The 57,671-nt window shown below is 65.3% G+C and carries 38 protein-coding genes (1 of these 38 running past the window's edge); 16 read left to right on the plus strand and 22 right to left on the minus strand.

Going from position 1 to position 57,671, the window contains the following annotated elements; genetic code table 11:
• Positions 1-437 precede the first annotated feature (437 nt).
• The 5 genes from QME24_RS13365 (at position 438) to QME24_RS13385 (ending at position 7,158) form a co-directional block, all read left to right on the plus strand.
• The gene (locus tag QME24_RS13365) at positions 438-3,155 is read left to right on the plus strand and encodes a LuxR C-terminal-related transcriptional regulator (protein ID WP_232893014.1); all 2,718 of its coding nucleotides are present in this window, start codon (positions 438-440) and stop codon (positions 3,153-3,155) included.
• A 158-nt stretch (positions 3,156-3,313) separates the two neighbouring features.
• Entirely contained in the window at positions 3,314-4,921 is a 1,608-nt protein-coding gene (locus QME24_RS13370) for a response regulator (protein ID WP_054881933.1), read from the plus strand.
• Positions 4,918-5,610, plus strand: coding sequence for a HAMP domain-containing sensor histidine kinase (locus QME24_RS13375; protein WP_009682688.1), 693 nt, complete (start codon positions 4,918-4,920; stop codon positions 5,608-5,610). The genes QME24_RS13370 and QME24_RS13375 overlap by 4 nt, the downstream gene beginning before the upstream one ends.
• Positions 5,611-5,682: 72 nt before the next feature.
• Positions 5,683-6,327, plus strand: a complete 645-nt coding sequence (locus tag QME24_RS13380) for an MBL fold metallo-hydrolase (RefSeq protein WP_029887745.1) — start codon at positions 5,683-5,685, stop codon at positions 6,325-6,327.
• A 108-nt stretch (positions 6,328-6,435) separates the two neighbouring features.
• Entirely contained in the window at positions 6,436-7,158 is a 723-nt protein-coding gene (locus QME24_RS13385; protein ID WP_029887746.1) for an OmpA family protein, read from the plus strand.
• 35 nt (positions 7,159-7,193) lie between these two features.
• On the opposite strand, the gene pta is transcribed toward QME24_RS13385, so the two are convergent.
• Positions 7,194-9,281, minus strand: coding sequence for a phosphate acetyltransferase (gene pta, locus QME24_RS13390; protein ID WP_029887747.1), 2,088 nt, complete (start codon positions 9,279-9,281; stop codon positions 7,194-7,196).
• 31 nt (positions 9,282-9,312) lie between these two features.
• Positions 9,313-9,615: a DUF3565 domain-containing protein gene (locus tag QME24_RS13395; protein ID WP_054881935.1), complete on the minus strand. Its 303-nt coding sequence runs from the start codon at positions 9,613-9,615 to the stop codon at positions 9,313-9,315.
• On the opposite strand from QME24_RS13395, the gene QME24_RS13400 reads away from it, so the two are divergent.
• Both QME24_RS13400 and QME24_RS13405 read left to right on the plus strand, forming a co-directional pair.
• Positions 9,614-10,099, plus strand: coding sequence for a peptidylprolyl isomerase (locus tag QME24_RS13400; RefSeq protein ID WP_029887748.1), 486 nt, complete (start codon positions 9,614-9,616; stop codon positions 10,097-10,099). The genes QME24_RS13395 and QME24_RS13400 overlap by 2 nt on opposite strands.
• 144 nt (positions 10,100-10,243) lie before the next feature.
• Entirely contained in the window at positions 10,244-10,726 is a 483-nt protein-coding gene (locus tag QME24_RS13405; RefSeq protein ID WP_009682696.1) for a glutathione peroxidase, read from the plus strand.
• Between the two features lie 11 nt (positions 10,727-10,737).
• On the opposite strand, the gene QME24_RS13410 is transcribed toward QME24_RS13405, so the two are convergent.
• A complete protein-coding gene (locus QME24_RS13410) occupies positions 10,738-11,928 on the minus strand; it encodes a glycosyltransferase family 1 protein (protein WP_232893013.1) in 1,191 nt (396 codons plus the stop codon).
• 176 nt (positions 11,929-12,104) lie between these two features.
• Here QME24_RS13410 and QME24_RS13415 point away from each other — a divergent pair, with 176 nt between their 5' ends.
• Positions 12,105-13,421 carry a PAS domain-containing methyl-accepting chemotaxis protein gene (locus tag QME24_RS13415; protein WP_054881930.1) on the plus strand — a complete coding sequence of 439 codons (1,317 nt, stop codon included), beginning with the start codon at positions 12,105-12,107 and terminating at the stop codon, positions 13,419-13,421.
• A 166-nt stretch (positions 13,422-13,587) separates the two neighbouring features.
• Here the strand turns inward: QME24_RS13415 and cysZ are convergent, their stop codons facing one another.
• On the minus strand, positions 13,588-14,316 hold the full coding sequence (cysZ, locus tag QME24_RS13420; protein ID WP_029887751.1) for a sulfate transporter CysZ: 729 nt from the start codon (positions 14,314-14,316) through the stop codon (positions 13,588-13,590).
• A 322-nt stretch (positions 14,317-14,638) separates the two neighbouring features.
• Between cysZ and trxB the strand changes: the two genes are divergently transcribed.
• Entirely contained in the window at positions 14,639-15,601 is a 963-nt protein-coding gene (gene trxB, locus QME24_RS13425) for a thioredoxin-disulfide reductase (RefSeq protein ID WP_003247318.1), read from the plus strand.
• A gap of 377 nt (positions 15,602-15,978) precedes the next feature.
• Here the strand turns inward: trxB and nadC are convergent, their stop codons facing one another.
• Positions 15,979-16,827, minus strand: coding sequence for a carboxylating nicotinate-nucleotide diphosphorylase (gene nadC, locus QME24_RS13430; protein WP_029886922.1), 849 nt, complete (start codon positions 16,825-16,827; stop codon positions 15,979-15,981).
• Between the two features lie 221 nt (positions 16,828-17,048).
• Here nadC and QME24_RS13435 point away from each other — a divergent pair, with 221 nt between their 5' ends.
• The 3 genes from QME24_RS13435 (at position 17,049) to ampE (ending at position 20,651) form a co-directional block, all read left to right on the plus strand.
• A complete protein-coding gene (locus QME24_RS13435) occupies positions 17,049-19,178 on the plus strand; it encodes a DUF1631 domain-containing protein (protein WP_232893012.1) in 2,130 nt (709 codons plus the stop codon).
• Between the two features lie 73 nt (positions 19,179-19,251).
• Positions 19,252-19,824 carry a 1,6-anhydro-N-acetylmuramyl-L-alanine amidase AmpD gene (gene ampD / locus QME24_RS13440; RefSeq protein WP_232893011.1) on the plus strand — a complete coding sequence of 191 codons (573 nt, stop codon included), beginning with the start codon at positions 19,252-19,254 and terminating at the stop codon, positions 19,822-19,824.
• Positions 19,821-20,651, plus strand: a complete 831-nt coding sequence (gene ampE, locus QME24_RS13445) for a regulatory signaling modulator protein AmpE (protein ID WP_009682704.1) — start codon at positions 19,821-19,823, stop codon at positions 20,649-20,651. The genes ampD and ampE overlap by 4 nt, the downstream gene beginning before the upstream one ends.
• Before the next feature lie 21 nt (positions 20,652-20,672).
• On the opposite strand, the gene QME24_RS13450 is transcribed toward ampE, so the two are convergent.
• Together QME24_RS13450 and cra are read right to left on the minus strand one after the other, a co-directional pair.
• Positions 20,673-21,449 (minus strand): TatD family hydrolase, encoded by a 777-nt coding sequence (locus tag QME24_RS13450; RefSeq protein WP_054881926.1) that lies wholly within the window; start codon positions 21,447-21,449, stop codon positions 20,673-20,675.
• A gap of 2 nt (positions 21,450-21,451) precedes the next feature.
• Positions 21,452-22,447 (minus strand): catabolite repressor/activator, encoded by a 996-nt coding sequence (cra, locus tag QME24_RS13455; protein ID WP_029886926.1) that lies wholly within the window; start codon positions 22,445-22,447, stop codon positions 21,452-21,454.
• A 388-nt stretch (positions 22,448-22,835) separates the two neighbouring features.
• Here cra and ptsP point away from each other — a divergent pair, with 388 nt between their 5' ends.
• Genes ptsP through QME24_RS13470 form a run of 3 tightly spaced genes read left to right on the plus strand, consistent with a single transcriptional unit; the run spans position 22,836 to position 28,372 of the window.
• Positions 22,836-25,688 carry a phosphoenolpyruvate--protein phosphotransferase gene (gene ptsP, locus QME24_RS13460; RefSeq protein ID WP_281690860.1) on the plus strand — a complete coding sequence of 951 codons (2,853 nt, stop codon included), beginning with the start codon at positions 22,836-22,838 and terminating at the stop codon, positions 25,686-25,688.
• Positions 25,689-26,636, plus strand: coding sequence for a 1-phosphofructokinase (gene pfkB / locus QME24_RS13465; protein ID WP_281690861.1), 948 nt, complete (start codon positions 25,689-25,691; stop codon positions 26,634-26,636).
• Positions 26,633-28,372 carry a PTS fructose-like transporter subunit IIB gene (locus tag QME24_RS13470; protein WP_009682710.1) on the plus strand — a complete coding sequence of 580 codons (1,740 nt, stop codon included), beginning with the start codon at positions 26,633-26,635 and terminating at the stop codon, positions 28,370-28,372. Before pfkB ends, QME24_RS13470 begins: the two co-directional genes overlap by 4 nt.
• Before the next feature lie 98 nt (positions 28,373-28,470).
• On the opposite strand, the gene QME24_RS13475 is transcribed toward QME24_RS13470, so the two are convergent.
• Entirely contained in the window at positions 28,471-28,689 is a 219-nt protein-coding gene (locus tag QME24_RS13475) for a DUF3820 family protein (RefSeq protein ID WP_281690862.1), read from the minus strand.
• Positions 28,690-28,890: 201 nt separating this feature from the next.
• Here QME24_RS13475 and QME24_RS13480 point away from each other — a divergent pair, with 201 nt between their 5' ends.
• Positions 28,891-29,367, plus strand: a complete 477-nt coding sequence (locus QME24_RS13480) for a PA2169 family four-helix-bundle protein (protein WP_009682712.1) — start codon at positions 28,891-28,893, stop codon at positions 29,365-29,367.
• Here QME24_RS13480 and QME24_RS13485 read toward each other — a convergent pair.
• The 14 genes from QME24_RS13485 to QME24_RS13550 form a co-directional block, all read right to left on the minus strand.
• Positions 29,364-30,854: a sensor domain-containing diguanylate cyclase gene (locus QME24_RS13485; RefSeq protein ID WP_235768508.1), complete on the minus strand. Its 1,491-nt coding sequence runs from the start codon at positions 30,852-30,854 to the stop codon at positions 29,364-29,366. The two genes, QME24_RS13480 and QME24_RS13485, sit on opposite strands and share 4 nt — an antisense overlap.
• 236 nt (positions 30,855-31,090) lie before the next feature.
• Entirely contained in the window at positions 31,091-32,425 is a 1,335-nt protein-coding gene (locus QME24_RS13490; protein WP_281690863.1) for an OprD family porin, read from the minus strand.
• 205 nt (positions 32,426-32,630) lie between these two features.
• Positions 32,631-32,855 (minus strand): hypothetical protein, encoded by a 225-nt coding sequence (locus tag QME24_RS13495; RefSeq protein WP_029888076.1) that lies wholly within the window; start codon positions 32,853-32,855, stop codon positions 32,631-32,633.
• A 195-nt stretch (positions 32,856-33,050) separates the two neighbouring features.
• Positions 33,051-34,484 (minus strand): heavy metal sensor histidine kinase, encoded by a 1,434-nt coding sequence (locus QME24_RS13500; protein WP_192441691.1) that lies wholly within the window; start codon positions 34,482-34,484, stop codon positions 33,051-33,053.
• Entirely contained in the window at positions 34,459-35,133 is a 675-nt protein-coding gene (locus QME24_RS13505) for a heavy metal response regulator transcription factor (RefSeq protein WP_054881694.1), read from the minus strand. Before QME24_RS13505 ends, QME24_RS13500 begins: the two co-directional genes overlap by 26 nt.
• A gap of 9 nt (positions 35,134-35,142) precedes the next feature.
• Complete coding sequence (locus QME24_RS13510) at positions 35,143-38,235, minus strand: multidrug efflux RND transporter permease subunit (protein ID WP_054881693.1); 3,093 nt, start codon at positions 38,233-38,235, stop codon at positions 35,143-35,145.
• The gene (locus QME24_RS13515; protein WP_192441694.1) at positions 38,232-39,395 is read right to left on the minus strand and encodes an efflux RND transporter periplasmic adaptor subunit; all 1,164 of its coding nucleotides are present in this window, start codon (positions 39,393-39,395) and stop codon (positions 38,232-38,234) included. Before QME24_RS13515 ends, QME24_RS13510 begins: the two co-directional genes overlap by 4 nt.
• Before the next feature lie 165 nt (positions 39,396-39,560).
• A complete protein-coding gene (locus QME24_RS13520; RefSeq protein WP_054905374.1) occupies positions 39,561-40,295 on the minus strand; it encodes a YkgJ family cysteine cluster protein in 735 nt (244 codons plus the stop codon).
• Positions 40,292-40,603 carry a hypothetical protein gene (locus tag QME24_RS13525; protein WP_009685180.1) on the minus strand — a complete coding sequence of 104 codons (312 nt, stop codon included), beginning with the start codon at positions 40,601-40,603 and terminating at the stop codon, positions 40,292-40,294. Before QME24_RS13525 ends, QME24_RS13520 begins: the two co-directional genes overlap by 4 nt.
• A gap of 87 nt (positions 40,604-40,690) precedes the next feature.
• On the minus strand, positions 40,691-41,590 hold the full coding sequence (locus QME24_RS13530; protein ID WP_029886117.1) for a chemotaxis protein: 900 nt from the start codon (positions 41,588-41,590) through the stop codon (positions 40,691-40,693).
• Positions 41,591-41,834: 244 nt separating this feature from the next.
• Complete coding sequence (locus QME24_RS13535; protein WP_029886116.1) at positions 41,835-43,019, minus strand: HlyD family type I secretion periplasmic adaptor subunit; 1,185 nt, start codon at positions 43,017-43,019, stop codon at positions 41,835-41,837.
• Positions 43,016-45,184, minus strand: coding sequence for a type I secretion system permease/ATPase (locus QME24_RS13540; protein WP_054881692.1), 2,169 nt, complete (start codon positions 45,182-45,184; stop codon positions 43,016-43,018). Before QME24_RS13540 ends, QME24_RS13535 begins: the two co-directional genes overlap by 4 nt.
• Positions 45,181-46,617 carry a TolC family outer membrane protein gene (locus tag QME24_RS13545; protein WP_029886114.1) on the minus strand — a complete coding sequence of 479 codons (1,437 nt, stop codon included), beginning with the start codon at positions 46,615-46,617 and terminating at the stop codon, positions 45,181-45,183. The genes QME24_RS13540 and QME24_RS13545 overlap by 4 nt, the downstream gene beginning before the upstream one ends.
• A 63-nt stretch (positions 46,618-46,680) precedes the next feature.
• Positions 46,681-57,671, minus strand: the 3' portion of a protein-coding gene (locus QME24_RS13550) for a BapA/Bap/LapF family large adhesin (RefSeq protein ID WP_281690864.1). The gene runs 5,890 nt beyond the window's last position; only the last 10,991 of its 16,881 coding nucleotides appear in the window; the start codon falls outside the window, past its right edge; it ends in the stop codon at positions 46,681-46,683.

The following is a 57,671-nucleotide window of genomic DNA, read 5'->3' on the forward strand; positions in this document are numbered from 1 at the left end:
AATCCCACAGGCATAATTGGCCCGAAACAAACGTAGGAGCGAGCGCAGCTCGCGATGCGCCGCGCGGGCGGCGCTCGCTCTAACAGGCGCTGCATACCTTGTGGCAAACACCTGTCAGCCCTGATGCGATCCCTGTGGCTGCCTTGCCTGCGATGGGCCGCAATGCGGCCCCAGTTGCTTGAGGGAGCAGCATTACCGGTTTACCGGGGCGTTTTCATTGGCCGCTCTATGCCCTCGGCGTGCAAGCCTGAACGGGCGATAAGTCCGCTGAATACCTGCCCAAACCCGCCGCCCACCCCCGTGTCCATCAGCCATGTCGCTTTTTGTCGCAGTCTTTTCTACGGCAATTGTTTCCATCATCTTCAAATGCGTAGCGTTACCGGCTAGTCTCGCAGGCATCCATATCGCCGTAGTCTTCCAACCAGAACGAGCCGGCCATGACAGAACTGTCCCGCACGCATGGATTCGCGACTCAGGCCTTGGGCCTGCTGGACGGGCGTTTCTTCCGGCCGCCATTGCCGGACGGGCACGTGCCGCGCCCGCGTTTGTGCCAGCGCTTGTACGCCGGCCTTGGTGGCCGCTTGCTACTGGTCAATGCGCCGGCCGGCTTCGGCAAGAGCTCGCTGGCCATCGAGTTCTGCGAGTCGCTGCCCGATCACTGGCGCAGCCTCTGGCTGGGCCTGAGCCAGCGCGATGCCGACCCTGGGCGCTTTCTCGAGCGGCTGCTCGAAGGCCTGCAGCAGTACTGCCCGGCCTTGGGCGGCCAGGCCATGGGCCTGTTGAAAATGCGCCAGCGCCATCAGCCATTCGCCTTCGAGGAGTGGCTCGATGGCCTGCTCGACGAGCTGGCGCAGTACCTGCGTGCCGATACGCCATTGCTGCTGGTGCTCGACGACTATCACCTGGCCCAGGGGCCGGTGCTCGACCGCTGCCTGCAGTTTTTCCTCAACCACCTGCCGCCGGGCCTGGTGTTGCTGGTTACCAGCCGGCAACGGCCGGACTGGCACCTGGCACGTCTGCGCCTGTCACGGCAGTTGGTGGAGCTCAACGAACAGGAGCTGCGGCTGACCGCCGAAGAAGCGCTGGCGGTGATCGGTCGCCAGCCCAACGGCTTGCGAGGCCAGGCGCTGGACAACCTGATCCAGCGCAGCGACGGGTGGGTGGCAGGGTTGCGCTTCTGGCAACTGGCGGTCAGCGAGAGCGCCGACGAGCAGGGCTTGCCACAGGCCCTGCACGGGGGCGAGGGCCTGATCCGCGACTATCTGCTCGAAGAGGTCATCGACATGCTGCCTGCCGACGTGCAGGCCTTCCTCGATGAAACCGCCTGCCAGGAGCGCTTCTGCGCCCCGCTGTGCGATGCGTTGCGGGGGCGCGACGACAGCGCCGCGATCCTGCGCTTCTTGCAGGCACACCAGGTTTTCCTGGTACCGCTTGACGAGCATGGCCACTGGTTCCGCTACCACCACCTGTTCTCCGACCTGCTGCGCAGCCGCCAGGCCAGTGAGCCACTGGCCGACCTGCACCTGCGTGCCTGCCGCTGGTTCGAGCGCCATGGGTTGCTGGATGAAGCTGTGGAGCAGGCCCTGCGTGCCGGCCACCTCGACGTCGCTGCCGACCTGGTACAGAGCCTGTCCGAGGAACAACTGCTGGCCGAACAGAATGTCGGCATGCTGCTGCGCTGGAAGATGGACCTGCCCGACAGCCTGCTGATCAGTACCCCGCGGCTGATCGTGCTGTACAGCTGGGCGCTGGGCCTGGCCTGCCAGCTGGACGCGGCTGAAGAACTGGCAGGCCACCTCAGCCGCTTCCTGCCTGCACCTTCGGCGACCGCGCAAAAGTCCATGCTGGCCCAGTGGCTGGCACTGAGCGGTGTCATCGCCCGTGGCCGCGGTGATCGTGAGCGCACCCTGGCCTATTGTGGCGAAGCCCTGCAGAGCCTGCCCGGCAAGCGCTATGGGCAGCGCCTGGTCTGTTTGTCGACGTTGTCCAACCTGGCGATTGCCGATGGCGACTTCTGGCGCGCCCGTGGCTGGAACCGTGAGGCGCTGGAGCTGGCCCAGCGGGTCGGCAACCCGTTGTTCGAGGCGTTGGCGCATTATGATCGGGCGCGGGTGTTGCACGCCCGTGGCGAGGTGCTGCGCGCACTGGATGAAGTGCGCCAGGGGCTGCAGCGTCTGCAAGGGCTCTCGGCGCAGCGGCTGTATGCGGTGCGCGCCCGCCTGACGCTGTATGAAGGCTACCTGCTGGTCTCGCGCCTGCAACCGGCCCAGGGCCGTGCACGCTTGCGCGCGGGGTTGGGCGAGGCACGTGCCTGCCGCGACATCAGCGTGCTTATCGGCCACTGCGTGATTGCCACCCTTGATGGGCGCGACGGGCAGTTCGCCGAGGCCTTTGCCGAACTGGCCGAGGCGGAACGGCTGATGCATATCTGGGATGTGCCGCCGGTTTACTACCTGGCCATGATCACCCTGGTCAAATGCGAGCTGTGGCTGGCCCAGGGGCGCGTCGACCTGGCCGAGTCCTGGTTGCTGCGCCTGGGCCAGACCTATGGCGGTGAGCAGCCGGCGGCGGCGCCAGAGTTTCACCCGCTGCTGCCGGTGCATATCGCCCTGCAGCAGGCGCTGCTCGAACGTGTGCTGTCACGCCGCACAGAGGCGCTCGAGCGCCTGGCCGGGCTGGTCGAGCGCGGCCAGGCCAGCGGCGGCATGATGCTCACCGTCAGCGCGCTCAGCCAGTGGATGCTGCTGTTGCTGGACGAAGGCCGCGATGGCCAGGCCGCGCAGTTGTTGCCCGGCTTGCTGGAGGCCGCACGCGGGGGCGTGCTGCAACCGTTCCAGCCGTTGCTGCAACGGCACCCGCAGTGGCTGCAGGAGCAGTTGCTGGCCAGGGCCGGCTGCCCGGTGCAGGTCGACCTGCTGGGGCATTTGCCAGCGTTGCCAAGCGCCCCATGCGGTAGCAGCGAGGCCCTGAGCGGGCGGGAGCTGGCAGTGCTCGAACTGATCGCCCAAGGTTGCTCCAACCAGCAGATCAGCGAGCGCTTGTTCATTTCCTTGCACACGGTCAAAACCCACGCCAGCCATATCAACAGCAAGCTGGGCGTGGAGCGGCGGACCCAGGCGGTGGCCAAGGCCAAGTCACTGGGGTTGCTGGCGTAGTGCTGGCGGTGCTGGCTACCGCCCGTTAAAGTAATGGCCTCGGGCCATGTTCGCGGCCGATAATGCTCGATGCTCATCTTTCCCGGCCAGCTGCCGATACAGCGATCGGTGGCATCGCCTCGCGCGATTTTTCAATCATTCCAGGGCAGGTCGTGTTGATGCTGCAGTACGGGCAAAAGAGCTTTCTGATCGTCGACGATTTCACCGACTTTCGCACGTCGACCCGGTCCATGTTGCGCGAGTTGGGTGTGCGCGACGTCGACACCGCCGACAGCGGCGAGCAGGCGCTGCGCATGTGCGCGCAGAAGCGCTATGACTTCATCCTGCAGGACTTCCACCTGGGCGATGGCAAGAAGAATGGCCAGCAGGTACTCGAAGACCTGATCATCGACAAGCACATCAGCCATGAGTGCGTGTTCATCATGGTCACCGCCGAGAGCAGCCAGGCCATCGTTCTCAGTGCCATCGAGCACGAGCCCGACGCCTACCTGACCAAGCCGTTCAACCGGGTGGGGCTGGCCCAGCGGGTCGAGAAGCTGTTCCAGCGCAAAACCCTGCTCAAGCCGATATTGCAGGCGCTGGACCGCAACCGCCCGGGCGAGGTGCTGGCGGCATGCGCCGAGCTGTGCAAAAGGGACCCGCGCCTGGCACCCCTGTGCCTGCGCTACCGGGCCGATGCCTTGCGCAACCTCAACCGCTTCGATGAGCTGGAGAAATTCCTCAAGGCCATTCTCGCCAGCCGCCCGCAACCGTGGGTGTACGCGGCGCTGGGGGCCCTGATGCACAAACGTGGCCAGAATGCCCAGGCCCAGGGCGTCTACGAGCAGGCGCTCAAAGCCTTCCCGATCATGCCATCCTTGTACGATGGCATGGCCGAAGTGCTGGTGGCCCAGGGCGAAAGCAAGCGTGCGCAGAGCCTGCTGGAAGAGGCTGTGCGCCTGTCGCCACTGTCGGTGCGGCGGCAGTCGACCCTGGGCAAGCTGGCGTTGGAAAACGAAGACTTCGAAAGCGCTTCCAAGGCCTTCCGCCATGCGGTGAACCAAGGGCAGAGTTCGCGCTACAAAGACCCGGAAAACAACCTGGGCCTGGTGCAGGCGCTGATGAGCAAGAATGCAGGCTTTGGCCTGGACGCCCGTACCCGCGTCGAGATCAACACCACGCTCAGTGAAGTGGCCAAGGAAAACCCCGAAGACCAAGGCTTGCAGGTGCGTGCGCGGATGATGAAGGCCGCCAGCCTGCAACAGGCCGGTGACCCGGAGACGGCTGCCAAGCTGACCGATCAGGCCATTCTGCGCCTGGACAAGATGAACCAGTTCTTCTCGGTCGACTCGGCCCTCACCGTCGCCGCGCAGTTGCAGGCGATGGGCCAGGAAGCCGCCGCCATCGGCGTACTGAAAAGCTGTGTGGAAAGTTATGGCGATGACCCCAAGGTCATGGAAAAAGTGGGCAAGCTGACGGACGACCCGAGTGTGCTCAACGCCATTACCGAAGCGGTCACCCTCAATCGCCAGGGTGTGCGCAGTTACCAGGGAGGGCAGCTCGGCGAGGCGTTGCAACTGTTCCGCAAGGCGCTGGGTCTACAGCCCAGGAACATCAGCATCGCCCTGAACACCGCCCAGGCGCTGCTGCGCATTGGTGGTGAAACCCCCCAGCCCGCGATCATGCAGGAATGCCGCGACGCCTTGACCAGCGTGGCCGGTATCCCTGCCAGCGACAATCGCTATGACCGTTACCGCAAACTGCACATCCGAGTGTTCGGCGCATGAATCAAGACAATCAGGGGCTGGATTTTTCCACGGTGATCGCCTCCACCGTGCACGACCTCAAGAGCTCCCTGGCGGCGTTGATCCAGTGCCACGGCCAGTGGGTGGAGCGTCTGCCCGAGGAACTGCGCGGCGGCGCCGAGCAAGGGATCATGGAGCACGAGTTTCGTCACCTCAACGGCATGCTGGTGCAGCTGCTGGGGTTGTACAAGCTTGGTGTGAACCAACTGCCGGTGTGCCCGGACTACCACGAACTGGACGATTTCATCGAGGCCCAGCTGGCGGCGCATGAGGAAGTGCTCAAGCACAACGATATTCTCGCCACCTGGCGCATCGACACGGATAACCCGCTGGGTTTCTTCGACCGCGAGCTGGTGGCCTCGGTGATCGCCAACGTCATCACCAATGCCACCCGCTTTGCCGGGCATGCCTTGTTGATCAGCATCGAGGAGGCGGACAACCAGTTGGCCATTTGCGTGAACGATGACGGCCCGGGTTATCCACAGCGTATGCTCGACCGCCAGGAGGAATATACCCAGGGTATCGACTCGACCAGCGGCAGCACCGGCCTGGGGCTGTACTTTGCTGCACGCATCGCGGCGCTGCATGAAAGTGGCGGGGTGCGTGGGCGCATCGAGATCTCCAATGGCGGTGCACTGGGCGGTGGCTTGTTCAAGTTGTTTCTGCCGTAGGGATTGGGGTGCACCTGCCGGCTTTTCCTGGCAGGCTTTGCGCAGAACCCCGGCTTTACCTGCGAGAACACCATGACCCAAGCCCTGCCTGCGCTCATCCGCGAAACCTTCCCTGTCGGGCCTTTGCAGTGCAACTGCACGCTCATCGGCGACCCGTTGAGCAAAAAGGCCATCGTCGTCGACCCGGGCGGTGATCCAGACAAGATTCTGGCCCGCCTGCAGGCCCATGGCCTGACGCTGGTGAGCATCATCCACACCCACGCCCACTTCGATCATTTCCTCGCCTCCGGCAAGCTCAAAGCGCTGACCGGTGCCACGCTGCATCTGCACAAGGCCGACCAGGCGCTGTGGGACAACCTGGAGATGCAGTGCCAGATGTTCGGCGTGCCCTACACCCCGGTGCCGTCGCCTGATCGCTGGCTGGCCGATGACGAAGAACTGGCGTGCGGCTGCGGCGTGGCCTTGCATACACCCGGGCACACGCCCGGCTCGATGAGCTTCTGGTTCGCCGACGCCAAGCTGTTGATCGCAGGTGACACCTTGTTCCGTCGGGGTATTGGCCGCACCGATTTGTGGGGTGGCGACCAGCGGGCCATCGTGCGCTCGATCAAGGAGCGGCTGTACCGGCTGGACGAGGAGGCCACCGTGGTCACCGGCCATGGGCCTGATACCCGGCTGGGTGACGAGATGCGCGAAAACCCGTTCGTGCGTGCCTGATGGCACATGAAGGCGCTTTCATGGAATTTTTCGTTGCCGGTGCGTTCCAAGGCTGGCATAGATGCATTTGCGATCTGTCGCATTCATGAATTGAGTAGGAGCTTGTCCATGTTCACCATGCGTCGTCTGATTATCGTCGCAACTGCCGCTGCCCTGATGACCGGCTGTGCCAGTCAGAACCCTTACGACAACCAGGGGCAGGCGCAGGGCTCTACTGGGATGAGCAAGACTGCCAAGTACGGTGGCCTGGGTGCGCTGGCCGGTGCGATCGCCGGTGCCGCCATCGACCACAACAACCGTGGCAAGGGCGCCCTGATCGGCGCTGCCGCCGTGGGCGCTGCCGCCGCCGGTTATGGCTACTACGCCGACAAGCAGGAAGCCGAGCTGCGCGCACAAATGGCCAACACCGGTGTGGAAGTGCAGCGCCAGGGTGACCAGATCAAGCTGATCATGCCGGGCAACATTACCTTCGCCACCGATTCGGCCAACATCGCGCCAAGCTTCTACCAGCCGCTGAACAACCTCGCCAGCTCGTTCAAGCAGTTCAACCAGAACACCATCGAAGTGGTCGGTTTCACCGACAGCACCGGCAGCCGCCAGCACAACATGGACCTGTCCCAGCGCCGGGCGCAGGCCGTCAGCACCTACCTGACTTCGCAGGGTGTGGACAGCTCGCGCCTGTCGGTACGTGGCATGGGCCCGGACCAGCCGATCGCCAGCAACGCCGATGCCAATGGCCGTGCGCAGAACCGCCGTGTCGAAGTGAACCTGAAGCCGATTCCAGGCCAGCAATATGACCAGCAGCAGGGTCAGGTGCAGCAGTATCCCTGAATAGGCATGGGGGCCGCGTTGCGGCCCCGTTTGTTTCAGCGCCCTACGCTGGCCTGAATCGCCGTGAGGGCAATGGTATGGACGATATCGTCCACCTGCGCCCCGCGTGGCAGATCGTTCACCGGCTTGCGCAGGCCCTGCAGCATTGGCCCCAGGCTGACCCCGTCGGCACTGCGCTGCACCGCCTTGTGCGTGGTATTGCCGGTGTTCAGGTCGGGGAATACGAAGACCGTGGCGCGCCCGGCCACCTGGCTGGTGGGCGCCAAGTCCCGGGCAATTGCCGGGTTGGCTGCAGCGTCGTATTGCAGCGGCCCATCGATCAGCAAGCCTTGCGTGGCGGCCTGCGCTAGGCGGGTCGCCTCGCGCACTTTCCCCACTTCCTCATCGCTGGCCGAATCGCTTGAATAACTGATCATCGCCACCCGTGGCGCGATGCCGAAGGCTTGCGCCGATTCGGCACTTTGCCGGGCAATCTCCGCCAGTTCGGCGGCGCTTGGGTGAGGGTTCATCACGCAGTCGCCGTACACCAGTACCTGCTCGGGGAACAGCATGAAGAATACCGACGATACCAGGCTCGCCCCCGGCGCGGTCTTGATCAACTGCAGGGCAGGGCGGATGGTGTTGGCGGTGGAATGCACCAGCCCCGACACCAGGCCGTCCACCTCATCCAGGGCCAGCATCATGGTGCCGATCACCACCGGGTCTTCCAGTTGCTGCTCGGCCATCGGCGCGTTGAGGTTCTTGCTTTTGCGCAGCTCCACCATCGGCTCCACATAGCGCCCGCGAATCAGCTCCGGGTCCAGTATTTCCAGGCCTGGTGGCAGGGTGATGCCCTGCGCGCGGGCGACGGCGTCGACATCTTCGGGCTTGGCCAGCAGCACGCAGCGGGCGATGCCACGGGCCTGGCAGATGGCCGCTGCCTGCACCAGCAGCGGCTCTGCACCTTCTGGCAGAACGATGCGCTTGTTTGCCTGCTGCGCGCGCTGGATCAACTGGTAGCGGAACACCGCCGGCGACAGGCGCAGCTCGCGCGGGGTGCCGCAACGTTGGTGCAGCCAGGCTGCGTCGAGGTGGCTGGCGACAAAGTCGGTGATGAACTCGGCGCGTTCGCGGTCGTCCACCGGGATTTCCCGGTTGAGCGAATTGAGCTGGTTGGCGGTGTCGTACGAACCGGTACTGACCGACAGGATCGGCAGGCCCGCCTGCAGCGCGCCGCGGCACAGCCCGAGGATGCGAGCGTCCGGTTTGCTGTCACTGGTCAACAACAGGCCGGCCAGCGGTACGCCATTGATCGCAGCCAGGCTGACGGCCAGGATGATATCGTCGCGGTCGCCCGGTGTGACGACCAAGGTGCCGGAGGTGAGCAGTGGCACGGTATTGGCCACGGTGCGCGCGCAGATGATGATCTTGCTCATGCGCCGTTGTTCGTAATCGCCGGCATTGAGCACCTGGGCGCCAAGCAACTCGGCCACGTCGCGGGTGCGCGGTGCGTTCAGCTCGGGTTGATAGGGGATGCAGCCCAGCAGGCGAAAGTCATTGCCGCGCAGCAGCGGCGAGTGTTCGCGCAGGCGGGTGGCGAAGTCGGCCATGCTTTCGTCGGTGCGGACCTTGTTGAGGATCACCCCCAGTACTTTCGGGTCGCGTGGGCCGCCGAACAGTTGCGCCTGCAGTTCGACCCGCCCGGACAGCTCGCTGAGCACTTCGTTTTCCGGCGCCGAGACCAGGATCACCTCGGCATCCAGGCTCTTGGCCAGGTGCAGGTTGACCCGCGCGGCATAGCTGGCGTGGCGCGTGGGCACCATGCCTTCGACCACGACCACGTCATTGCCGATGCAGGCTTGCTGGTAAAGCCGGATGATTTCTTCCAGCAGTTCGTCCAGTTGGCCATCGCCGAGCATGCGCTCGACCTGGGCCAGGCTCATGGGCACGGGGGGCTTGATGCCGTGGGTACGGGCGACCAGTTCGCTGGAGCGTTCGGGGCCGGTGTCGCCCGGGTGGGGCTGGGCGATGGGCTTGAAGAAACCCACCTTCAGCCCGGCCCGTTCCAGGGTACGCACTAGGCCCAGGCTGATCGACGTCAGGCCGACACCAAAGTCGGTCGGCGCAATGAAAAATGTCTGCATGCGTGCTTCTCGAAATAAGCGGTGCAAGAAATTAACGGCCAAGGGTAGCGCTATCGGCCCCTTGTGCGCACCAGCCACATGCGAACGGCTGGCCGATACGCTGCAGGCGCTGGGCCGGGTCGAGCACCCACGGGCGTGCCTGCCACGGCGGTTGGTGGCGCAGGTGCTGGGTGTGGCCGCAGGACAGCTCGGCTACCCAGTGGCCGTCTTCGTCTTGGTGAAAGCCGATGATCCGACTGATGGACCGTTGCTGCACGCCAGTGCGTTCGCAATCGGGCGATGGCTTGGTTACACTGGTGCGCTCTACATTCTTTTGCAAAAGGTCTTGCCCCATGCTGATCGCCGCCAACAAGGCTGTCTCCATCGACTATACCCTGACCAACGACGCCGGGGAGACCATCGACAGCTCCGCCGGTGGCGCGCCGCTGGTTTACCTGCACGGTGCCGGCAACATCATCCCAGGCCTGGAAAAAGCCCTGGAAGGCAAGCAAGCCGGTGACGAACTGGAAGTTGCCATCGAGCCGGAAGACGCCTACGGCGAATACCTGGCCGAGCTGGTCAGCACCCTGAACCGCAGCCTGTTCGAAGGCGTCGACCAGCTGGAAGTGGGTATGCAGTTCCACGCTTCGGCGCCGGATGGCCAGATGCAGATCGTGACCATCCGCGACGTGGACGGCGACGACATCACCGTTGACGGCAACCACCCGCTGGCTGGTCAGCGTCTGAACTTCAAGGTCAAGGTCGTCAACGTGCGTGACGCCAGCGACGAAGAAATCGCTCACCGTCACATCCACGGTGAAGGTGGCCATCACCACTGATTTTCTGCGCTAAGCTCAGAAAGTCGCCAGGCGCTCGGGCAAGCCGATCTGCCTTCCTACGGGAGGTGGGCGGTTTGAACGGGCGCCTTTTTAGTGGGCGCGATTTGCCTGCGCGGCAACCCGGAAGCTGAGAGGGGGTTCATCATGAGTGCATTTCACGAGCTGAAACTGGAGGCGCTGAACGGCGGGGAGCTGCCCCTCGCACCGTTCAAGGGCCAAGTGGTGCTGGTGGTCAACGTCGCTTCCAAGTGTGGTCTCACGCCGCAATACAAGGCCCTGGAAAACCTCTATCAGGTTTACAAGGACAAGGGCTTCAATGTGCTTGGCCTGCCGTGCAACCAGTTTGCCGGGCAAGAGCCGGGCAGTGAAAAGGAAATCCAGGACTTCTGCAGCCTGAACTACGGGGTGAGCTTCCCGCTGGCGGGCAAGCTGGAGGTCAACGGGGCGCAGCGCCATTCGCTGTATCGCCTGCTGGCGGGTGAGGGCGCCGAGTTCCCCGGCGACATTACCTGGAACTTCGAAAAGTTTCTGGTGGGCAAGGACGGCCGAGTGCTGGCGCGTTTTTCTCCCCGCACGGCGCCAGATGACCCGGCGGTGGTGCAGGCCATCGAGAAAGCGTTGGCCTGACGAGGCCGCTCCTACACAGATCGCGTAGCACCCAGCCTCGAAGCAGGTGAAGTCGCAGCCTGGTTCCGGGCTGCGTGCAAATACCCCTCGAACTGCTCGACAATCGGCGGCCAGCCCTGGCGGCTGGCATGCTGCCGCGCATTCAGGCGCACGCGACGCAGCGTTTCCTCTTCCTCCAGCAGCCAGCAGGCGGCATCGATGAATGCGGGCTGGTCGCCCGGCATGGCCAACGCACCGTTGTGGCCATGGCGGATATGTTGCGCAGCTGCCGCCTGGTCACAGGCAACCACCGCCAACCCCGAAGCCATGGCCTCGAGCACTACGTTGCCGAAGGTTTCGCTTGTGCTGGGGAACAGGAACAGGTCGCCACTGGCGTAGTGTTGTGCCAACACTTCGCCGCGCTGGGCGCCGCAGAAGAGCGCCTCGGGGAGCTGCTGCTGGAGGGCGGCGCGCTGTGGGCCGTCACCCACCAGAACAAGGCGCAGGCGTTTCTGTGGATAGGTTTGCTGCAAGGCCTGCAGGCAAGGCTGTAGCAGGCGAAGGTTCTTTTCTGCCGCCAAGCGCCCGACGTACAGCACGGCGATGTCGTCTGCACCCAGCCCCCAGCTTTCGCGCAAAGCCTGGCTGCGCCGGGCCGGGTTGAACAGGCAGGCGTCGACCCCGCGGGCCAGCAACCCCAGGTGCTGGAAGCCGCGGCGCTCAAGCTCAAGGCGCTGGCTTGCGCTGGGCACCAGGGTGACCGCCGTGCGCCGGTGGAACCAGCGCAGGTAGAGGGTGAGCAAGCGGCTCAGCAAACCCAGGCCGTAGTGGCCGGAGTACTGCGGGAATTTGGCGTTGAAGCCACTGACCACCGCCAGCCCCAGGCGCCGGGCAGCGCGCAGCGCGCTCAGCCCGAGCGGCCCCTCGGTGGCGATGTAGAGCACGTCCGGGCGCTGCCGGCGCCAGCGGCGTAGCAGCGTGTGCATCGACACCTCGCCCCATTGCAAGCCTGGGTAACCCGGCAGGCCCCAACCGCGGCACAGCACCAGCTGTGGATTGTGCTGTGCGTGGTTATCGCCGGCCTGGCGTGGGCGAACCAGCTCAACCTGATGGCCGCGCTGGCGCAACCCTTCGCTCAAGCGCCCAAGGGTGTTGGCCACGCCGTTGATTTCGGGTGGGAAGGTTTCGCTGACGAGGGCGATGCGTAGCGCAGGTGTGTTCATGGCAAAAGTTTCTGCCTGCTCGATTGCGTCAATGTGACGGTCACGTGGCGCGCAGGTGACAGCTGACCATCGGCTTGTGCAGCATGCAGATTATTTCCTGGTGCGCCGCTCAAGGGGCCGTGCCGTCGGCCGATGAAGATGCATTCGACCACCTGTTGCGCTCCAGGAGAGCGGTGATGTTCAACAACAAGCTCAAGCAAGAAAACCGGCAACTGCGCGAAGACCTGATGTGTATCGAACAGGTCAAGAGCAGCCTCGACAGCGAGATGCTGGTGCTGCAACTCGACCCCCAGGGACGGATCGAGATGGTCAATGACAACTTCGAGAGCGAGATGCTCTACCGGGCCGACCAACTGCTTGGACGCAACATCGAGGACATCGTCCCCGCTCATGTGCGGTCGCTGGATTTCTACCAGCGGATGAAAGCCGCCATCACTCGTGGCGAGCACCTGAACGGCGCGTTTCGCCTGTTGCGCGGCAATGGCCAGGAAGCCTGGCTGCGCTCGATCCTGCAGCCGGTCAAGAACAGCGAGGGGCGCATTCGCTACTTCACCCTGCATTCCAGCGACCTGACCCGCACCATCGAGGCTTCGCGCGAACACGAGAGCCTGATCAAGGCGCTGATGCGCTCCACGGCGGTCATCGAGTTCGACCTCGACGGTAACGTCCTCACCGCCAACGAGCGCTTCCTGGCCACGGTCGGCTACCGCCTGGAGCAGATTCGCGGCAAGCACCATCGTCTGTTCTGCACGCCGGAAGAGGCCAACTCAACCGCTTACCAGGCATTCTGGGACAGGCTGCGCCGCGGCGAATACGTGGCTGACCGCTTCAAGCGCATCGATGCCCACGGTCGGGTCATCTGGCTGGAGGCCTCCTACAACCCGATCTTCGATGCCCACGACGTGCTGTACAAGGTGGTCAAGTTCGCCACCGTGATCACCGACCAGGTCAACCAGGAACAGGCGGTGGCCGAAGCGGCGGATGTGGCCTACACCACCTCGTTGGGCACCGATGCCAGCGCGCGCAAGGCTACCGAAGTGGTCACCCAGAGTGTCAGCGTGATGCGCGGCCTGGAAGCTTCGATGCAAGAGGCGGCCGAGGGTATCCAGGCGCTGGACACGCAGTCGCGGGTGATCGGCTCGATCATCAAGACCATCAGCGATATTGCCGGGCAGACCAACCTGTTGGCGCTCAACGCGGCCATCGAGGCCGCCCGTGCGGGCGAGCAGGGGCGCGGGTTTGCCGTGGTTGCCGACGAAGTCCGGCAACTGGCCTCGCGTACCAGCAGCGCCACCGAGGAAATCGCGCGGGTGGTGCAGCAGAACGAGCAGTTGGCGCAAGCGGCGGTGACGATCATCGACACCAGCAAGCGCCAAGCCGAACAGGGGCTGGCGCTGGCCGATCAGACGGGCAGCGTGATTGTCGAGATCCAGGACGGGGCGAAGCGGGTGGTGGACGTGGTTGGGCAGTTTTCCAGCCGGTTGGGGCACTGAAACCCAAACCAGACGCGCTCTGCTTTTTGTAGGAGCGGCCTTGTGTCGCGATAGGGCCGCAAAGCGGCCCCAACAATTTGTGCATTAACGTTGAGATCCTGGGGCCGCGTTGCGGCCCTATCGCGACACAAGGCCGCTCCTACAGAGATCGCGTAACGCCCAGGGATCAGTCCCGCTCCCGGACCCAGAACAACGTAGCCCCGGCCACCGCCGCCGGCATCATCAGCACGTTCACCCCCGGGATCAGCAACGCCAGGTACGTCACCCCGCCAAAGCCCAGGCTCTGCCAGCGCTTCTGGCGCAGCCAGGCCAGCATGTCCTGCCAGCTCATCTTGTTGTTGTCGGCCGGGTAGTCGATGTACTGGATGGCCATCATCCATACGCCGAAGATCAGCCACAGCGGCGCGGCTACCACGTTGACCACCGGAACCAGTGAGAGGATGAACAGGCCGATGGCCCGTGGCAGGAAGTAGCCCAGCTTGCGCATTTCGCGACTGAGCGTGCGCGGTACCATTGCCACCAGTTCGCCCCAGCTGAATGCCGGGAAGTTGTCTTCGCCACGTATCACCACTTCAACCTTTTCGGCGAGAAAACCGTTGAACGGTGCGGCGATGACGTTGGCGACCAGCGTGAAGGTGAAGAACACCATCAACACCACCAAGGCGACGAACAGCGGCCAGAGGATGTAGGTAAGGAAGCTCAGCCAGCTCGGCAAGCTTGGCATCAGGGCATCCACCCAGAGGCTGAACTGATGGCCGGCGAAGTAGATCAGGCCACCGAACAGCAGCAGGTTGACCGCCAGCGGCAGCAGCACGAACAAGCGCAGGTTGGGGCTGAGCACCAGTTTCAGGCCTTCGCGCAGGTATTGGGGGCCAGAGAGGACAGGGGCTTGCATCAAGGTACTCCGCAGAGAAGGGAAACGCGCTGACCTTACCGAGTTTGGCGTGCCGACGAAAGGCAGCGGGTGGTTGGGAAACCGGCTGTAACAAAAGCATCGACAGTATGATCACCGATGAAATCGCAGCATAGACGATGCCTATGAGGTGGATTGTCGAAGGATATTTCCTTAATCTTTGCGACCTCGCTACAGTGCGTTCACCTTTCCGCTTTCCGGGCCTGCGCGTTGTAGCCTTCCCCAAGTGCTGCGTGGGTCCTTTTAAATTTTCCAGCTGGCGCCGCCGGTGTATCGACATCGGCCCGCTCGACAGGAGTTCGACATGTCTGAAGTACGTCATTCGCGCGTCATCATTCTGGGTTCCGGCCCTGCCGGTTACAGCGCTGCGGTGTATGCCGCCCGTGCCAACCTCAAGCCGCTGCTGATCACCGGCATGCAGGCCGGCGGCCAGCTGACCACCACTACCGAAGTCGACAACTGGCCGGGCGACCCGCACGGCCTGACTGGCCCGGCCCTGATGCAGCGTATGCAGGAGCATGCCGAGCGTTTCGAAACCGAGATCGTGTTCGACCACATCAATGCTGTCGACCTGGCCAACAAGCCATTCACCCTGCAGGGTGACAGCGGCAAGTACACCTGCGACGCACTGATCATCGCCACTGGCGCCAGCGCCCGCTACCTGGGCCTGCCGTCGGAAGAAACCTTCATGGGCAAGGGCGTTTCGGCCTGCGCTACCTGCGACGGGTTCTTCTACCGCAACAAGCCGGTCGCTGTGGTGGGCGGTGGCAACACTGCCGTGGAAGAGGCCTTGTACCTGGCCAATATCGCCAGCAAGGTGACCCTGGTGCACCGCCGCGAAACCTTCCGCGCCGAGAAGATCCTGGTCGACAAGCTCAACGCCCGCGTGGCCGAAGGCAAGATCGAGCTCAAGCTCAACGCCACCCTGGACGAAGTACTGGGTGACAACATGGGCGTGACCGGTGCGCGCCTGAAGAACAACGACGGCAGCAGCGATGAAATCAAGGTCGATGGCGTGTTCATCGCCATTGGCCATACCCCGAACACGTCGCTGTTCGAAGGCCAGCTGACTCTCAAGGACGGCTACCTGGTGGTCAACGGCGGCCGTGAAGGCAATGCTACCGCCACCAACGTCGAAGGCGTATTCGCGGCCGGTGACGTGGCCGACCACGTGTACCGCCAGGCGATTACCTCGGCCGGTGCTGGCTGCATGGCAGCGCTGGACGTCGAGCGCTACCTGGACGGGTTGGCCAACGCCTCGTTCTGATTTGCCAAGCGCACGGGGGCCACGCGCCCCCAACTGGAAACCGGCTTGCCGCAGCATCTTCAGCGCCTGTGAGTTTGAGCGCCGCCCGCGCGGCGCATCGCGAGCTGCGCTCGCTCCTACGTTTGTTTCGGGCCAGTAATCCCTGTGCCAGGCGCGCGCGGCCGCCTTGTTCGTACGGCGCCATATTGAGGCATGCGCCAAGGCGTTCGCGCGCAGATCCCACAGGCATAATTGGCCTGAAAAAAAACGTAGGAGCGAGCGCAGCTCGCGATGCGCCGCGCGGGCGGCGCTCGATCTCCCAGGCGCTGCATATCTTGTGGCAAACACCTGTCAGCCCTGATGCGATCCCTGTGGGAGCTGGCTTGCCTGCGATCAGCTCACAGGCTCAGCCGCATCGACAGGTCGACCGCCTTCACATCCTTGGTCATCGCCCCGATCGAGATGTAGTCCACGCCCGTTTCGGCAATCACCCGCAGGGTGGTCTCGTTGACCCCGCCGCTGGCCTCCAGCTTGGCCTTGCCGGCCGTGATGCGCACAGCCTCACGCATTTCTTCCAGGCTCAGTTCGTCGAGCATGATGATGTCAGCCCCCGCCGCCAGCGCCTCGCGCAGTTCGCCAAGGCTCTCCACTTCTATTTCCACCGGTTTGCCCGGGGCAATGCGGTGCGCAGCCGCCACGGCCTGAGCCACGCCACCGCTGGCGGCGATGTGGTTCTCCTTGATCAGGAAAGCGTCGTACAGGCCGATGCGGTGGTTGTCGCAGCCGCCACAGGTCACCGCGTACTTTTGCGCCAGGCGCAGGCCAGGCAGCGTTTTGCGGGTGTCCAGCAGGCGCACCTGGGTGCCTTCTACCAGGCTGGCAAGAAAGCGCGCACGGGTGGCGACACCCGACAGCAGTTGCAGGAAGTTCAGGGCACTGCGCTCACCGCTGAGCAGCGAACGGGCTGGGCCTTCGAGGTGAAACAGGGGCTGGTTGGCGCTGGCACGGTCACCGTCAGTGACTTGCCAGTGCACCGCCACCCGCGGGTCGAGCTGGCGGAATACCGCATCGACCCAGGCAGTGCCGGCGATCACACAGTCCTCGCGGGTGATGATGGTCGCCTTGGCCAGGCGCTCGGCCGGGATCAACTGTGCGGTGATATCGCCACTGCCGATGTCCTCCAACAGCGCACGGCGCACGTTGGCTTCGATTTCAGCGGTCAGGTCGGCAAGGCGTAGGTTCGGCATGGTCGGCTCCACAAGCAAGATGCCCGCGATTATAGGGCAGGGGGCTGGTGTGTACAGCCGCCTTGGCGCCGACCTTTGGTCGGCGCGTGGGGGGCGCCTGCCTGGGGTGAATCCGTGCTGGCAGCGCTGAGGGTTTTTGCCGATAATGGCGACCAGTATTTGGCGTCATAGCTTTGACGATACCTGCTGCGGCGGGCAACCCACCCTGCAAGGAGTCCAGGATGCATGAAGAAGGCAAGGTGGTGCCCCTGGCGGCCGCCATCGACCGGGGCCGGCGTGCGCCTCTGCCTTGCCATCCGGTGTTGCTGCTGCAAGTACGCGACAAGGCCGCCCTGCAGTTGCGCCTGGGCTTGCAGGCGCTGTTCGACAACGCTGACGACACCCTGTTCGAGATGGCTGACAAAGCCTTCGAGCACGCCGACCAGAACTTGTATTTCGAGGCCATGCGCGACCTGCGCCTGAAGCGCAAAAGCATTGAGCGTGGCTTTCTCGACATCTTCCATACGACTTTCGCCCGCATCGGCCAGGCGGACCTGTTGCTGCACCTGGCCCAGCCGGGGAACACGTGCGGCAAAGCGCAGGCCGAGCGGGTCGCTGCTGTCGAAGGCATGGTGGGGCGCGTGCTGGCACGTCATCGCCCGGCCTTGCAACAGCTCGGGCTGCGCTTGCAGGTGCTGCTCGACCGCCCCGTGTACGAGGGCGACAACCCGCTAGGGCCCGCCGCATTATGTGGTTACTTCCTCGATGCCGGGCGTAACCTGGGGGTTTGCCTGCGGGTGAAGCTGGTGTTGCTCACGCTGTTCGAGCGCTATGTGCTCAGTGATGCCGATGTGATCTACGGCGAGGCCAACCAGCTGCTGGCTGCCGCCGGCGTGCTGCCCGAACTGCAACCGGTACCGCGCCGGCCTGCCGAGGAGCGGCGCCTGGGCGCGCGACGTTGCCCGCCCATGCCAGGCCAGGATGTGGGCGCGGACGCAGCCGGGCAGGCGTTTTTTGCCTCGTTGCAAACCCTGCTGGCGCCGGTGCGGGGGCAATTTGCCCCACGTTTGCAGGGGGTGGCTGCCGCCCAGCCGATCAGCACCACCGACCTGCTGCGGTTACTGACCCATTTGCAGCATTATGTGCCCGCCACGCACGAGGCAGATGACTTCGAGCTTGGCCAGCAGCTTGAGCAATTGCTGCTGCGGGTCAGCGTGCGCAGTGGCATACGCAGGCGTATCGCGGTCGCCGACGAAGACATGATCAACCTGGTGAACCTGCTGTTCGCGTTCATTCAGCAGGACGACAACCTGCCGGCCAGCCTGCGGGCGCTGATCATCCGGCTGCACATCCCGCTGCTGAAGGTGGCGCTGCTGGACAAGGGGTTGTTCTGCCGGGCTGGCCACCCCGCACGGCGGCTGCTCAACGAAATCGCAGCGGCGGCCATCGGCTGGGAGAGTGGCCGCGAAGATGTGCGCGACAGTCTGCACGTGCGGGTGGCGCTGATCGTGCAGCGCGTGCTCGGTGATTTTGACGAAGATACCCGCGTGTTCGACCACCTGCTGCAAGATTTTCTCGCGTTCAGCCAAGAGGAGCGGCGGCGCAGCGATTTGCTCGAGCAACGTACCCGCGACGCCGAAGAGGGCCGCGCACGCACCTTGCAGGCCAGGCACCAAGTGCAGCAATTGCTCAACCAGCGCCTGCGCGGCCAGGTGTTGCCCCAGGTAGTGGTGCAGATGCTGGTACAGGCCTGGAGCCAGGTCCTGCTGCTGGCCTGGCTGAAGCACGGCGAGGGTTCCGGGGCCTGGTGCGATGCCGTGCAGACCATGGACACGCTGCTGCTCAGCGTTACCCCGGGCCGTGAGCCGCAAACCCTGTTGCAGCAGGTGCCAGGGCTGCTCAAGGCGTTGCGCGACGGCTTGGCCAGCGTGGCGCAGGACTCGCTCACGACCCGCGCATTCTTCCAGCAGCTTGAGCGGTTGCACCTGTGCGCCTGCGGGGGAGGCCAGTGGCAACCCCTGGATCAGGTGCGGGTGACGCAAGCGATTGTCCTGGCAAGTGCCGAAGAACCAGGCTGCCCGCCGCCAGGGGGCGACAGCGGGCACGCTGCGGCAGTGCGCCAGGCGCAGCGCCTGCGCGTCGGAACCTGGGTCCAGGTGCTGGATGAAGACCCACCGCTGCGCTGCAAGCTGGTAGCACGTGTCGAGAACAGCGACAGGCTGGTGTTCAGCAACCGCACCGGCCTGAAAGTGCGAGAGTGGAGCAGCGCCAGCCTGGCCAGGGCACTGCAGCGCGGCGAAGTGCGGGTGCTGGGGGACGGGCTGTTGTTCGAGCGTGCACTGGAGGCCGTACTTGACGGCCTGCGCCCGTGATCATTCACCTGCACAGGGCGTGAGCCGCAAGGCATACTGTTGTCCTGTTCAAGGCGTTTTCAGGATCTGCCCCATGCAATTGGACCGTGCCACTGGCTGGTTCCACGGAAACGGAATCACCCATTGCCCTTCGCCCAACTTCAATGCTCGGCCGGAGGGCGAAGCGATTTCCCTGCTGGTGATTCACAACATCAGCCTGCCGCCGGCGTGTTTCGGTACCGGCAAGGTTCAGCAATTTTTCCAGAACCGCCTGGCCCCCCAGGAACACCCGTACTTTGCCAGCATCAGCCACCTGACCGTGTCCGCCCACCTGTTCATCGAGCGTGATGGCGCGGTGACCCAGTTCGTGTCGCTGTGCGACCGCGCCTGGCACGCAGGTGTTTCGTGTTTCGACGGGCGCGAAGGCTGCAATGACTTCTCCATCGGCATCGAGCTGGAAGGCACTGACGACCTGCCCTATACCGATGCCCAGTACACCGTGCTGGAACAGCTTACGCGGCACATCTGCGGTGCCTGGCCGGCCATCGACCTGGGCCGTATCCAGGGCCATAGCGACATTGCCCCGCAGCGCAAGACCGACCCCGGCCCGGCATTCGACTGGCCGCGCTACCGTGAAGCGCTGCGGCACAACGAGGACAAGGCATGAGTTTTCTGGTGTTGGTGCTGGCGCTGTGGGTCGAGAAGTTCTCGGCCCTGCGCCATCAGGTTCAACGTGACGGTTTTTTCCTTGGTGAGCTGGTGCGCCTGGAGCGCAGCGGCAAGGTTCACCCGTGGTGGACGCTGACGCTTCTGGTGCTGGCGCCGGTCGCCCTGCTGGTCTTGCTGTTGCACGTACTGGAGCCCGTGGCCTATGGCCTGCTGGCGCTGCCGGTGCATCTGCTGGTGTTGGTCTACAGCCTGGGCCGCGGTGACGCCAAGGCCTCGCTCGGCCCGTTCCGTGACGCCTGGCGCCGGGGCGATGACCAGGCCGCCTTGCACGTGGCAGAGCGCGACCTTGGCCTGGCGGCCGATGAGCCGCACACGTTGTTGGTGCGGGTGCAGGGCAACTTGCTGTGGCAGGTGTACCAGGGCTTCTTCGCCGTGATCTTCTGGTATTTCGTGCTGGGGCCGGGGGCAGCGTTGGCGTATCGGTTACTGGCGCTGTGCGCTGGTCGCAGCGGGCAAGCGGTGCTGAAGGCGCGCGCCGAGCAGTTGCGGCACATCATGGACTGGCTGCCGGTGCGCGTGCTGGCGTTGAGCTTTGCCTTGGTGGGCAATTTCCTGGCGGTGACGCGGGTGATGCTGCACGAGGTGCTCAACTGGCACATCAGCGCCGCACACCTGGTGGCCCGGGTCGGGCGCGTTGCCGACGACATTCCCGACGATGAAGACAGCCAGCGTGGGTTGGGGCGCCTGGACAGCCTGTGGGAGCTGCTGCTGCGCTGTGGGGTGTTGTGGTATGCCGCGTTCGCGCTGTGGACGGTGCTGGCCTGAAATCAGGCGGGCGCAGCGCGGCTACCAGCCGAACAGCTCACACGCGTTGCGGGTACTCGCTGCAGCCAGCTCGCCGGCCTCGACACCCATCACTTGTGCCAGCGCACCGGCTATCTCGGGCAGATGCTCCGGGCTGTTCCTCACCCCTGGGAACATGGCCGGCGCCATGTCTGGCGCATCGGTCTCCAGCACCACGCTGTCCAGCGGCAGGCGCGCCAGGGTCTTGCGCAGCCGCAATGCCTGCGGCCAGGTCGCTGCACCGCCCAGCCCCAGCCGAAAGCCCAGCTTGATGTACTCGCGGGCCTCTTCATAACTGCCGGCAAAGGCATGCACCACACCCGCCCGTGCCGGTTTGTAGCGCTTGAGCGTGGCAATTACCTGGGCATGGCTGCGGCGCACGTGCAACAGCGCCGGCAGCTGGAAATCACACGCCATCTGCAGTTGTGCTTCGAACAACGCCTGTTGGCGGGCCTTGTCCAGGTGTTCGAGGTAATAGTCCAGGCCAAATTCGCCCACTGCACACAGCCGTGGGTCACCGCGCAGGCGCTCCAGCCACTCGCGCAATTGCTGCAGGTGCTCGGGCCGATGCTGCTCCAGGTAGACCGGGTGCAGGCCCAGCGCGGCGTACAGGCCTGGTTCGGCGCCGGCCAGCGCCCACACCCGCTGGAAGTTCGCCTGGTAAACCCCGAGCACGACCATTCGCTCCACACCGCGGGCCGCTGCGTTGGCCAACAGGCGCGCGCGGTCGGCGTCGAAGTCGGGGAAGTCCAAGTGGGTGTGGGTGTCGATCAGGCGCATGTTCAGCCTGCGGCGATACGTTGTTTGAACGTACGGCCTATGGCATGCACGCCAGGTTCGTAGCGCTTTTCCTCGATGGCGGCCAGCGCCAGTTCCAGCGCAGTGGCGGCGATCAGGCCGTGCTGCTGGGCCATGGCATTGACCGGCAGTGGCAGGAAGTCCAGCAACTGGTTGTCGCCAAACGTGCCCAACTGCAGCTGCCGGGAGCCGGCGGGGCGCGCCTGCAATGTGTCGAATACCCCTTGCAGCAGCACATACGAGGTGGTCACCAGGGCATCGGGCAGGCCCCCCAGGTCGTCGATCAGTTGCTGCATCAGGCGCTGGCCGCAGGCCCGGCTGAAGGCTTCGCCCTGGTAGCGGCGCACGTCACCGGCATAGCCTTGCAGCGCTTCATCGAAACCACCTGCACGGGCCTGGCTGACCGACAGCTCCGGGCGGGCGCCGAGCAAGGCAATGCTGCGTGGCGCGGCGCGCAGCAGGCTGGCGGCCAGCTGGCGGCTGGCGTCGCGGTCGTCGCTGATCACCGAACAGAAATGCGCAGGGTTCAGGCGGCGGTCGATGGCGATCACCGGCAGGCCTTTGTTCTGCAGTTCGCGGTAGCTGTCATCTTCGGCTGGCAGGCAACTGGCAACGAACAGCGCATCGCAACGACGGGCGCGGAACAGTTGCTGCAACTGGCGTTCGCTTTCGGGTTGGTCATCGCTGCTGGCGATCAGCAACTGGTAGCCGCGGGCGCGGGCGCCCTGTTCCAGTTGCTTGGCAATGCGCGCGTAGCTGGGGTTCTCCAGATCCGGGAGAATGAACCCCAGGGTACGGGTATGCCGGCTGCGCAGGCCAGCAGCCTGTGGGTTGGGGGTGAAGCCGTGGGCCTCGACCACCGCGCGCACCCTGTCGACCGTGCTGCTGCTGATGCGTTGCTGTTCAGCCTTGCCATTGATGACGTAGCTGGCGGTGGTCACGGACACACCGGCCAGACGGGCGATATCGCTGAGTTTCACCGAATTTTCCTTGTTGTTACCGGGGCTGGCGGGCAGGCCGGGCCGGCTAGTTTGACCGCCTACCGGCCATCCGCGCAGACGACTATTGTCGCAATTGTCCGACAAGATGGGGCTTTTTCCTTGGCAGATTATCGAGTAACGTGGCCGCCTGGTCAGATTAAACGTTTCAGCTGCCGATTTTCTGCCTCGGCCGAGAAAGCTGCAAGCGTTAGGCTGGCAGCCCCAAGCTGCAAATTTCAACTTGCAAGCTATAAGAAAAAGCGTGTCGGTGCACTGTCCGCTTTCGCTTGCAACGCGCAGCTCGAGGCCTGCAGCCCGCCGCTGGCCGTTACGTGAATTTCACAACAATACTCCAGTACCCCAACGGGAACTGCATAAGGAGAAGGTCATGCTCGAGCTCGCCAAGGAGCAGATAGCCATGGGTCAGACGGCAGCCGACAAGGCTGAGGCCTTGCGCCTGCTGGCCGACCGGCTGGTTACCGATGGCCTGGTTGCCGAAGGGTACTTGCAAGGGCTGCAAGCCCGTGAGGCGCAAGGCTCTACCTTCCTTGGCCAGGGCATCGCCATTCCCCATGGTACGCCGCAAACCCGTGACCTGGTGTATGCCACCGGCGTACGCCTGTTGCAGTTCCCTGAAGGGGTGGACTGGGGTGATGGGCAGATGGTCTACCTGGCCATCGGCATCGCTGCGCGTTCCGATGAACACCTGCGCCTGCTGCAACTGCTGACCCGTGCGCTGGGCGAAACCGACCTGGCCGAAGCGCTGCGCCGCGCCAGCTCCGCCGAGGCGTTGCTCAAGCTGCTGCAAGGCGCGCCGCAAGCGCTGGCCCTGGATGCGCAACTGGTCGGCCTGAACCTGCCGGCCGAAGACTTCGACGAGCTGGCCTGGCGTGGGGCCCGGCTGTTGCAGCGCGCCGACTGCGTCGACAGCGGTTTTGCCGCCGTGCTGCAGCAGGCCGAGCCGCTGCCGCTGGGCGAAGGCCTGTGGTGGCTGCACAGCGAGCGCCAGGTGCGCCAGCCAGGCCTGGCCTTCGTCACCCCGCAACAGCCGCTGCGCTACCGTGACCAGCCGCTCAATGGCCTGTTTTGCCTGGCCAGCCTCGGCGCGGCCCACCAGGCCTTGCTGGAGCGGCTGTGCGAAGTGCTGATCGAAGGCCGCGGGCAGACGCTCTACCAGGCCACCAGTAGCCGTGCGGTGCTGGAGGTTCTGGGAGGCGAGGCGCCGCCAGACTGGCCCTGCGCCCGCGTGGTGCTGGCCAACCCGCATGGGCTGCATGCCCGCCCGGCCAAAGTGCTGGCGCAACTGGCCAAAGGCTTTGAAGGGGACATCCGCGTGCGCCTGGCCGACAGCGCCCAGCCAGCGGTGTCGGTGAAGAGCCTGAGCAAGCTGCTCAGCCTGGGCGCCCGCCGTGGCCAGGTGCTGGAATTGCTGGCCGAACCCGCGGTTGCCGCCGATGCCTTGCCAGCGTTGCTGGCCGCCATCGAGCAGGGCCTGGGCGAGGAAGTCGAGCCGCTGCCACAGGGCACCAGCGCTGAACCGGAGGCCGCGCCCGAGGTGGTACAAGCGCCACCGGCCGGGAGCCGCATTCAAGGCGTGGGCGCCGCCCCAGGCATCGCCAGCGGCCCCGCGCACGTGTGTGTCGAGCGCGAGTTCGACTACCCCCTGCGTGGCGAGTCGTGCACGCAGGAGCGGCAGAAGCTGCGCGACGCCCTGGCGGTCGTGAGCAGTGAACTGCAGGCGCTGGTGCAGCGCAGCGACAAAGCCATTGGCGAGATTTTCGTCACCCACCAGGAGATGCTTGCCGACCCCGCCCTGACCGACGATGTCGAACAGCGCCTGGCCCAAGGCGAGAGCGCCGCCGCCGCGTGGATGGCGGTGATCGAGGCCGCGGCCCGCCAGCAGGAGGCCTTGCACGATGCCTTGCTAGCTGAGCGCGCCGCCGACCTGCGTGACGTGGGCCGTCGCGTGCTGGCGCAGTTGTGCGGGGTGCAGGCGCAAGTGGAACCCGAGCAGCCCTACGTGCTGGTCATGACCGAAGTGGGCCCCTCCGATGTCGCACGGCTGGACCCGGGCCGGGTGGCCGGTATCGTCACCGCCCAGGGCGGCGCGACCGCGCACAGCGCCATCGTCGCCCGGGCCCTGGGTATCCCCGCCGTGGTTGGCGCAGGGGCCGCGATACTGCTGCTGCAAAGCGGTACACCGCTGCTGCTCGATGGCCAGCGCGGTACGGTCAGCGTGGCGCCGCCGGCCGATGAACTGCAACGCGCGCTGGCCGAGCGCGACCAGCGCGAGCAGCGTTTGCAGGCTGCCTGGGCCAGCCGTTTCGAGCCCGCGGTTACCCGTGATGGGCATGCAGTCGAGGTGTTTGCCAACATCGGCGAAAGCACTGGCATCGCCAAGGTGGTGGACCAAGGTGCCGAGGGCGTGGGCCTGTTGCGCACCGAGCTGATTTTCATGGCGCACCCTCAAGCGCCGGACGTGGCCACCCAGGAGGCCGAGTACCGCCGTGTGCTCGATGGCCTGGACGGGCGGCCGCTGGTAGTGCGTACCCTGGATGTCGGCGGTGACAAACCGTTGCCGTATTGGCCGATTGCAGCCGAAGAAAACCCGTTCCTTGGCGTGCGCGGCGTGCGCTTGACCCTGCAGCGCCCGCACCTCATGGAAGACCAGTTGCGTGCGTTGCTGCGGGCCGCCGACCAGCGGCCGCTGCGTATCATGTTCCCCATGGTCGGCCAGGTGCACGAATGGCGTGAGGCGCGGGCCATGGTCGAGCGTTTGCGTGCCGAAATCCCGGTCGCCGACCTGCAACTGGGCATCATGGTCGAGGTCCCCTCGGCAGCCCTGCTGGCGCCACAGCTGGCCCGCGAAGTGGACTTTTTCAGCATCGGCACCAACGACCTGACGCAGTACACCCTGGCCATCGACCGTGGCCACCCAAGCCTCTCGGCCCAGGCCGACGGCCTGCACCCGGCGGTGCTCAGCCTGATCGACATGACGGTGCGTGCCGCCCATGCCCATGGCAAATGGGTAGGTGTGTGCGGTGAGCTGGCGGCCGACCCGCAAGCGGTCGCCGTGTTGCTGGGCCTGGACGTGGATGAACTCAGCGTCGCTGCGCGCAGCATTGCCGAAGTCAAGGCCTTGGTCCGCCAGGCCGATCACCAAACGGCCCGCGCCCTGGCGCGCGAGGCCCTGCAACAGGACAGCGCGGCAGCGGTACGCGCGCTGGTGGAGCGTTACTGAATGGCCAAGATCCTCACCCTTACCCTGAACCCGGCGCTGGATCTCACCATCGGCCTGGGCACCTTGCGCCCAGGGCAAGTCAACCGCAGCCAGGCGCAGCACAGCCACGCCGCCGGCAAGGGGCTGAATGTCGCCCAGGTGCTGGCCGACCTGGGGCACAGCGTAACCGTGGGCGGCTTCCTCGGGGGTGACAACCTGCAACCGTTCGAGGCGCTGATCGAAACCCGCGGCTTCGCCGACTGCTTTGTCCGCGTGGCGGGTGAAACCCGCAGCAACATAAAGCTGGTCGAAGCCGATGGCCGCGTGACCGACATCAACGGCCAAGGCCCGCTGGTGGACCAGGCGGCGCGCGATGCCTTGCTCAGCCGCCTGGCCCAGGTCGCGCCAGGCCACGATGCGGTGGTGGTGGCCGGCAGCCTGCCGCGTGGGGTCAGCGCCGAGTGGTTCCAACAATTGCTCGAACAGCTCAAGGCCCAAGGCCTCAAGGTGGCCCTGGACAGCAGCGGTGAAGCTTTGCGGGCCGGTTTGCAAAGCGCGCCGTGGCTGGTCAAGCCCAATACCGAAGAACTGGGCGAAGTGCTCGGCGAGGCAGTGGTTACCCAGGCCCAGCAAGGCGCCGCTGCCGAGTGCCTGTTGGCCAGCGGCATCGAACACGTGGTGGTATCGGCGGGTGAGCAGGGGGTCAGCTGGTACATGCGCGACCGCGTGCTGCACGCAGTCCCGCCCACGGTGCGGGTCGCCAGCACGGTGGGGGCAGGGGATTCCCTGGTCGCCGGCATGGTGCATGGCCTGCTGCAGGGCGAAGCGCCCGCGCAGACCTTGTCCCGGGCCACCGCCATCGCCGCCCAGGCCGTCACCCAGGTTGGCTTCGGCATCTGCGACCGTGAGCAACTGGCTCGGCTGCAGGCGGCCGTGCAACTGACAGAACAACAAGAGGGTTGCCGATGAACATTGCCATTGTCACCGCCTGCCCTAATGGCCAGGTGTCGAGTTTGCTGAGTGCCCGCTTGCTGTCTGCCGCAGCCCAGCGGCGCGGTTGGAGCACCAGTGTCGAGGTGCAGGATGCCGAACACCCCGAGCGGCAACTGAGCGCGACGCAAATCGCCGAGGCCGACTGGGTGCTGGTGGTCAGCACCGGCCCGGTTGACCTGTCCCGCTTCGTCGGCAAGCGCCTGTTCCAGAGCACGCCGTCGCAGGCCCTGGCCGACCGCGAAGGTTTCCTCGATGAGGCGGCGGCCAACGCCCGCTTGCTGACGGATGTGCCAGGCAAGCCGGCGCTGGAAGAGCGTTCTGCCGGCGTCAAGATTGTTGCCGTCACAGCCTGCCCGACCGGTGTGGCTCACACCTTCATGGCCGCGGAGGCTTTGCAGCAGGCAGCGCAACAAGTGGGCTACCAGCTCACCGTGGAAACCCAGGGCTCGGTCGGCGCACGCAACCCGTTGTCTGCCGAAGCCATCGCCCAGGCCGATGTGGTGCTGTTGGCCGCCGACATCGAGGTGCCCACCGCCCGCTTTGCCGGCAAACGTATTTACCGCTGTGGTACTGGGGTCGCCCTCAAGCAGGCGCGGGCCACGCTGGACAAGGCCTTGGCCGAAGGCAAGGTGGAAAACAGCGCCGATGCCGCGGCGGCCGCGCCCGCCAAGGGTGAAAAGACCGGTGTGTACAAGCACCTGCTGACTGGCGTGTCGTTCATGCTGCCGATGGTGGTGGCGGGCGGCCTGCTGATCGCGCTGTCATTCGTGTTCGGCATCGAGGCCTACAAGGAGCCCGGCACCTTGCCGGCGGCGCTGATGCAGATTGGTGGCGAAGCGGCCTTCAAACTGATGGTGCCACTGCTGGCGGGCTATATTGCCTGGTCTATCGCCGACCGCCCCGGGTTGGCGCCGGGCATGATCGGTGGCCTGCTGGCGAGCACCCTGGGTGCCGGCTTCATTGGCGGCATCGTGGCCGGTTTCCTGGCGGGCTACAGCGCCAAGGCCATCGCCCGCTGGGCTCGTTTGCCCAGCAGCCTGGAGGCGCTCAAGCCGATCCTGATCATCCCGTTGCTGGCGAGCCTGTTCACCGGCCTGGTGATGATCTACGTGGTCGGCCAGCCGGTTGCAGCCATGCTGGAAGGCCTTACCCGCTTCCTGGACAGCATGGGCACCACCAACGCCATTCTGCTGGGGCTTTTGCTGGGCGGCATGATGTGTGTCGACCTTGGCGGGCCGATCAACAAGGCCGCCTATGCGTTCTCGGTGGGGCTGCTGGCCTCGTCGAGCTACGCCCCCATGGCCGCGACCATGGCGGCGGGCATGGTGCCGCCGATCGGCCTGGGTATCGCCACCTTCATTGCCCGGCGCAAGTTCGCGCAAAGCGAGCGCGAGGCCGGTAAGGCGGCCCTGGCGTTGGGGCTGTGCTTCATCTCGGAAGGGGCGATCCCGTTTGCTGCCAAAGACCCGCTGCGGGTTATTCCGGCCAGTGTCGCCGGTGGTGCGTTGACCGGGGCATTGTCGATGTACTTCGGCTGCAAGCTGATGGCCCCGCATGGCGGCTTGTTCGTGCTGCTGATCCCTAATGCGATCAACCACGCGCTGCTGTACCTGTTGGCGATCGTCGCGGGCAGTTTGCTCACGGCGGTGGTCTATGCCGTGATCAAGAAGAGTGAGCGGGTAGAGCTGGCTGTGGCGCCCGTTAAAGGCTAGCGGTTTGTATAGGCAGTACTGGCCTCTTCGCGGGTAAGCCCGCTCCTACAGGAATTTCGCAGGCTTGCAGAGTGCGCGGGCCACCTGAGGGAGCGGGTTCACCCGTGCTTCTGCCGCAATGGCTTTAGCAGATCACCCAGGCCGTTATGGTCGATCTCATGCATCAACGCCAGCACCCCCCCCAGTTCCCCCGTAGGGAAACCCTTGCGTGCGAACCAGGCCAGGTAGTCTCCCGGCAAGTCGGCAATGCATCGCCCCTGGTATTTGCCGAAGGGCATCGTGCGGGTCACCAACAGTTCCAGGGTTTCGGGTTTCATCAGCAGAGACCGGGTTGTGACGAAGCGCCGACCATACTGCAATCTGCACGAGCGCCCAAGCGGTAATCATGCAGAACACCGGTATCCGGCTTTTCTGGTTGTTATCTAAGCTGTTGATATTAAAGAATATTCAAGATCATTCCAGGTTGGCACGAACACTGCTCCTATCCAGATGACTATCACCTGCCAAGGAGCTTTACCATGAGCAACCCGAACAAAGACGTGATCGATGTACTGAACGACCTGATCGAGTACAGCAAGGACGGCGAGAAAGGTTTTCGTGAGTCGGCCGATGATGTCAAGAACCCGGAGCTGAAATCGTTCTTCGCCCAGCGCGCCGGCGAATGCGCCAATGCGGCCGGTGAACTGCAAAGCGAAGTGCGCCGCCTGGGTGGCGACCCGGAAACCTCTACCAGCTTCAGTGGCGACCTGCATCGCGGCTGGGTCAACCTTAAGTCGATGGTCACCGGCAAGGATGAAGAAGCAGTGCTCAACGAAGTGGAGCGCGGCGAGGACCATGCCCTGAAGGCTTATAAGGAAGCCCGTGAGAAGCTGGTTAAACTGGGCCGCACTGCCTCAGACACTACCTATGCCCTGGTGGAGAAGCAGCTGCAAGGCGTGCAGCGTAATCACGACCAGGTGAAAGCCCTGCGCAACGCTGCTCGCGCCCGCTCTTAAGCCTCTGGGCCCTCTACCCGGTTACGGCCTTTGGCCTTGGCCCGGTAGAGGGCCTCGTCCGCGGCACCCAGCAACCTGGCCAGGTCGTACTGGGTGCCGGACAGACCGATGCCGATGCTGACCGTGACCCCACGGGCATCATCGGCAAACGGTACAAGCTCTTCTACACTCCGGCGGATGCGCTCAGCCATTACTTGAGCACCTGCCAGGTCGGTCTCCGGCAGTACTACCTGAAACTCCTCCCCGCCGTAGCGCGCAGCCAGATCTGCAGGCCGTCTCAGGCATGCCTCGATGGCCTTGGCCACCTCGCGCAGGGCATGGTCGCCACCGGCATGACCATGGCGCTGGTTGAATGCCTTGAAATGGTCGACATCCACCATCAGCAACGCCAACGGCATGTGATTGCGCTGCGCCCGCGCCCACTCCTGCCGCAATACCTGATCCAGCCGCCGGCGGTTTGCCAAGCCGGTGAGGCTGTCGGTTGCTGCCAGTGTCGCCAAGCCCTGTTCGGCTTCGTGGCGGCGGCGCAATTCCCGGCCCAGCAGCAAGGTGAGCCAGAGGATGCCGATGCACAATACGCCCGTGGCGACACTGACCACCGTGGCGGTACGGCGCCACGATTGGAACACCTCGTCAGCTGAATGCTGCACCAGCACGATCAGCGGTAACTGCGCTACCCGGGCGAAGGTGAACATGCGTGGCTGGCCGTTACTGGTCGCGGGGGCGGTGAAACTCCCGTGCTGCTCGCGGAGAATGCGTTTGAAATTCGGCCGAGTGGCAAAATTGGTACCGATCTCAAGCGTTTCCGGGCGCGAGGTTTGCCGGGCGAGCAATTGCCCATCCGTGTTCAGCAGGCTGATGCTGCTGTCGTCGCCGATGTCCAGGCGCCGGAACAGCTCGTTGAAGTACGACAGGCGCAGCGCCCCGGCGGCGACCCCGGCAAACTCGCCTTGCGGCCCGGAAATACGCCGGCTGAAGCTGATGCACCAGTCCAGGTCACCCAGTTTGGCCTTGAATGGCGGGCCCACCAGCAGCCCCAGGTGAGCATTGTGCTGGTGCGCCCTGAAGACCCCGGTATCGCCAAAGTTGGCCTGGCGCGGCACGCTGCTGGTGGAGTCACCGACCACGTTGCCTTGCTTGTCCAGCCAAAGCACGTCACCGCGTTGGCGGTCGACGAACGCCTCATTGAACAGCAGACGCTGGCGCAACGGGCCGGGAATTTCCGGAAGCTCCTTGCGCCCAACGGCCCAGATCAACCCTTTGAGCGATTGGTCGTACAGCTCGGCATTGCGCAGGATGTCGCTTTCGATCAGTTGCACGATGTTGTTGGCTGAACGCACGGCCGACTGCTCGACGCTGTCCCGCTCGCGGGCCAGCAGGTAGCTGACGATCGCCACGATAGCGAGCACGGCGAGGCAACTGCCCAAATTGAGGGTCAGCTCGGGGTGCGACCTGTAAAATGCTCGAGGCGGGGATTGGGTGGGCATGGTCGCTACTGCAGGGGCAGGGCCATTCGCGGCGGCGGTATTCTAGGGAAGCAAGGATTGTCGGACAAGATTTGTCCGACGGAATCACGCTGTACTGCATGTTGGATTTACGCTGAACCCTGTGGGAGCGGGCGTGCCCGCGGAGCAAGTGTTGCGGTGTATGGCACCGGCTTCACCGGTGTTCGCGGGCATGCCCGCTCCCACAGGCGTTCAGGTGTGCTGCCTGCAAACGAGGGTCAGAACACGTTCACGGGGTAATCGACGATCACCCGCAGTTCATCGTTGTCGCTGTTGCTGTCGATCGAGGCATAGCCCTGGCTGCCACGGTGGGTGGCATAGCGCACCAGCACCGACAGGTCCTTCAGGTCACCCTCCTGGAACACGTACTTCAAGTCCAGGTCGCGTTCCCAATGCATGGCGTTCTTGCCATCGGCACGGTAGTAGTCGTAATGGGTGGTGTCCTGGGTGGCCTTGGTCAGGTCCGCTTCGCCGCGCGAATAGGACAGCGAGCTGGTCAGGCCAGGCACGCCGACACCTGCGAAGTCATAGTTGTACTGCAGCTTCCACGACCGCTCGTTGGGGGCGTTGAAGTCCGAGTACATGCGCGAGTTGTCCAGGTACACGCTGTCGCCCAGGTTGATGTAGTCGAACGGGGTGTTGCCATTGACCCGCTGGTAGGCGGCGGTGACGCTGTGGTACCCGGCGTTGACGGTGAAGTGCACGCTGTAGGTGTTGTTGTCGATCTTGCCCAGCAGGGCCTGGCCGGTGTCCTGGGTGTGATAGAAGTGCACACCGGGGTTCAGGCTGACCAGATCGCTGACCACGTAGGTGTAGTCGAGATCAGCGTAGTACTGGTTCCAGATGTCCTTCAGTTCGGCGGCGTACAGGTTGGCGGTGATGTTCGGCGTACCGCTCCAGGAGGCACCAGCCCAGTTCAGGTGCTTGCTCTTGTCGTGTTCGTCGAGCGAGCCGTAGTAGGTGTCGATGCGGCGGTGGCCACTCTGGTTGTACGGGTGGGTGAAGCTCACCTGGCCGCCTTCGAGCAGCAAACCGTCGACGCTGGTGTTGGTCAGGCTCACACCGCGGAAGGTTTGCGGCAGCATGCGGGTTTCGCCGCCGGCAATCACCGGGTTGGTGAGGAACAGGTCACCGGCCTTCAGTTCGGTGTCGAAGGCTTTGAGCTTGACTGCAGCGCCAGCGGTGGAAAACGAATGCGGCGCAGCACCCAGTTCGCCGTCGTCCTTGATGTGCGCTGGCAGGATGCTGGTGCCGGCATGGCCGCCGCCACCGTCGAGCTTCAGGCCCAGCATGGCATGGGCGTCCAGGCCAAAACCGACCGTGCCTGGGGTGTAGCCCGACTCGAACCGCGCTACTGCGCCCTGGCCCCACTCGCGGGTATCGCGCACGCCGGCGTTGTGGTTGTCGCGGTTGAAGTAGGCATTGCGCAAATGCAGATTGAAGGACGACCCTTCGATGAAGCCATCAGCCTTGTCTTCATCTGCCTGGGCGGCGCAAGGGATCGTTGCAGTCAATGCAATGAAAAACGGGGTGAAACGAAACGCGGAAGGCACCGGTAGAAGCTCCTTTGGTCTGACGGTGGGGCAGTTTTTATTTTGAATGTGCGTCTTTCTTATGGGTAAACGTTACAGCCGGGCTGAGAGTTACGGGCACATAAAAAAAGCCGCTGATGAGCAGCGGCTTTAAAAGGCTAACATATCGGCACAGGCTGTGCCCATGGCGTAGCCAAGGGAAAGTGGAAGCAACAACAGCGCCTGATCAGCTGTCGGCTTTGGCATCGACAGAGGCCTTGGAAGCTGTCTGTTCAGCATCTTTCATCACGTCGGCCTTATGTGCGGCAACGCTTTCGCGGGCCTCTTGGTGCACGGCGGCGAGTTCGCTGTTACGGTTGACGAACGCCGGCGATTCTTCGGCCATGGCCAGGGGCGACAACAACAGGGACGACAGGACGAAAACGCTGGCAATACCCATACTGTTGGACATTTGAAACTACCTTCTTGCTGTGCAAGTGCTAATGAGGACGGGCTAAAGTTAGTCCTTTCATTGCACTTGATACAGAGCGAAGTGCGATAAGCACTGTTGCGCAAAAGGTAACGATATACGCAAAAAGCAATAGGGCTTTCGTTTGCAAGCCGCAGGCTAGACGCGGCCTTTGCAGCCCCGGCAATTGCCGCCCTGTCACTGAACCAGGGGCTGCTTCGCACCCCATCGCGACACAAGGCCGCTCCTACAGGTCGGGAGCTGGATACCGAATGTATTCGCCCCGGCTTCACTGCGCACGAACACGTCCCCGCCATGCATCAGCGCAATTGCCTTGACGATGGCCAGGCCCAAGCCATGGTTCCCGCCCCCGCTGTTGCTGCGCGCCGCATCCACCCGGTAGAAACGCTCGAACAGCAGCGGCAGGTGCTCGTCGGCAATCGCAGGTCCCGGGTTGCTCACGGCAATGCTGACCTGCTGCGGCCCGGGGACGATCCTTACCTGGATCACCTGGTGCGGCGCCGTATGCTGCACGGCATTGTTCAGCAGGTTGATCAACGCCCGGCGCAATTGGGCTTTTTCGATGGGAACCTGGGCATCGCCACTGACGCTGACGCTGACTTGCGCGTCTTCGAGAATGTAGTCAAGGTAGTCGAGTGTGGTCGCCACCTCTTCGGCCAGCGATGCCTGGGTCAGGGCAGTGGCTTTGCTGCCCTGGTCGGCACTGGCCAGGAACAGCATGTCGTTGATGATGCTGCGCAGGCGCTCCAGCTCTTCCAGGTTCGATTGCAGCACTTCGAAGTAGTGCTCGGCGCTGCGCCCGCGGGTCAGCGCCACCTGGGTCTGGCCGATCAGGTTGGTCAGCGGCGAACGCAGCTCGTGGGCAACGTCGGCATTGAACGCCTCCAGCCGTGAGTAGGCCTGGCTGACCCGGTCGAGCGCGGCGTTGAAGGCACTGGCGAACTGCGCCAGCTCAGGGGCCAGGGCCTGGGTTTGCAGGCGCCCGTCCAGGCGTGGCGGGGCCAGTGCCTGGGCCTCCCTGGAAAGCGCCAGCAAAGGGCGCAAGCCGATGCGCGCGACCCAGTAGCCCAACACCGAGGCCAGCAGCACGCCAAGCACCGCCAGCCCGATGATCGCCAGCAGCAGGCTGTGCTGGGCCTGCCAGAAGGTTTCGGTGTCGATGCCGATCATGAACCGCAGTGGCGGGCGCTGGCCTAGCGCCGGCAGCTCGCTGACCAGCACTTTGTACGGGTAGGGGTGGTCCGGCAGGCGCAGGTCGCGCATGCCCTGCGCGCCCTCGGCGAACTGGCGCACCCGCGCGCTGGGCTTGCCATATTCATAGCCGGGGTCGCTACCGACCACCCAGAAACGGATGCGCTTGTCTTCCTCGCTCAGCAGGTTCAGCTTGTTGATGATCTTGGCCCAGTGCTCGGGCGTGCCGTAGCGGTTGAGTGTGGATTCGAGCACGCTGAAGCGCGCCTCCAGCTCGGCTTGCGGCAACAGGTCGAGGCTGCGGTCGACCTGGCGATACAAGGCCGAGCCGATCAGCAGGAACACGGCCAACGCCACCAGGATGAACAACGCCGACAAACGCAGCGCAATGGAGTTACCCCGCACGGTTTTCCAGGACATAACCCATGCCTCGAATGGTGTGCAGCAGTTTCTGGTCGAACGGCCCGTCGAGCTTGGCCCGCAGGCGTTTGATCGCGACCTCGACCACGTTGGCGTCGCTGTCGAAATTGATGTCCCAGACCAGTTCGGCAATTGCCGTCTTCGACAGGATTTCCCCCTGCCGGCGGGCCAGCACGCTGAGCAGCGAGAACTCTTTGGCGGTCAGGTCCAGGCGCTGGCCGGCCCGCGTGGCCTTGCGTGCCATCAGGTCGATCCACAGGTCGGCCACCTGAACCTGCAGGGGCTCATGGCTGCTACTGCGGCGGGTCAGTGCCTGTAGCCGGGCCACCAGTTCCAGAAACGAAAATGGCTTGCCCAGGTAGTCATCGGCGCCTTCGCGCAGGCCACGGACACGGTCTTCGACCCGCTCACGGGCGGTCAGCATGATCACCGGGGTCTGCTTGCGCGCACGCAGGGCGCGGAGCACGCCGTAGCCGTCCAGCCCGGGCAGCATCACATCCAGCACAATGACGGCATAGTCGCCCTCCAGTGCCAGGTGCAGGCCATCGATGCCATCGCGCGCCAGGTCCACACTGAAGCCTTGCTCGGTGAGGCCGCGATGCAGGTAGTCGGCGGTTTTTTCTTCGTCTTCGATGATCAGCACACGCATGGTCTTGTCCTAACTGGCACTTGGCGCTGCCGCGCGGGCAGCCTGACGGCGATGGAACAGGCGCTCCAGGGCCAAGTATATGACCGGGGTGGTGAACAGCGTCAGCGCCTGGCTCACCAGCAGGCCGCCGACCACGGCAATGCCCAGTGGCTGGCGCAATTCGGCGCCGGTGCCAAAGCCGAACATCAGCGGTACCGCGCCGAGCAGCGCGGCCAGGGTTGTCATGATGATCGGCCGGAACCGCGTCAAACAGGCCTGATGAATCGCCTGCTCCGGTGAAAGGCCCTGCTGGCGCTGGGCTTGCAGGGCAAAGTCGATCAGCAGGATGCCGTTTTTCTTGACGATGCCGATCAGCAGCACGATGCCGATCAGCCCCATGATGCTGAAGTCCTGGCCCATGGCCCACAGCAGGATCAACGCGCCAAGGCCCGCCGAGGGCAGGGTGGAGATGATCGTCAGTGGGTGGACAAAACTTTCGTACAACACGCCGAGAATGATGTACACCGCCACCAGTGCCGCCAGGATCAGCCAAGGCTGGCTCGCCAGCGAGCTTTGGAAGGCCTGCGCCGCGCCCTGGAAGTTGCCGCTGATCGAATCGGGCATGCCCAGCTCGCGCTGGGTGCGTTCAAGGATGCTCACCGCATCGCCAAGGGCCACGCCCGGGGCCAGGTTGAACGACAGGTTGGCGGCCGGGAACAGGCCGTCGTGGCTGATCGACAGCGGCCCGGTGCTGGGCGGCGCCACATGGGCCACGGCCGCCAGGGGCACCATTTCATTGCTCAGGGGCGAACGCAGGTAGAAGTAGTTGAGGCTCTCGGCTTTACCACGCTGGCGCGGATCCAGTTCCAGAATGACCTTGTACTGGTTGGTGTCGGTCTGGAACTCGCTGATCTGGCGCTGGCCGAAGGCGTCGTACAGTGCCTGGTCGACGTCTGTAGTGGTCAGGCCGAAACGGGCGGCGGCCTGGCGGTCGATGTCGATGCGCGTGACGCTGGCCCCCAGTTGCAGGTCATTGGACAGGTCGCGCAGCGCCGGGTTGTTGCGCAGCCGCTCGGTCAGGCGCTGGGTCCAGAGGTTGAGCGCCTCGGCGTCGTTGCTCTTGAGCACGTACTGGTACTGGGTGCGTGAAGGGCCGGAGCTGAGGTTGATGTCCTGGCCGGCGCGCATGTACAGCACGATCCCCGGCACCTGGGCCAGCTTGGGGCGCAGGCGGTCGATCAGTTCGCTGGCCGAGACATCCCGCTCGCCACGGGGCTTGAGGGCAATCCAGAAACGGCCGTTGGCGATGGTCTGGTTGCTGCCGGTAACGCCCACCGAATGCGAGAACGCGCGCACCGCCGGGTCGGCACCGATGATTTTCGCCAGCGCCTGATGTTTCTCGATCATCGACGGGTACGACACATCCGCGGCCGCCTCGCTGGTGCCAAGGATGAAGCCGGTGTCCTGCAGCGGGAAAAAGCCCTTGGGGATGGCCACGTAGCCCACGACCGCCAGCGCCAGGGTCACTGCGAACATGCCCAGCGTCACGCGCTGGTGGGCGAGGGCACGGTCCAGGCCCCGCTCGTACCAGTTGACCAGGCGTTCGCCGAAACCGCCCTGGTGCCCGTCAGGTGGGCGGTGCATGAACAGCGCACACAAGGTCGGCGCCAGGGTCAGCGACACCACCACTGAAATCAGGATGGTGGATGTGGCGGTCAGGGCGAATTCCTTGAACAGCCGGCCAACCACCCCGCCCATGAACAGCAGTGGGATGAACGCTGCGATCAGCGACAGGCTGATCGAGACCACGGTGAAGCCGATTTCCCCTGCACCCTTGAGCGCTGCGGTACGGCTGTCGTCGCCGGCTTCCAGGTGGCGGTGGATGTTCTCCACCACCACGATGGCATCGTCCACCACGAAACCCACGGAAATGACGATGGCCACCAAGGTCAGGTTGTTCAGGCTGAAGCCCAGCACGTACATCAGTGCGCAACTGGCGATCAGCGATACCCCGAGTACGCTGGATACCACCAGCGTCGCCGACCACTGGCGCAGGAACAGCGCCATCACCCCGATGACCAGCGCCACGGCGATCATCAAGGTCAGTTCCACCTCATGCAGCGAGGCGCGGATGGTTTGCGTGCGGTCCTGCAGCACCGACACCTCTACCGAGGCCGGCAGCATTTCCTGCAGCTTGGGCAGCGCGGCCATGACCCGGTCCACGGTGTCGACGATATTGGCGCCGGGCTGGCGGAAGATCACCAGGTTCAGCCCCGGCTGGTCGCCGGACCAGGCCTTGACGTAGGCGTTTTCCGCGCCGCTGACGACCGTGGCCACGTCGCGCAGGTACACCGGGCTACCGTTGCGGTACGAGACGATCAGTTGCGCGTAGTCCTCGGGGTGGAACAGCTGGTCGTTGGCGGCCAGGGTCGACACGCTGTGTTCGCCGTACAGGGCGCCCTTGGCCAGGTTCAGGCTGGTTTGCGCAATGGCCTGGCGCAGGTCGGCCAGGGTCAGGCCGATGGCGGCGAGTTTTTCCGGCTGCGCCTGCACGCGGATCGCCGGGCGCAGTTGCCCGGTGATGTTGATCAAGCCGACCCCTTCGATCTGGCTCAACTGCCGAGCCAGCAAGGTTTCGGCGTAGTCGCTGAGGTCGTTGCCGGGCATCTGGCTGGAGCTGACTGTCATCACCAGCACCGGGCTGTCGGCCGGGTTTACCTTGCGCCAGGTGGGCGGGTTGGGCAGGTCTTGCGGCAGGCGCGCAGTAGCGGTGTTGATCGCCGCCTGCACTTCCTGCGCGGCCGTGTCGATGTTCTTGTCGAGGGTGAACTGCAGCACCAGGGTGGTCGAGCCCAGCGCGCTGCTGCTGGTCATCTGGGTCATGCCGGGGATGGCACTGAATTGCACCTCCAGCGGCGTTGCCACCGACGAGGCCATGGTTTCCGGGCTGGCGCCGGGCAGTTGCGCGGTCACCTGAATGGTGGGGAAATCGGCCTCGGGCAAGGGGGCCACCGGCAGCCGTGGGAAGGCGATGGCGCCCAACAGCACCAGGGCGAAGGTCAGCAGCAAGGTGGCGATGGGGTGGTCGATGCACCAGGCCGAAACACCGTTGCGCGTGTTCATGGCTGGCTCCGCTGGTCTGCCATGGCCGGGGCTGTAGGCGCAGCGGGGCTGACCTCTACCCGTGAACCGGGCTTGAGCCGCGACTGGCCATCGAGCACCAGGCGCTCACCCGGCTCGACCCCGGCAATAACGTTCAGCTCGCTGTCCTGGTACAGCACCTTGACCGGCACGCTGGTGACCTTGTCGCCGTCCAGGCGGTAGACGAAGTGCCCGTCCACCCCACGTTGCAACACCGGCGGCGGGACCACCAGGGCGTTTTCCTGCAGGGCGGTGCGCAGGCGGACGGTGACCAGTTGCCCCGGCCACAGGCGGCCGTCCTTGTTGTCGAATTCGGCTTTGACCCGCACGGTGCCGGTGGTGGCGGAAACCTGGTTGTCGATCAGCGCCAGGTGGCCTTCGCCAAGCAGGCTGCGTTCGCCGTCAGCGTCCATGTACGCCTGCACCAGCGCAGGTGCCGGTGCCGTGAGCAGGCGTTGCAGGGTTGGCAGCATTTGCTGGGGCAGGGCGAACTCGACGGCGATCGGGTCGATCTGCGTCACGCTGAACAAGCCTTGCGTGTCGCTGGTGCGTACCAGGTTGCCCGGGTCGACGTTGCGAATGCCCACCCGGCCAGTCACCGGCGAGCGGATTCGGGTATACGACAGCTGCACCTGGGCGTTGGCGATGGCTGCCTGGTTGCCTTTGACGGTGGCCTGCAACTGGTTGACCAGTGCCTGTTGCTGGTCGAGCTGTTGCCTGGACACGCCGTTATCGCGGCTGAGCAGGCGGTAGCGCCGCAAGTCCACTGCCGCCACCTGGATCTGCGCCTGGCTTTGGCCGAGCAGGGCGCGCGCCTGGTCGAGCTGGGCCTGTATGGCGCGGTCGTCGAGGGTGGCGAGCAAGTCGCCCTGCTTGACCCACTGGCCTTCCTTGACCAGAACCTGGGTCAGTACCCCCTCGACCTGCGGGCGCACCTCGACGCTGTGCAGCGACAGCACCGAACCGATGGCGCTGGCGTAGCGGGGTACGTCCCGTTGGACGACGGTTACCACCCGCACCGGGATGGCCGTTTGCGAGCGGGCGGCGGGGGCAGGCTGGCGCTGGGTGTACCAAGTTCCCGCTGCTACCAGGATGAGCAGTACCAAGGCGGCAAGCAAGGCAGAGCGGAACGGACGTCGCATTGGTGCGGGCACCTTGGCCAATGGGGAGGGTGGTCAGTCATTCCATCTTATAGCCGCCGAACCGGGTCGGCAGCGTGACCGCTGGCTGACAACCGTGTCAGTTTCAGATAACCGGCTGCACGGTCTGCTCCCTCGCGGGTGAACCCGCCCCCACCACCTGCAGGGCTAGAAACCGATAAAGGCGTAATACACCGGGGGCTCGTTGGTGGTGTGCAAACCCTGCCCCTGCAAGCCCGCCGCCAGCGTCTCATCCTCCACATGCAAGGTCCACTGTGTACCGTCATCATCCGGCACCTGCGCCAGCGCCCCGGCAAACGCGCCCATGTCCGGCAGGTAGGCGGTAAACCCGTTGCCCTTGAGCGCACTGGTGGTCATGCCCAGTGCCTGGCACACCGCCACCTTGGCGCCAATGTCGTCACGGTCGGCCTGGCGCGAAGCCTGCACCAATGCCTCCAGCCCGGCATCCACCAGTTGCGTGCCGTGAAGCAGCGCAGGCCCCTGCTGCCAGGCTTCTGGCGGGCAGTCCTTGGCCTCTGGGCGCAGGGGGAGGTGCGGGTTGATTTCCACCGGGTAGATGCGGCAAACCAACGGCCGTTGCTCATAGATGCTGCAGCGGTCGTTGTCGTCCAGGTTGCGGCAGCGGCCGGGGTTGAACGCGGCAAAGGTCACCGACACCCGCGCCTGGCCATTGCCGCAGGCTACCGGGTACGACCGGCGCAGCACATGCTCACGTTGCTCCACCGGCATGCCCGGGCCATCGGTGACGAAGGCTTCGATCAGCACAACCACCTGACCGCCGTCATGTGCCCAGCGGCCTGCCTCGGCCAGGGTCAGGGGGACATGGTGGCCGCTGCAGCACTTGCCGCATCCGGTGCAGCCAAAACGCAAGGTGGCGGTCACTTGGCTTGCGGGCTCCATTCGCTGACGAAGGCACGCTGCTGTTGGCGGTCGTACAGGCACAGCTCGGTGCCAGTGCGCTGCTGCATGTGCTTCTGCGGGTAGACACCTTCGACCAGCAAGGCACTCATGCCTACCTGGTCATCGAATTCGGCGGGCTTGCCGCGGGCGTGGGCGTCCTTGAACTGGCTGGCCGCCAGGCAGGCTTTGAGCATCTGCTGGCGCTGCGTGTTCCAGGCCTGGCTGCTGGAAGCCTGGGCGATACCGCTGAAAAGGGCGCAGCCGATCAGGATGGAGCTGAGATACTTCATGGCGGGTTCCGGCAAATTTTTTGCGAGGGCCCGAATTATGCCCGACTTGCCCCCGGCAGCAAGCCGGGGAGTTTGTCGCTGAATATATCAGTGCTCGGCGAACACCACGGCACGTGCTGCCACCACCAGACAATCGGTCAGCTCCGGCGAGGAAAACTTGGTGAGGATGGCATTCGCCCCGGCCTGGGTTGCCTTCTCGCTGCTCATGGCGCTGTCCAGCGAGGTGTGCAGCAGCACGTACAGGTGCTGGAAGTCGGGGGTTTCACGCAGGGTTCGGGTGAAGGCGTAGCCATCCATCTCGCTCATTTCGATATCGGAGACGACCACGTTGATCTCCTGTGCAGTGCCTTGCAGTTCCAGCAGCACATTGATCGCGTCCTTGGCGCTGCGCGCGGTGTGGCACTCGATGCCCAGGTTGCGCAGGGTGTGCACCGACTGCTGCAGGGCCACCTGGCTGTCGTCCACCACCAGGATATTGGTGGCGGCCAGCAGGCTGGCGTCTTCTGCGCTTACTGAGCCGCGCGCCGGCTCTGGCGCAGGCGGGGCAATGCCGTGGATGACCTTCTCGATATCCAGCACCTGCACCAAGGAGTTGTCGACGCGGGTAACACCGGTGATGAACGAGCGGTTGCCCGAGGCATAGGGCGGCGGTTTGATGTCGGTGCTCAGGCAATGCACGATGCGGCTTACGGCCTGCACGTGCAGGCCCTGGCGCGAACGGCTGATCTCGGTGACGATCAGGCAACCGCCTTGCGGGTCCTCCAGCGGCTGCTCGCCGATGGCACGGGACAGGTCGATGACCGACAACGAATGGCCACGCAAGGTGGCTACGCCTTTCACGTGGGGGTGCGACTCGGGCAGCTTGGTCAGCGGCGGGCAGGGGATGATCTCGCTGACCTTGAGCAGGTTGATTGCCATCAGCTTGCCGCTGCGCAGGGTGAACAGCAGCAGCGACAAGGAGTCCGCGCGGGCTTTTTGCGTGGCCATGGTGACCTTCGGTGGGAAACGGGGGGATAATCGGTTATCGGCCAGGTCAGGCTGGGCTTTAGGGCGCAATCCGCCGCAGATCAAGAAGGCTGAGCAACCCTGTAGGAGCGGCCTCGTGTCGCGAAAGGGCTGCAAAGCAGCCCCGGGGTTTCAGCACAGATGCACAAACTGCAGGGGCTGCTTTGCAGCCCTTTCGCGACACGAGGCCGCTCCTACAAGGGCCAGCGCTTGGCAGCAGTGTGGATCAGCGCTCGCGCAGGGCCTCCTTGGCCCGGTTCAGCGGTTTGATCAGGTAATCGAGTATGGTTTTTTCGCCAGTGCGGATATCCACTGTGGCAATCATCCCCGGGACAATCGCGAAGTGCTTGCCGGCCTTGTTCTTCAGGCTGTCCTGCTCGGTACGGATGAACACGCGGTAGTAGTAGATTTCCGGTTTCACCTCGTCTTGCAAGGTATCCGGCGAAATACCCACCACCTTGCCATCCAGCCCGCCATACACCGAATAGTCATAGGCACTGATCTTGACCTTGGCCGCCTGGTCCGGGTGGATGAAGGCAATGTCGCGCGGGGCGATGCGGGTTTCGATCAGCAGGCGCTCGTCCATCGGCACGATTTTCATCACCTGGCCACCGGGTTGTACCACGCCGCCCAGGGTGTTCACCTCGATGTCCTTGACGATGCCGCGCACCGGCGAACGCAGGGTCAGGCGGGTGAGCGAGTCGCTGCGCCCGCGGATTACCTCTGACAGGCTGTCGGCCTCGGCGCTGGCCTTGGCCAGCTCCTCCCGGGCGCGCACCAGGTAGTCGGACCGGGCCTCGTTGGCTTTGAGTTCAAGCTCCGAACGCTGGCGGTTCAGGCGGATGACCTCGACCCGGCTGGAGGCGCCCATTTTCGCCAGGTTTTCGGTGATCTTCAGCTCACTGCGCACCAGCCGCAGCGAATCCTCGATGCCGGCCAGGGTCTGCTCCAGGCCACGGCGGCGGGTCTGGTACAGCGCCGTTTCCGCTTCGATCAGTTCGGGCGAGTCGCGCAGGCTGGCCGGGAAGGCCAGCGGTTTGCCGGTCACCTCGGCCTGCAGCCGGGCCTGGCTGGCCTTGGCAGCGCGGTACTTGGCCTCGCTTTCGCCCACGCTGGAGGCGGTCTTGGTCGGGTCCAACTGGGCCAGTACCTGGCCGCGCTCGACCAGGTCGCCTTCGGCCACGTTCATCTGCGCGACGATCCCCCCTTCGAACGACTGGATCACCTGCTCCCGGGAGCTGGGGATGACCTTGCCGGTACCGGTGGAAACCTCGGTCACCTCGAACCAGGCGGCCCAGGCCAGGAACGCGGCCAGCATCAGTGCGCTGAGGGTGATGAGGCGCCCGGCGCGGAAAACGGCCCGGTCGTCCTGCCCGTCCAGGTAGGACGCCGGGAGTTCGTGGTTGCTCATGCCTGCGCTCCTTGCAGTTTGGCCAATGCGGCATCGCGGGTGTCATCGATGACGATGCGCCCACCGTCGAGCACCACAATGCGCTCGACCCGTTGCAGCACGCTCAGGCGGTGGGTAGCGATCACCAGCGTGCGGCCCTGGCAGAAGCGCTCCAGGTTATCCAGCAGTTTGCGCTCGGTCATGTCGTCCAGCGATGCCGTAGGTTCATCCAGCAGCAGCACCTGTGGCTGGCGCACCAACAGGCGCGACAGCACCAGTGCCTGGCGCTGGCCGCCAGACAGGCCCAGGCCGCCTTCGAGGATCAGGTGGTCCATACCCTTGGGCAGGCGGCGGACAAAGTCCAGCGCCCCGGTGGCAGCCAGCGCGGCCACCAGTTCCTGGTCGCTGGCCTGGCCGGCACCGAGGGTCAGGTTTTCCCGCAGGGTGCCGTGGAACAGCCGCGCGTACTGCGGCAGCAAGCCTACGTCGCGGCGCAGGTCGGCAGGGTCGAGGTGGGCCAGGGCGATGCCGTCCAGGCTGACCTCGCCCTGTACCAGGTCCATGGCCCCGCCCAACGCCTGCAGCAGGGTGGACTTGCCCGCGCCGTTGCGGCCGAGCACTGCAATGCGTTCGCCCGGCTGAATATCCAGTTGGCCAATGTTGAGCACCGGGGGAGATTCTTCGCTGTAGCGGAAGTTGGCCTGGCGCAGGCGGTATTCACCGCGGATTGCCGGCAGGTGCACGCGCGCTTCGCCTTCGGGGTGGTCGACCGCCGACTGCATCAGTTTGTCCAGGCCTTGCAGGGCGACCTTGGCCTGCTGCCAGCGGGTCAGCACATGGGTCAGCTGGGCCAGCGGCGCCATCATTCGCGACGACAGCATCGACGCCGCCACCAGGCTACCGGTGGTGAGGTCGCCGGCGATCACCATCGGTGCACCGACCACGATGACCACGGCAAACACGGCACCTTGCACGTTCTGGGTCCAGGTCACCAGGCCGTTGGTGAGCGTGCGCAGGCGCAGGTTGGTGTGTGCACAGGCTGCGTTGTACTGGTTCCACTGGCGCTCGAAGCGTGCTTCGGCCTGCAGCGCCTTGATTTCGTCCAGGCCCTGGATGCTTTCCACCAGCATGGCGTTGCGCAGCGCCGACTCGCGCATCGAGGCGTTGGCCAGCCGCGCCAGGCGCCGCTGCGCCAGTAGGCCTGGCAGCAGCATGGCCAGCAGCGCCACCAGCGGAATGAACACCAGCACGCCGCCGATCAGCCAGAACACGAACAAGAACAGCAGGAAGAACGGCAGGTCCGCCAACGCCGTGGCAGTACTGGAGGTGATCAAATCGCGGATCGACTCCAGCTCGCGCAGTTGCGAAATGAACGAACCGGTGGACTTCGGCCGCACCGAGTTGCGCAGGCGCAAGGCATGGCCATAGACCAGGTCACTCACCCGCAGGTCGGCGCGCTTGCCGAGCAGGTCGGTGACCTTCAGGCGCAGCAGGCGCATGCTGAAGTCGAACACCAGCGCCAGCACCACGCCGCCGAACAGCACGTACAAGGTGGGCAGTGATTCTGCCGGGATCACACGGTCGTAGACCTGCATCGAAAACAGCACCCCGGCCAGCGCCAGCACGTTGGCCACCAGCGAGGCGACCATCACCTGCCCATAGGGGCGCAGGTCGCGCAGCACGATACGGGCGAACCAGTGGCGGTCGTAGGGGGCGGTGTAGTCATCGGTGCGTACATCGCGCAGCGGCCGCGCCGGGCGCAACAGCGCAACCCGGGTGATGCGGCCCTTGAGCGTGTCGCGGGGCAGGCGAGTGGTCAGGCCCTGGTCACCGGCGAACACCACCGCCAGGTCATCTTCTTCGGTGACTGCCTCGACCACGGCCAACTGGCCATCGTCCAGCTCCAGTACCAGCGGTGTACGCCATTGCCGCAGGCCCTTGGCATCGAAGCGCACGAAGCGCAGTGCCAGGCCGGCCTGGCGGGCCATGTGGCGAAGAATTTCGTCCAGCGGCCGGGCATCCTCCACCGCCGCCAGGCGAATACGCTGGGGCGACACGTCCAGGCGGTAGTGGTGCGCCACCTGCAGCATCACCTCCAGCCACGGCCCCAGGTCTGGCCGGTGGGCCGCCTCCGGCGCTGCTGCCGCTGGCTGGGTGGGCAGGGTTACATTGATCGAATCGCTCATGGCTGGATCTCCACACCTTGCAGGTTGCGCCCCTCAAGGCCAAAGGCCGCGCGCAGCGCGCCGGTGTTGTACAGGCAGTCGACATCCAGGCGCAGCAGGTCGGAGCGGGTGCCGGCAAGTTCGAACCGTGACTGGTAGATCTCCTGCTCGGCGTTGAGCAGGTCGAGCAGCGGCCGTGTGCCCAGGTCCAGATACTGGCGGCCATAGAGCATGCGCGCCTCCTGGATGCTGACCTGGCGCGCTTCCAGCGAACTCAGCCGGCGGCCCAGCCCGGAGGTTTGTGCCTGAGCCTCGGCCAGGCCACGCCGTGCCTGCAGGCGCGCGGCATCTTCGGCGGAGTCGGCGGCGCTCAAGGCGTGGCTGGCAGCGCGGCTGCGGGCGCTGATCGCACCGCCTTGGTAGATCGGTACCTCGACGTTGAGGTAGATGCCCGCCTGGGTGCGGTCCATGCGTGAGTTATCGCGGTTGTAGTCGTTGTCCAGGTAATGGTTGACCTGGGGCTGCAGCGACACGGTCGGGTAGGCCTCGGCCTTGGCCTGGGCCAGCTCTGCCTGGCCTTGCGCACGCTGGGCCAGGGCCATCAGCACGGCCGGCAGGCGATCATCGCCTTGCGCAGGCCGCTTGCAGGCCTGGTTCAACGCCGCAGGCGACTGCTCGGCCAGGGCCGGCGGGGTCACGCGGCCCATCAGCGCGGCCAGGGTGGAGCGCCAGCGCTCGTATTGCGACTGATATTCCTCCAGGGTGGCGCGGGCGCTTTCCACGCGGGATTCGGCCTGTACCACGTCGGAGCGGGTGCTGGCGCCCATGTCGCTACGCTGGCGAGCCATCCCGGCAATGTCGCCCACGCCGCGGATCTGCTCGCGGGCAATGGCCATCAACTGTTCGTAGCGGCGGGTTTCGATCCAGGCATAGGCAGTGTCACGGGCCAGGTCGTCCACCACCAGCAGGATATTGGCCTGGGCCCGCGCGGCGGCGGCCTGCGCCGCGTTGACGGCGCTGTCGACCTTGCCGAAATCGTAGAGCATCTGCTTGAGCGACAGGTTGAGGGCCTGGCTGTTGCGATCGCCCCCGTAGCCGGTGTCATAACCGGTGCGGATACCGCCGGAAATCTGCGGGTAGTAACCCGCGCGGGCGACGTTGATGCCTTCGCCCTGTTTGTACAGGTTGCCGATCGCTTCGGCGATGCTGGGGTGCCATTGCGCGGCCTGCAACACCGCCTCGGTCAGGCCCAGGCGCTCGCCACTGGCGACCGGGGCCATGCCGGTCGGTGGCCGCGCAGGCACCGCCGCGGGCGCATCGCGTAGCAGCGATGGCCCGATGTGGCGCAGGTGGGGGTCTATATCATCGGCTGCCTGGGCAACCGGTTGGAGATTCAGGGCCAGGAGCCCGCAGGCTCCAAGCAACAACGGTGACAGCGGACTGCTTCGCTTCACATAGTTCCCTTACTGCTGGTCGTCCGTGCCGCCGGGCGTTTGCCCGGCGGGTTTGCCGCGGCCTCAGACGACGTGAATGCCGTTCTGTACCCACAGGTGGTGGCTCGGGTCCTCCTGGGCCGTGTATTGGTTATAGTCGATCCCGTCGGCGGTCTGGTTGCCGACCAGGTTCCAGTTGTCAGTCATGTGCACCGAGTCATGGTTGTCGCCCTTGATGATCAACGTGTCGGTGCCGGTTTCGGTGATGGCCACCACGTCGGCCAGGTTGAGTGTCAGGGCCACCGCGCTGGTGTCGTTGAGGTCGATGGCCTCGATGCCGTGCACGCGGCCGACCAGGTTGCCCAGGTCGATGCTGACATCGCCGCCACCCCATTGCAGGGTGTCGGTACCCGTGCCACCGTCGACGCTGGCGAAGTTCTGGTCGACGATCACCAGGGTGTCGTCACCCGCGCCACCTTCAAGCGTGATGTGCCCGCCCTGGCTGCCCACCAGGTGGTCGTTGCCGTCGCTGCCAGCAACCACATCGCTGACAGCGGCGACACTGGCCAGGGCGACTGCCTCTTCACCGCTGTCGGCCAGCAGCGACGTGGTGCTGACCAGGCCAGCGGCATTTTCCAGGTTGATGGTCAACGTTGCCGTGTCGGTACTGCCGTTAGGGTGGGTCAGCTCGTAGGTGAAGGTATCGTGCTGGCCGACCGCTGCGGCGCTGACCCCCGAGTTGAGGGTGTAGGTGTAGCTGCCATCGGCCTGCACCAGCAAAGTGCCATAGGTGCCCGCCACGCTCACCCCGTTGTAGCCGGGTATGGTGTAGGTGTTGGCTGCGGTCAGCACGCTCAGCACGGTCAGTGCCGAACCCAGGGTATCGTCCGCCAGCAGGTTGCCGGTGGCCGCCGTGGCGCCACTGACCACGAACTCGTTCAGGTGGGTGGTAGTGGCGTTGACGCTGGTGGTGATCGAGCTGGCCAGGCCAATGCCGCCGGCGGTCACCCGCACGTGGTAGGTGCCGGCGCCCTGGTTCTGGAAGGTATACCCTGCGCCCCCGCCCAACAGGCTGATCAACGAGCCTCCGCCTACCGATTGCACCAGCACGTACTGGCCCGTGGCCGGGTTGAGCTTGAGCAGTTCAAGGGTGGTGCCGTTGAGCAGGCTCAGCAGGTTGGCGGAATTGAGTACCACTTGCAGGTTAGCCGTGGTATCGGCAGCCACTGTAGTGGTGTAAGTGGCCTGGCGGCTGCCGATCAGCGGCAGGGTCAACGAGCCCAGCGTACTGCTGCTGGTGTCTACCCGGTTGGCCAGGGTGAGGTTGCTGAAGCCTACGTCGTTGACTGCGTCAAGTACCGTGGCTGGCGCCGCGTAGTTACTGTCGCTCCAGACTTCCGTGGCTTGTGGGCTATCGATGCGCACATACAGGTTGGCGCTGTCGGACAGGCCGTTGGGGTGCACCAGCTGGTAGCTGAACACATCCACTTTGCCGACGCTGGCCGGGCTGCCGTTGGGCGTATAGGTGTAGCTGCCGTCGCCGCGGATCACCAGCGTGCCGTACAGGCCTTGCACCGTGGTGGCACTGCCGGCCGAAACGTAGCTGCCGCCTTTGAGTACCTGCAGCACCGCGGCGCTGTCCGGGCCCCGCGCATCCACCACGCCATCGGTGCCCACGTCGGTGATGACGTTGCCAGAGGTGGCTGTGCCAGTACCGGTGAACTCGGTCAGGCTGGTGGAGGTGATATCCAGCGAGGTACTGACATTGGTGATCAGGCCAATGCCACCGCTGCCCACTGTCAGGCGGTAATCGCCCGCCTGCAGCACGCCGATGTCAACTTGCAGGCCTTGGCCCAACGGCAACAGGATCAGGTCCAGCAAGCCCTGGCTGTTACCGGTGGCCAGCGTGACCCAGGTTCCGCTGGCATTCTTCACCTGCAGGGTGAAGGTGGTGTTGTCCAGCAGGGCCAGTGCGCTGCTGGTGGTCAGGGTCAGCGTGGGGTCGGCCGTGGTGCCGGCGGCTACCGTCCAAGTGTAGGTCTTGGTGAACCCTGCCAAGAGGGTGGTGAAGCTGTCGGTGTAGGTCCTGCTGGCGGTGACCGCGGCCAGGTCGACCGTCGCGGTGGCCAGGTTTTCGCTGGCGATGACCGGGGCGTTGGCATCCACATCCGGCGCAGTGATGCTGGCGTTGCCCGACACGTTGCCGCGTGGGTCGCTCAGTGTCACCGCAAGCACCTGCCCGTTGTCCTGAGGGGGGCTCAGGGTCACGGTAAAGCTGCCATCGGCTTGCACGGTAGCGGTTTGCAGCACGGTGCCGCTGGCGCTGCGCACGGTCACCGTGGCGCCCACTTCACCGGTACCGGTCAGGGTGCTGCCGTCGGTACTGATCGCCAGGTTGGCGGCCGCAGCCGGCGGGGTCAGGTCCGGGGCGGTCAGTGCGGTACCGGTAGACTCATTGCCGGCACTGTCGGTGAGCGTGACGCTGAGTGCCTGGTTGTCGATCTGCGCGGCATTCAGGCTGACCACAAACAGGCCGGTGCTGCCCACGGTTGCCGTACCCAGCACGGTCCCGGCACTGTTGCGCACGGTAACCGTGCTGCCAACCTGGCCAGAGCCGCTGACCATTGTGCCATTGGTATTGATGGTGGCCAGCGGCGCCGCCGGCGGGGTGGTGTCCGGGGCGTTGAGGTTGACGCTGCTGGACAGGTTGCCCGCAGCGTCCGCCTGGCGCACCACCAGCAATTGCCCGTCGTTCTGTGGCGTGGTCAGGGTGATGCTGAAGGTGCCGTCGGCTTGCACCACGCCACTGCCCACCGGTCCGTTGGCGCCTTGCACGGTGACGGTGGCGCCAGCTTCACCATTACCGGTCACCACGGTACCTGCGCCGTTGATGGTGACATTGGTCGGTAGCGCAGGCGGTTGCAGGTCGGCAGCGGTGTAGCGGGTGCTGCCGGACGTATTGCCCGCAACGTCGGCCTGGCTCACCGCCAAGACCTGGCCATTGAGCTGCGCGGCGTTGAGGTTGACGGCGTACACGCCACCGCCATTGACCACGGCGCTGCCGAGCACGTTGCCACCGGCATCGCGCACGGTCACCGTGGCACCGGCCTCGCCAGTACCGCTCAGCACCAGGCCGTTGGTCGACAGGCTGGTCACCAGCGGGTCGGCTGGTGCGGTGGTATCGGCTGCCTGCAATAAGGTTGGCTGCGACTCGCCGCCCACCAGGGCCACGGCGGTGACCTGCAGGTACTCGCCGTTGAGTTGCGCCGAGTCGAGCGTCAACGTGAAAGTGCCGTTCAATGTCGCGCCGCCGGTACCGATCACGTTGCCTGCGGCATCGTACACACGGATGCCTACGCCGCTGGGCGCGTTACCCGACAAGGTCAGGCCGTCGCTGCCCAGCGTCACGTTGGTCGGCGGTGTTGGCGGAGCCACCAGCGGCGTGACATAGGTCGCCACCGCCGACGTATTGGTGCCGTCGGACTGCGTGATGGCCAGCGTTGCCAGCGAGCCTGCTGCCGGCGTCAGGGTGATCTGGAAGTTGCCAGCGGCGTCTACCGTGCCAGTGCCTAGCACGCTGCCGCCCAGGCTGACGGTGACCGTGGCATTGGCCTCGCCCTTGCCGGTGAGCACGTTGAAGGTGTTGTTGATTGCCAGGTTGGTCACCAGGTCAGGTGGCGAGGTGTCGTTGGCCTGGTAGGGCGCAGCAACCGAGACGTTGCCGGCGTCATCGGTAGACACCACGCTGAGCAACTGGCCATTGTTCTGCGCTGGGCTGATGGGCACGGTGAAGCGCCCGTCGGCACCGACCTCCACCTGGCCCACGAGGGTGTTGTCCGGGCCACGCACGGTGATCAGCGTGCCGGCCTCGGCAGTGCCGGTCATCGACGTACCGGCCGGGTTGAGCAGCAAGTCGCTTGGCTGCACCGGTGCGGTCAGGTCGGGGGCGGTCAGCTCCAGGGGGGCCGACGGGTTGCCGGTGGCGTCCTGGGCAATGATGGTCAGCGTTTCGCCGTTGATTTGAGGCTGGCTCAAACCGAGGACGAAGGTGCCATCCAGGTCGACAGTCACCTGGCCCAGCAGGTCACCGTTGTTGTTTATCACCGTGACCCGGGTACCGGCCTCGGCGGTGCCGATCAACTGGGTACCGCTGTCGTTGATGCTGGCAATGACGATGGCCGGCGGCGTTACGTCGACTGCCGTGACGGTACTGATCGGCGACACGTTGTCACTGGCGTCGGTGAGGGTTACCTGCACCTGCTGGCCATTGAGCTGGGCGGTGTCCAGGCCGACGCTGAAGGTGCCGTCGGCAGCGACCGTGGTGGTGCCGATTTGCGTTGTACCCACATAGACGCGCACCGTGGTACCCGCTTCGCCAACCCCGGTCAGCACATCGCCTGCCGCATTGAGCCGCAACTCGGTTGCAGCCGCGGGGGGCGTGAAGTCCGGCGCCTGCACGCTGACCGGAGCGCTGACGTTGCCGGGCGGATCGGCCTGCAGTACTGACAGCACCTGGTTGTCGATTTGTGCAGGCGACAACACGACGCTGAAGCTGCCGTCGGCCAGCACCGTAGCGGTTCCCAGTACGCTACCGGCGGCGTTGCTCACGATCACGGTGGCGCCGGCCTCACCCAGGCCAGTGACCACACTGCCGTCGGCGTTGATCGCCACCTGGGTGAGCGGGGCAGGTGGGGTGAAGTCCGGGGTCTGCAGGGTCGCTGCTGCCGACACGTTACCGGCGGCGTCGGCCTGGGTGAAGCTGAGCAGCTCGGCATTGCCCAGTGCCGGGTTCAGGGTAATGGTGAAGTGCCCGCTGGCATCGACGATGGCGCTGCCGATCGGCGCGCCGCTCGGGTCGGTCACGGTCACCTCGGCGCCGACTTCGCCGCGGCCGGTCAGGGTGACACCATCGCCGGAAACCGCCAGGTCGCTCGGCGCCGCAGGTGGTGTAGTGTCTGGCGCGGTGATGGTGCTGGCGGCCGACTGGTTGCCGGCCGCATCGGTCAGAAGCACCTGTAGCGGCTGACCGTTGGCTTGCGGCGAGGCGAGCACGACCTGGAAGCTGCCGTCGGCGCGCACTACGGCCGTGCCCAGCACGCTGCCATCGGCAGCCATTACCCACACGCTGGCGCCGGCCTCGCCGCTACCGTTGAGCAGGCTGCCGCCCCCGGCGAATGCCAGGTCTGCGGCGGCATCCGGTGCCACGCGATCGGGGGCAGTGATGCTCACGCTGTTGGACTCGTTGCCGGCCGCATCGGCCTGGCTGGCGCTGAGCTGTTCGCCGTTGAGCTGCACGCTGCCCAGGGGGGCGCTGAAGTTGCCATTGGCATCGACCACTGCCGTGCCCAGGTCGATACCTCCTTCACCGACCACGGTAACGGTGGCGCCTGGTTCGCCGCGCCCGGTCAGGACCAGGCCCTCGCTGGACAGCACCAGGTTGCTGAGCGGTTGTGGCGCCGTAGTGTCCGGCGCCTGCAAGGTGGCCGGCAGCGACAGGCTGCCATCGCTGGCCATTGCGCTCACTTGCAGCACTTCGCCATTGGCCTGGGCGCTGCCCAGGTTGACGGTGAAGGTGCCGTCGTTGGCGACCGGGCTGCTGCCCAGCACCGCGCCGTTGGGGCCGTAAACAGTGACCGTGCTGCCCGCCGTGGCGGTGCCGGTGACCGATAGACCGTCTGCAGCCAGCACCAGGTTGTCTGGCGTGGCGGGGGCCAGAATGCCTGGCGCAGTCACGTTTTGCTCAGGCGAGGCGTTTTGCGCGGCATCGGTTTGCACCACGCCCAGGCGTTCACCGGTGAGCGCCGCAGGCGACAAGGCCACGCTGAAGCTGCCATCGGCGGCCACGGTTGCGGTACCCAGTATGGTCGCGTCCGGTGCGCGTACGGTGACCGTCGCACCTGCTTCGCCCTGGCCGGTAAGGGTCGCGCCGTCGGCAGACACCGCCAGGTTACTGACCGCCGCGGGCGGCGTGGTATCGGCGGCCGTGTACGGCGCCGCTGGCGATACATTGCCCGCCGCATCGGTGGCGGTTACCTGCAGGGTCTGGCCGTTGGTCTGGGCACTGTTCAACGTGACCTGGAAAGTGCCATTGCTGCTGGCCACCGCGCTGCCCAGCACACTGCCGCCGGCATCGCGGACGGTCACGGTGCTGCCGGCTTCGGCGTTACCGGTCAGTTGCAGCCCGGTCGCCGACAGGGCCAGTGCCGTGGGTGCTGCTGGCGGGGTGAAGTCCGGTGCGGTCACCGCCACGGCGCTGGAGGTGTTGTTGCCGGCATCGGTCTGGGTCACGCTCAGTTGCTGGGCGTTGAGCTGGGCAGTGGTCAAGGTCAGGCTGAAGCTGCCGTTGGCCGCGACCAGGCCGGTGCCGATGATGGTGCCGTCAGGCCCGCGCACGGTCACGCTGGCGCCGGCTTCGCCCAGGCCACTGAGGGTCAGGCCGTTGTTGTTCAGCACCACATTGGTCAGCGGTGCTGGCGGGGTCAGGTCTGGCGTGGCCACGTTCACCGCTGGCGAGGTATTGCCGGCGGCGTCCACTTGCGTCACACCAATGGCCTGGCCGCTGTTTTGCGGCGTGTCGAACGTCACGGTGAAGCGGCCATCGGCGCCCACCGTGGCGCTACCCAGCACGGTCCCGGCAGCATTGCTGACCTGTACCGTAGCGCCCACTTCACCGCTACCGGAAAGCTGCCTGCCGTCGGCACTGAGCAGCGGGTCGGCGATGGCGGCAGGTGGCGTGCGATCCGGGGTCGCCAGGCTGGCGGGGCCAGATACGTTGCCTGCGGCATCACTGAGGGTGACCTGCAGCGGGCTGCCGCTGACTTGCGCGCTGGGCAGGGTGATCTGGAACTGGCCGCTTTGGTTGACGGTGCCGGTAGCCAGGATGGCGCCACTGGCATCGCGCACAGTGACACTGGCACCGGCTTCGCCCTGGCCGCTGACCACAGTGGCGGCAGCGTTCAGGCTGAGGTTGCTGGCGGCGGCTGGGGCCTGCAGGTCGGGTGCCTGCAGGCTGGCGGCCAGCGACACGTTACCCGCAGCATCGGCCTGGGTGACGATCAGGTTCTGGCCGTTGGCCGCCGCCGGCGACAGGGTGATGCTGTACAGGCCATTGCTGCCGACCACGCCGCTACCCAGCACATTCCCCTGGGCGTCGGTGACCCGCACGTTGGCACCCACTTCGCCTTGGCCGGTCAGCGTGCTGCCGGTGCGGTCGATGGTGGCGCTCGGGGCTTCAGGTGCAGTGATATCGTTGGCGACCACGGTGGCCGGTACCGAGGGCTGGCCGTCGGCGCCGATCCGCGCGCTGACCTGCAAGGTCTGTGCGTTGAGCTGGGCGTTGCTGAAGAACACCCGGAAGACACCATCGCTGCCCACCGTCGCCGTGCCCAGCGTGGTGCCGGCGGATGTCACGGTGATCAACGCGCCCACCGTGCCGGTGCCCGTCAGCACGAAGCCGTCGGCGCTGATGGCCAGGTCCGCCGGGGTGGCCACTTCGCTGCCGGTCGGGCCAGTCAGGGTCACACCGTCGGATTCATTGCCGGCCGGGTCGATGACCACCACGCTGACCTCTTCGCCAGCGGCCAGCGGCGGGTCGACCGGCACCACGAAGGTACCATCCGGCCCTGCGGTGGTGGTGCCACGGTCACTGTTGTCCGGGTTGCGGATGACCACGGTGCTGCCCGGCTCTGCAGTGCCGCCGACGCTGCTGCCGTCGGGGCTCACAGTCACGCCGCTGGCAGGTTCCGGGTCGGTGGTGTCGGGTGCGGTAACGGTAACCGGTGCCGAGCTGTTGCCCGCCGGGTCGGTGACGATCACGGTCACGCTTTCGCCGTTGTTCTGCGGGGTTGGCAGTGGCACGTTGAAGCTGCCGTCGGGATTCACTTCAACCGTGGTTTCCACGCCTGCGCCGTCACGCACCGTCACGGTATCAGCGCCCGGTGCATTGCCGCTGACCGTGCTGCCGTCTTCGCTGACCACCACCCCGGTGGGCAAGGCCGGCGGGGTGAGGTCGGGTGCAGTGATCGGGGTGCTGTCGGAGACATTGCCCGCCACATCGGTCAAGGTCACCTGCAGCGCCTGGCCATCGAGCTGGGCCGGGCTGACCGCGACAGTGAAGCTGCCGCCAACCGGCACCACCACGCTGCCCAGCAGGTCGCCGGCGGCGTTGCGTACCTCGACGGTGCTGCCTGCTTCGCCCGTACCCTGAAGGGTGTCGCCGCCCGCGCTTATGGTCAGGCCACCCGGTGCTTGCGGTGCGGTGCTGTCGTCGGCAGTGAACGCTACGGATGGCGACGTGTTGCCGCCAGCATCAACCACTACCACCGACACGGTTTCGCCGTTGGTCTGGGCGGGGGCCAAGGGCACGCTGAAGCTGCCGTCCTCTTCCACCTGCGCGGAGCCCAGCAGGTCGCCAGCGCCGTTGCGCACCTGCACGGTACTGCCTGGTTCGGCCTGGCCGGTGAGTGCCGTGCCCGTGCCATTGATGCCCAGGCCTTCAGCGGCTACCGGGGCTTCCAGGTCCGGCGCGGTGACGCTGCCGGCGGTGGAGGTATTGCCGGTCGCGTCCGCCTGGGTGACGGCCAAGGTCTGGCCATTGAGCTGCGGTGGGTCGATGGTCACCTGGAAGCTGCCGTCCGTTTGTACGGTGGCAGTGCCCAGCACGGCGCCGCCGGCGCCGGTCACGGTTACCTGCGCCCCCGGCTCGCCGCTACCGCTCAGGCTGCCACCGTCACCCGCCAGTACCAGGCCGGTGGGTGTGTCGGGGGCCTGGGTATCCGGTGCCGACAGATCGACCGCGGTCGACAGGTTGCCACTGGCGTCGCGCTGCTCGACGGTCAGGGCCTGACCGTTGGTTTGCGGGGTATCGAGGCTGATTTCGAACGCACCACCGGCGCCTACCACGATGCTGCCCAGTACGCTGCCGTCCGGCCCGCGTACGGTCACGGTCGCACCCGGTTCACCGTTGCCGGTGACCATGACGCCGTCGCCATCGATGGCCGGGTTGGTCACTGCTTGCGGCGGGGTACTGTCTGGTGCGGTGAAGTCCACTGGCCCGGCACTGTTGCCTTGGCTGTCGGTGGCTTCCACGGTCAGGCTTTCGCCATTGCGCTGCGGTGCGTTGAGGGTGACGTCGAAGCGCCCGTCCCCGCCCACGGTGGCGGTCCCCAGTACATTGCCGTCGGCATCGCGCACGGTGACCAGCGAGCCGCTCTGGCCCTGGCCGGTGAGGTGGATGCCGGCGCTGTCGATGGCCAGCGCCGACGGTTGCAGCGGGCCATCCAGGTCAGGTGCGATGACAGTAGCGGTCGAACTGTTGCCTGCGGCGTCACGCAGCACCACGTCCAGCTCCTGGCCATCGGTTTGCGCCGGGTTCAGGACCACGCTGATCACGCCATCGGCGCCCACCTGGGCATTACCCAGTACGTTGCCCTGGGCGTCCACCACCTGCACGCGGGTGCCGGGTTCGCCACGGCCGGTCAATACGCTGCCATCGTTGCTCAGTTGCAACTCGGTGGCCTCGTTGGGCGGGGTGATGTCCGGTGCGCTGATCTGGGTCGGCAGTGAGCTGTTGCCATCCGCGTCGATGGCTACCACATCCAGCAGCTCGCCGTTCGCCTGGGCAGGGCTGAGGGGGATGTTGAAGCTGCCGTCGTTGCCGACTTGCACGCTACCCAGCACACCGCCTTGGGCATCCCGCACTTCCACCAGGCTGCCAGCCGGGGCCATACCACTGATGGCGCTGCCATCGGCAGCTACCACCAGCCCCGTCGGGCTGTCCGGCACGGCGATGGCCGGTACGGTGACCGTCAGGGCAACCGAAGGGTTGCCGGCGGCATCGGTCTGTTGCAAGGCAATGGCGTCGCCTGCGGCCAGTGGGCTGTCGAGGTCGATCAGGAAGGTGCCATTCGCTGCGACCACCCCGGTGCCGATCACGTTGCCATTGCCATCCCGGATTTCAACCGTGGCACCCGCTTCACCACGGCCGGAAACGACCAGGCTGCCAGCACCCAGCACCACATTGCTGATAATGCCGGGCGGGGTGATGTCCGGGGTTACGTAGCTCAACGGCAGCGAGGTGTTGCCTGCGGCGTCGGTCACCCGCACGCTGACGGTTTCGCCATTGGCCTGCGGCGGGTCGAGGGTGAGGCTGAAACTGCCATCCGCTTCGGCGAGGGTACTGCCGATCACGTTGCCAGCAGCGTCGCGTACCTCTACCCGGGCACCGGCCTCGGCATTGCCGGTCAGGCTGACGCCATCGACCAGCGCCAGGTCGGTGGGTTGCAGTGGCGCCACCTGATCCGGTGCGGTCAGCGGGCTTGGGCTGGACACGTTGCCAGCAGCATCGGTCAAGGTCACTTGCAATGACGAGCCATCCACCACCGGGGTGGGCAGGGTAACGTTGAAACTGCCGTCCTGCTGCACGGTGCCGCTGGCCAGCAGTTGGCCTTGGTCGTTGCGTACCTCTACGGTGGTGCCGGCTTCGCCGCGGCCGGACACGGTGCGGCCGTCATTGCTGATCGCCAGGTTGGTGGCAGGCTCTGGTGGCGTGGTGTCGCCGCCGTTGTCGATGACCGGTGCGGTAAGGGTGCCGGCCTGCGAGGCATTGCCGGCTGCGTCGGTGGCAACCACTTGCAACTGTTCGCCCGCCACCTGGGCGGGGCTGAGGGTGATTTCAAACGCACCACTGGCGCCCACCACCACGGTGCCAAGTACGGTGCTGCCATCGGCCGCCAGCACGCGCACGGTGCTGCCGGGTTCGGCACGGCCGCTGACGGCGGTACCGTCGGCGGTAATGGCCAGTTCGCTAGGCGCCACCGGTGGCGTGATGTCTGGTGCGCTGACCTGTACCGGCAGCGACGAAGTGCCGTTGTTGTCGATGGCTACCACATCCAGCAGTTGGCCGTTGGCCTGGGCCGGGTTGAGGATCACGGTGAAGGTGCCTTCGGCGCCGACCACCACGCTACCGATCAGCGCACCCTCGGCATCATGCACTTCCACGCGGCTGCCCACGGGGGCCGAGCCACTGACGCTGGTACCGTCTTCGGCGACCACCAGGTCGCTTGGGCTGAGCGGTA

This window comes from Pseudomonas sp. PARCl1 (assembly GCF_947311875.1).
Classification (GTDB): domain Bacteria; phylum Pseudomonadota; class Gammaproteobacteria; order Pseudomonadales; family Pseudomonadaceae; genus Aquipseudomonas; species Aquipseudomonas juntendi.

What these genes read in the sequence shown, in the direction of transcription:
- QME24_RS13365 (WP_232893014.1), top strand. Translation starts at nt 438, where the DNA reads ATGACAGAACTGTCCCGCACGCATGGATTCGCGACTCAGGCCTTGGGC.
- QME24_RS13370 (WP_054881933.1), top strand. Translation starts at nt 3,314, where the DNA reads ATGCTGCAGTACGGGCAAAAGAGCTTTCTGATCGTCGACGATTTCACC.
- QME24_RS13375 (WP_009682688.1), top strand. Translation starts at nt 4,918, where the DNA reads ATGAATCAAGACAATCAGGGGCTGGATTTTTCCACGGTGATCGCCTCC.
- QME24_RS13380 (WP_029887745.1), top strand. Translation starts at nt 5,683, where the DNA reads ATGACCCAAGCCCTGCCTGCGCTCATCCGCGAAACCTTCCCTGTCGGG.
- QME24_RS13385 (WP_029887746.1), top strand. Translation starts at nt 6,436, where the DNA reads ATGTTCACCATGCGTCGTCTGATTATCGTCGCAACTGCCGCTGCCCTG.
- pta (WP_029887747.1), bottom strand. Translation starts at nt 9,281, where the DNA reads ATGCAGACATTTTTCATTGCGCCGACCGACTTTGGTGTCGGCCTGACG.
- QME24_RS13400 (WP_029887748.1), top strand. Translation starts at nt 9,614, where the DNA reads ATGCTGATCGCCGCCAACAAGGCTGTCTCCATCGACTATACCCTGACC.
- QME24_RS13395 (WP_054881935.1), bottom strand. Translation starts at nt 9,615, where the DNA reads ATGGGGCAAGACCTTTTGCAAAAGAATGTAGAGCGCACCAGTGTAACC.
- QME24_RS13405 (WP_009682696.1), top strand. Translation starts at nt 10,244, where the DNA reads ATGAGTGCATTTCACGAGCTGAAACTGGAGGCGCTGAACGGCGGGGAG.
- QME24_RS13410 (WP_232893013.1), bottom strand. Translation starts at nt 11,928, where the DNA reads ATGAACACACCTGCGCTACGCATCGCCCTCGTCAGCGAAACCTTCCCA.
- QME24_RS13415 (WP_054881930.1), top strand. Translation starts at nt 12,105, where the DNA reads ATGTTCAACAACAAGCTCAAGCAAGAAAACCGGCAACTGCGCGAAGAC.
- cysZ (WP_029887751.1), bottom strand. Translation starts at nt 14,316, where the DNA reads ATGCAAGCCCCTGTCCTCTCTGGCCCCCAATACCTGCGCGAAGGCCTG.
- trxB (WP_003247318.1), top strand. Translation starts at nt 14,639, where the DNA reads ATGTCTGAAGTACGTCATTCGCGCGTCATCATTCTGGGTTCCGGCCCT.
- nadC (WP_029886922.1), bottom strand. Translation starts at nt 16,827, where the DNA reads ATGCCGAACCTACGCCTTGCCGACCTGACCGCTGAAATCGAAGCCAAC.
- QME24_RS13435 (WP_232893012.1), top strand. Translation starts at nt 17,049, where the DNA reads ATGCATGAAGAAGGCAAGGTGGTGCCCCTGGCGGCCGCCATCGACCGG.
- ampD (WP_232893011.1), top strand. Translation starts at nt 19,252, where the DNA reads ATGCAATTGGACCGTGCCACTGGCTGGTTCCACGGAAACGGAATCACC.
- ampE (WP_009682704.1), top strand. Translation starts at nt 19,821, where the DNA reads ATGAGTTTTCTGGTGTTGGTGCTGGCGCTGTGGGTCGAGAAGTTCTCG.
- QME24_RS13450 (WP_054881926.1), bottom strand. Translation starts at nt 21,449, where the DNA reads ATGCGCCTGATCGACACCCACACCCACTTGGACTTCCCCGACTTCGAC.
- ptsP (WP_281690860.1), top strand. Translation starts at nt 22,836, where the DNA reads ATGCTCGAGCTCGCCAAGGAGCAGATAGCCATGGGTCAGACGGCAGCC.
- pfkB (WP_281690861.1), top strand. Translation starts at nt 25,689, where the DNA reads ATGGCCAAGATCCTCACCCTTACCCTGAACCCGGCGCTGGATCTCACC.
- QME24_RS13470 (WP_009682710.1), top strand. Translation starts at nt 26,633, where the DNA reads ATGAACATTGCCATTGTCACCGCCTGCCCTAATGGCCAGGTGTCGAGT.
- QME24_RS13475 (WP_281690862.1), bottom strand. Translation starts at nt 28,689, where the DNA reads ATGAAACCCGAAACCCTGGAACTGTTGGTGACCCGCACGATGCCCTTC.
- QME24_RS13480 (WP_009682712.1), top strand. Translation starts at nt 28,891, where the DNA reads ATGAGCAACCCGAACAAAGACGTGATCGATGTACTGAACGACCTGATC.
- QME24_RS13485 (WP_235768508.1), bottom strand. Translation starts at nt 30,854, where the DNA reads ATGCCCACCCAATCCCCGCCTCGAGCATTTTACAGGTCGCACCCCGAG.
- QME24_RS13495 (WP_029888076.1), bottom strand. Translation starts at nt 32,855, where the DNA reads ATGTCCAACAGTATGGGTATTGCCAGCGTTTTCGTCCTGTCGTCCCTG.
- QME24_RS13500 (WP_192441691.1), bottom strand. Translation starts at nt 34,484, where the DNA reads ATGTCCTGGAAAACCGTGCGGGGTAACTCCATTGCGCTGCGTTTGTCG.
- QME24_RS13505 (WP_054881694.1), bottom strand. Translation starts at nt 35,133, where the DNA reads ATGCGTGTGCTGATCATCGAAGACGAAGAAAAAACCGCCGACTACCTG.
- QME24_RS13510 (WP_054881693.1), bottom strand. Translation starts at nt 38,235, where the DNA reads ATGAACACGCGCAACGGTGTTTCGGCCTGGTGCATCGACCACCCCATC.
- QME24_RS13515 (WP_192441694.1), bottom strand. Translation starts at nt 39,395, where the DNA reads ATGCGACGTCCGTTCCGCTCTGCCTTGCTTGCCGCCTTGGTACTGCTC.
- QME24_RS13525 (WP_009685180.1), bottom strand. Translation starts at nt 40,603, where the DNA reads ATGAAGTATCTCAGCTCCATCCTGATCGGCTGCGCCCTTTTCAGCGGT.
- QME24_RS13530 (WP_029886117.1), bottom strand. Translation starts at nt 41,590, where the DNA reads ATGGCCACGCAAAAAGCCCGCGCGGACTCCTTGTCGCTGCTGCTGTTC.
- QME24_RS13535 (WP_029886116.1), bottom strand. Translation starts at nt 43,019, where the DNA reads ATGAGCAACCACGAACTCCCGGCGTCCTACCTGGACGGGCAGGACGAC.
- QME24_RS13540 (WP_054881692.1), bottom strand. Translation starts at nt 45,184, where the DNA reads ATGAGCGATTCGATCAATGTAACCCTGCCCACCCAGCCAGCGGCAGCA.